Genomic DNA, 56,062 nt, shown 5'->3' on the forward strand with positions numbered 1-56,062 from the left:
CTCCCCCCAAATGCCCAAACAAAAGCCCCCCTTGCAAATCAGCAAGGGGGGCTTTCTTGTGACTGGACGCTGATCTAACACCGCGTCCGAGCAGGGAGGCGACTATGACAAATCACATCCGTTGGGGCGTTCTGGGTGCGTCGAATTTCGCGAAAACCACGATGGCGCCAGCAATCAACGAGGCGCGGCGCGGTGTCTTGGCGACTGTCGCGAGCCGTCATACGGAAAAAGCGGCGCCTTTTGCCGAACTGGCCCCAGGGCTCCGTGTTCATAACAGCTATGAAGCGCTCTTGGCGGACCCCAAGATTGATGCCATTTACATCCCGCTGCCCAATGCCTTGCACGTGGAGTGGTCGCTCAAAGCCGCCGAGGCGGGTAAAGCGGTTCTTTGCGAAAAGCCCATCGCGCTCACCGAGGCGGATTTTGATCGGCTGATCGCGGCGCGGGATCGTCATGGCCATCTGATCGCCGAAGCCTTCATGCCGGTCCACCATCCGCAATGGACCAAAACCCGCGATTTGATTGCCGAGGGCGCAATTGGCGATCTGCATCACGTCACCGGTGTCTTTACCTATGGCTTGAGCGACCCGGCCAATGTGCGCAACAGCGCCGATCTGGCCGGCGGCGCATTACGCGATGTAGGTGTCTATCCGATCGGCACATTTCGGTTCGCGACCGGGCTGGAGCCCGAGGTCACTGATGCCGAGATGATCCGGGAGGCGGGCGTCGATGCCTCGACCTGGATTTCGGCACAAGTCGGCGCGGTGCGGTTGAGATTTCATGTCTCGATGCGGGCTTCGCGACGACAAGAGATGGTGTTTGAAGGCACCCAAGGCCATATCCGCCTGCCCGCGCCGTTCAATGCTGGCAATCATGCCGAGGCCCAGGTGCAGCTGTGGCGAGATGGCCGGGAAGACCGCATCTTCCGCTTTCCGAAAGACCGGCAATATGTGGCTCAGGTGGAGGCGTTTAACGCTACCCTTCTTGATGGCGCGCCCTATGCCTGCCCGCTTGAGTTTTCGCGTGGCACGCAGGCCATGATCGATGCGGTGTTTGAGGTGGTGTCTTGAGCTGCCCTTGGGGTAGTCTTACGCTGAGTCCCGTGACCCAGGAGAAATCAGATGCCGCTCAGCGATGAAGAAAAGGTCGATGGCCGCCTGAATGGCGAGCAAGATGAACCCAGTGGTCGGGAAGGCCTGGTCATGCGGCTGATCTATATGATCATCATCGCCGTCATGATCAGCTTTGCGCAGACGGTTCTTGGCGTGCTGACGATTATCCAATTCGTCATCATGGTGATTAATAATGGCGAGCCGAATGCACGCTTGGCCGAATTTGGCACCGATCTTGGCATTTGGATCGCCAAGGCCGCCCGGTTTCAGACCGCAGCGAGCGAAGTGAAACCCTGGCCCTGGACCGAGCTGGACTAGTCTTTGTAGTCCGGCTGCTCCCGGTCGAGCATCCGTTTCAGATAGGCGAAATGCGCGAAGCTGGCACCGGCATAGTCGGCCCAACTGGCGGCCGTTTTGGCGGCAATTTCGTCTGACATGATGTTCAAGCGCTGGCCACTGGCATAGGCGCGCATCTGAATTTCGGCCGCCTTTTCAAAGAAATACACCTGTTCGAAGGCCTCGGCGACGGTATCGGCAATGACGCTCAGCCCGTGATTGCCCATCATCAGGACCGAATGGTTGCCAAAGGCATGCGCGATCCGATTGCCCTCTTCGGCGTCATCGGCCATGCCACCAAAACCCAGATCGACGCCCATATGGAAGAACCGCGCGGTATTCTGGTCAATCGGATAAAGCCGGGGATCTTTCAGGCTCGCAAGCGCGGTGGTGTGCGGTGGGTGCAGATGCAACATCACCCGGGCATTGGGCCGCAACCGATGGACGGTGCCATGGATGCACCAGGCCGAGGCATCCGGGGCCTGATCGGCCGCCATAATGCTCTCATCATCGGCATCCAGGACTTGTAAATCACTCGCTCTGATCTCCGCGAAATGCCGCCATTTCGGGTTCATCAGGAAGCGTTTCCCATCGCTGGAGATCGCGGCGCTGAAATGATTGCCAACAGATTCGTGCCAGCCGAAATGAACCGCGAGGCGGAAGGCCGCGGCAAGGTCCACGCGGAGGGCCTGAACCTCGTCGGTGCTCAGATCCCGGGGGCTCATGCCTGCCCCTGTGCGACCAGCGCGCGATATGTGCTGCGCAACTCGCCCCGGTCGGTGTAGCAGCCGCGCAGATGACGCTCGCCAGAGGTCGCAGAATAGGCCTCGCGCCCATGGACGATGCGGTGATTGTCGAAACAGATGCATTCGCCCGCGTTGAGCCGGAATCGCATCAAATATGTCGGGTCATGCATATGGCGGGCAAAGCGCCAATAGGCCGGGTAATATCGGTCGAGAAAGCGTTGGTCGTGATCAAACACGTCCTGCAAATGGCCGCTGATGGTCAGCCCGGTGACCTCACCCCGCGTGTTCAGTTCGATCACCCGCTGCCGGGCGCGCATGTCGAAGCTTTCATGTTCGCAGAAAAACGGGATGTCGGTCTCCGCGAGCAGTGCGAAATCCTCTGGGTTCGAGTTGCGGAAATCTTCGGCGACGGCGAGCCCGTCCAGAAACAGGCTGTCGCCACCTGCCACGCTGTTCGCAAGGCAATGCAGGTACTGAATGCCGGGCGGCAGATCCTCCGGTGGCAGATCCGTGTGCATTTCCAAAGCCTTGGAGGTGAAGGCCAGGTTGGTCGGTTTAATATGGGTCTTGACCTCGAAGGATGGCCCAAAGAACGAAGCCCGGATATGACCGAGGAGTCCGGCGGTGTCTTCCAACCCGGTTGGATTCTCCGGCATCTCGGTCACGAGCGCCACGCCATCGGTCAGAAGTGCCTTGGCCCAGGCGGCTCGCTCTGCAGGATTGGCGATCACCTCCGGCTGCGCGAAGCGCTGCATGTTGGGATAATGGTCGCTGAACCAGGGTTTTCGGGGCAGATCGGCGGGGTCGGGGCGCGGTGTGGCGCTGCTATTGGTTGCCAGGAACTCAAGATTGTGGCGGCTGATATGATCTTCCCCTTGCCACGAGATCACCAGATGGGTGTCCGTAATGTCGGCTGTTGTTGCGCGGGGCGGGGCGGGCAAGGTCTGAAGATCGAAACTCCGCTCACGGGTTTGGGGATCGAAGGAACTGGGGCAGTTATCGCGCAGCCAGAAATAGTTGAAATAGGCGCGCGCGCCATCTGTCAGATGGAGTGTCAGGCCCTGATCCTGCAACGTGACAGCCGGTTTGGTCAGTGTGTTCATTGCCGATGTCCTGATCTTATGTTGTGCGCCTGAGGCTTCCCATATTCATCAAGGTAAAATTGCCTTGTGTTTCCTGACAATGCGGAAAAAACTGATCATAGTATAATTTGAAATGATCATATGTCTGACCACATTCCGCTCCGCTTGCTCCAGGTTTTTGAAACGGTGATCCGCTCCGGTGGGTTTCGCCCGGCGAGCCGTATGCTGAATGTGAGCCAGGCGGCGGTGAGCCAATCAATACGGCAGCTTGAGGATCACCTCGGCATTCGCTTGCTCGACCGAAGCACCCGACCCGCGACACTCACCCGGGCCGGGCAGATCCTGCATGGCGCAACCAGTGAGGGCCTGGCGCGGATCGACGCGGCTTTGGAAGAGGTCCGCGCGCTTCAGCAAGAGGAAGACCCCGACACCATCACGCTTGCCTGTTCGGTCGGCGTGGCGACCTATTGGCTGATGCCGCGCCTGGCGTTGGTGACGGCGGAGATGCCTGAGATTGCCGTGAATGTGCTGACCACGCATCACGGCGCGCCCGAGTTGGCGCCGGGCGTCGATCTGGCGATCCGCTTTGGCGACGGTGCTTGGCAGGACGGGGCGGTCAGCCTTTTGTTTGAGGAATGCATCCGCCCGGTCTGTCACCCCAATCTCGCGGGGGTGAAATGGCAGCAGAGCCCGGCCCTACATGTCACGACCGACGATCCACGATGGGTGAGCTGGGCGGAATATCGGCGTCGCGCGGGCTTGTCGCCAAGCCAAGGGCGGGCGGTGCAATTCACCAACTACGTCCAAGCGACGCAGGCGGCGTTGAACGGGCAGGGGGTGATGTTGGGCTGGCGCTCGATCACCGGCGATTTGGAGGCGACGGGGCAGCTTGTGCCGGTCGGCCCCGCAGTTGCCCCAGCCGACGATTTCTACCTTGTCGCGGCGCGCGGCCCGGCCAAAGCCGAGACACGGGCGACCGTGGCTCAAGCCTTGCAACGAGCCGTGGGCGTTGTTGCAAAAGGGTAAGCAGACTGGTCAGGCGGTTTTTCGCCCGTTAGGCTAAGCCCAGAGTTCGATTTCCGACGCTGTATTATTTGATCACGCATTCAAAATGGGCCGCGGGTGTCCGGCGCCGCGGTGGACGGGGGACATCATGGGCGCACCGATTACAGACGTTACCATTGTGGGCGGCGGCACGGCGGGGTGGCTGACCGCGACCTTGTTGCAAAGCATTCTGACGCGGCCAGGGCGGGCCAGCAAAGACGTCAAAATCACCCTGATTGAATCGCCGAACGTGCCGACCGTCGGCGTGGGTGAGGCCACCGTGCCCGGCATGCCGCGCACGCTCAGAAATGCCGGAATCCCAGAGCAGGAGTTTTTCAAGACCTGCAATGCGTCCTTCAAACTCGGCGTGCTGTTTCGCAATTGGAATGTCGATAAAGACGGCCAGCAGATTGATTATGTGAACCCGTTCAACCCGGTGCCCTCGGTCGAAGGTATCGACGCCGGGTATTTTATGCTGCGTCACGGGGCCGGGGCGCTGGATTTCGTGCAGACTTATTCCGCTGCTGTCGATTTGGCCCGCGCGTTCAAAGGGCCGCGCGCGCTTGGGGCTAAAGAGTATGATCGGCGGATCGGCTTCGCCTATCATCTGGATGCCGGCAAGTTCGCCCATATGTTGCGCGATATCTGCGTGGAACGGGGTGTCACCCATATCCTCGAAGATGTGGTCGATGTGGAGCAGGATGAGCGGGGCTATATCGCGGCGGTGAACCTAGAGGAAAGCGGCCGCCATCCGGTGCAGTTGGTAATTGATTGCACCGGGTTCCGAGGGGTGATTATCAACCAGGTTTTGAAGGAACCCTTTGTTTCTTATTCAAAATACTTGGCCAACGACAAAGCGCTCGCGGTGCAGATCCCGCATTCCGACCCCGCCAAACTGCCTTCGGTCACCCAATCGACGGCGCTTGGCGCTGGATGGGTCTGGCGCGTGCCGCTCTATCATCGGATCGGCACCGGTTACGTGTTTTCCAGCGCGCATCGAACGGATGAGCAGGCAATGGATGAATTCCTGGCCCATCTGGGGGATGAGGCCAAGGGGGCAGAACCGCGCGTCATCCCGATGCGGGTTGGGCGGACGCGGAATGCCTGGGTCAAGAACTGCGTTGCGGTCGGTCTGTCGGGCGGCTTTATCGAGCCGCTGGAATCCACCGCGATCCACATGATTGATACCGCCGTGCGCTGGCTGGCAACGTATTTCCCGGATCAGGATTTCCCCGAGCCGCTCCGGGCCCGCTACAACAAGCTGTCCAATGCGCTTTATGACGAGGTGCGTGACTTCATCTGCCTGCATTACGCGCTTGGGAACCGGACCGATGACCCTTATTGGATCGACGCGCGGAATATGGAGGTGCCGGATAGCCTCGCCGAGAATCTCGAACTATGGAAACACACATTGCCAGGGCCATATGACCTTGAATTCGCGTCCCTTTTCTCGCCGGGTGTGTATCAGACCGTGCTTCTTGGCAAACGGGTCTATGAGACCGGGTATGGCAGCCCGACAATGACCGCGACCCTGCCTCTGCGGCAGGAGGTCTGGGGCCGCCATCTGCAAAATGCGCGCGCCGCGATCAAGCAATCGGTGGAGGCCGCCGCTGATCACCGGATGCTGCTCACCGAACTCAGGGGGGAGGCGACCCCCGCGCCGTTCCTGCCGCTCGCACAAGCAACCGTTGGGATGCCCGGTGCGGCTGCCCCCAAAGCTGCGGCCCTCGCGGTCCCCGAAAAGGAAGATGCCAGCCTCCTTTGATCACGCGAACCTGCGGTGGGGGCGGCCTGAACGGCCAACCCTGACGCCTCGCAACAGCGCTGTCGAAATCCAAGCCAAGCGATGATGCGGTATTGAATCGAGGCACGGTCGGCGTCTTTCGCGTGCTTGGCAGAGACGCACAAGCCTTGTAGGCTGTGCCGACCCAATCAGGATGGCCAAAGACCAGCCATGACGAGCAGATCCATCGGCGCCCCGGCGCCCCGTTTTACCCAACCGTCGCGGCAGATCGTGTTGATGCTGATCATCTGCGGTCTTGTCGGCTTTGGCGGGGTGATTGTCTATCCGCGTGTCGAGCCGGTGTTCCTGGCCAATCCGTTCCTGAATGGAACCATCGCGATTGTCTTTGTGGTCGGCGTGCTGGCCTGTTTCTGGCAGGTGCTACAGCTCTTTTCCTCGGTCAGTTGGATTGAGGGCGTCGCAACGGATCGTGACGGTCATGATATGGAGCGGGCGCCGCGCTTGCTGGCGCCGTTGTCGGGTGTGTTCCGGGGCAGGGGCGCGCGGATGCAGCTTACGTCTTCGTCTTCGCGCTCGATCCTCGACTCCGTGGGCGCGCGGATGGAAGAAAGCCGCGATATCACCCGATACATTGCCAACCTGTTGATTTTCTTAGGCCTTCTGGGCACGTTTTTCGGCCTCGCTACAACCGTTCCGGCCGTGGTTGAGACGATCCGCAGCTTGCAGCCAACCGAGGGCGAGGAGGGGATCGCCGTTTTTGGCCGCTTGATGGATGGGCTGGAGGATCAGTTGGGCGGCATGGGCACGGCCTTTGCTTCCTCGCTACTGGGCCTCGCGGGGTCTTTGGTTGTGGGGCTGCTGGAGCTTTTCGCGGGCCATGGGCAGAACCGGTTTTACCGCGAGATGGAGGAATGGCTGTCGACCATCACACGCGTCGGGTTTTCCTCCTCGGATGGCGACGGCGGCGGTGTCGACCGTGGCGCAATCGCCACCGTGCTTGATCACATGGTCGACCAGATCGACACGCTGCAAAGCCTCTTCGCTCAATCCGAGAGCCGCCGGGCTGAGACCGAAACCCGTATGATGGAACTCTCGGCCTCGGTCTCCGCGCTGACCGACCGTCTTGGCCCGGGCCCGGTTGAGGCGACCGAACGGTTGGCGGCGGCGCAAGACCGGCTTTCGGAGGTGCTGGCCGCGACGCAAGGTGAGGCAGGGATCGATGCCGAAAGCCGGATGCGACTCCGCTCGATTGACGTGCAGCTTTTGAAGATTTTCGAAGAAATGGGGGCAGGTCGAAACGACGAAATCGACGCCCTGAGAGGGGATTTGCAAGCCCTCACCGAGGCGTTGAAGCACCTGACCCAAGCCGCCGCCGAGCCCGCCCCGAGCCCCCGTCAACCTGCGCGTGCGCCTCGCGGCGGGGAGTGACCGGCCATGGCCTTTCACCGACGGGCAGGTACACGGTTCACCGCCTCGATCTGGCCGGGATTTGTGGATGCGATCACCGCGCTCTTGATGGTGATGATCTTCCTGCTGACGATTTTCATGGTGGTGCAATATGTGCTTCGCGAAGAGATCAGCACCCAGGATGATGAGCTGAACCAGCTGAATGCGCAGCTCAACCAGCTCGCCGATGCGCTTGGCCTGGCGCAGGGTGCGAACGCGCGGTTGGAGGATCGGGTGGCGACCCTTGGCGCAAATCTGGCTGATGCGCAGGCTGAGGCCGAGTTGCAGGCGGCTCTGATCGCCTCTTTGAGTGCCGAGGGGGAGGCTCAGGCTGCGCGGCTCGCCAGCTTCGAAGAGCAGGTCGCGTCGCTTCTCGCGGCCAACACCGAACTGACCGCAGATCGCGATGCGGCCCGCGCCGAGATCACTGAGCGGATCAGTCAGGCCGAGGCGTTGCAACTTGCGCTCGCGACGGCCCGGTCCGAAGTGGATGCAGCGGCTGAAGCGGCGCGCTTGGCTGCAGCCGAACGCGAGGCGTTGGAAGCGCTGATTGCGGATTTGCAGAGTGATGCGGCAAGCACCGAGGCCACTTTGGCTCAGACGCTAGCGGCCTTGCAGGTGGCGGAGGCGGACAGCGCCGCGCTCAATGCCGAGATTGCCGAATTGCAAGATGATCTGAGCGCTGAGGAGGCGGCGCGTTTGGCCGAGGTCGCGGCGGCGGAAGCGTTACGCGCCCGGCTGGCGGAGACCGAGACCGCCTTGAGTGCCGAGGAAACAGTGCGTTTGGCCGAAGCGGCCGCGGCCGAAGCGTTGCGCGCACGGCTCGAAAACGCGGATGCGGAGCTGACCGCCATGGCGCTTGCCTTGGAAGAACAGCGGCGCGCGGCGGAAGAGACGCTCACCCTTTTGGCCGCCGCCAATGCCGCCGAAGACGATCTCGCGGCACGGCTGGCCGCCGCCCTGGCCGACGGTGCCAGTGAGGCCGAGACGGCGGCGGCTCTTGAGGCCGCCTTGGCCGAGGCCGAAGCCCGCGCCGCTGCATTGCAGAGCGACGGGCAAGGTCAGGCCGAACGGCTTTCGGCGCTTGAAACCGCGCTTGCCGAAGCATTGGCGGCGCAACGTTTGGCCGAAGCCGAACTCGACAACAATCTAACCGAAGCGGAGATCCGTGCGGCGCTCCTGGCGCAGGCCAATCTCGAATTGCAAGAGGCCGAGGCGCTGTCCGCAGAGAGCCAGCGTCAGGTCGCGGCGCTGAACGAGCAGGTGGCGGCGCTCAGGGCACAATTGGGCGGTCTGCAAACACTGCTTGATGCGTCGGCAGCGCGCGATGCGGAGGCCGAGGTTCAGATTGAAACGCTTGGGGCGCAGTTGAACACCGCCTTGGCGCAACTGGCATCGGAGCAGAGCGCCCGTGCAACTTTGGAGGCGGCGGAGGCGGCACGGTTGGCCGAAGAAGCGGCCCGGCTTGCGAGCGAAGCCCAGGAGTTGGAACGCTACCGCTCGGAGTTTTTCGGGCGACTGCGGGCCTTGTTGGAGGGGCGCGAGGGGGTTCGGATCGACGGGGACCGGTTCGTTTTTTCCTCCGAGGTGCTGTTTGAATCCGCATCCGCCGAATTGGCGCCCGAGGGCCGGGCACAGATTGCCAATGTCGCCGCGCTGCTCGCAGAGATCGCGGATGAGATCCCCGACAGCATCGATTGGATCATCCGAGTCGATGGGCATACCGACAACATTCCGCTCTCCGGCGGCGGGCGCTATGCCAATAACTGGGAGTTGAGCCAGGCGCGGGCGCTGTCGGTGGTGCTGTTCATGTCGGAAGATTTGGGCATTCCGCCCCGCCGGTTGGCGGCCACCGGGTTCGGCGAATACCGACCGATCAACCCGGAAAACTCGTCTGAAGCGCGGGCGCAGAACCGTCGGATCGAGTTGAAACTGACCGAGCGTTAATTGAGCGTCACTTGGGTTTCGATCCGGTCGATGGTTTCGCCACCTCGGGTGAGCGTGATTTCTCCGCTATAGAGGCCCGTCGGCCAGCCACCCGCCGGTGCACGGCGACCAGAGGCCCGGAAAAGCTGCGCTTGGGTCCGTTCCAAGGTCACGGTCTGGGAGTGGAAGAGGCTGCCATCAGGGGCCCTGATCCAGAGCGCAACCTCGTCGCCCGCTCGTCCACCGAACAGACTGCCCCAGATGACCAGGGCGGGCGCGGCCCGTGCGGTCAGCGTTGCTGCATCCGCCGTGCCGGCCTTGATCGCGTCGAATTCAGGAATGGTGTCCGAGAACCCGGCGGAGAGAAACCCGCCCATTTGCAGGGGGATCGGGTCGGCCCAGAGCGCATCGTGACCGATGCCGCACTGGGCTGTCTCCGATGGATCGAACGGGTCCACCACCGTGCCATTATGGCGGAGGGTCATATGAACATGCGGAAACTCGGTGTTGCCGGAGAGGCCGATCAAACCAAGCGGCGTGCCGGCTTCAACGGCATCGCCCGTTGCGACCAAGACGCTGCCCATGCGCAGGTGGCAGTACTGCGTTTCCCAGCCATCCTCGTGGGTGATCGCAACGCCATTGCCGCAATCCTGGCCCACGGGCATGCCAGCTTGGCCTGTGTCCGGCACACCACCCCGGATGCCGCGCACCACGCCAGGGGCGGCGGCGGTGACCATGACGCCCGCCGCCATCGCCTCCAGGTCAGGCAGGCGGATATCGGTGCCTTGGTGAGTGTCATAGCTGAGCGGGCCGCAGGTAAAATCCCGCGCCCCAGGCCCCGGATCCCGGTCGACAAATTGTTGCAGGAAACAGGTCTCGCCAAGGGTGCAGTCGACCGGAAAGGCCAAGTCCGGTGCGTCTGCCCAAGCGTTGGATGCAAAAACGGCGGCCCCGGTGAGGACCGCCGCTTTGAAGATGTTCCGTCGTATCATTCCGCCGTCAGGAGCGGCGGCTTTTTCTTCGGCGAGAGCCGTGGGCTGCCCGGCTCTTCGATCCTGAGATCGATCTCGCCATCTTTCACCCCGACCTTCACATTGCCGCCTTTGGCGAGTTTGCCAAACAACAGCTCTTCGGCAAGCGGCTTCTTGATATGCTCCTGGATCACCCGGCCAAGCGGACGGGCGCCCATCTTGTCGTCATAGCCCTTATCGGCCAGCCATTCGGCGGCGGGCCGGGTCAGTTCGATGGTGACATTCCGGTCAAGCAACTGTGCCTCAAGCTGCAACACGAACTTCTCGACAACCTGCAAGATGATCTCTTTGCCAAGCGGCGCGAAGGAGATCACTGCATCCAGACGGTTGCGGAACTCGGGCGTGAAGGTGCGCTCAATCGCGGCGGTGTCTTCGCCCTCGCGACGGTCGCGGCCAAAGCCGATTGCGGCTTTCGCCTGTTCTGTCGCGCCCGCGTTCGAGGTCATGATCAGAACCACATTGCGGAAATCCACCGACCGGCCATTGTGATCGGTCAGCGTGCCGTGATCCATGACCTGAAGCAGGATGTTGAACACATCCGGATGCGCTTTCTCGATTTCGTCGAGCAAGAGCACACAATGCGGGTGCTGATCCACGCCATCGGTCAGGAGGCCGCCCTGGTCAAAACCGACATAGCCCGGAGGCGCGCCGATCAGGCGGGAAACCGCGTGTTTCTCCATATATTCCGACATGTCAAAGCGCAGCAGTTCCACGCCAAGCGTATCGGCGAGCTGTTTCGCAACCTCGGTTTTGCCGACGCCGGTGGGGCCCGCAAAGAGGTAGTTGCCGATCGGCTTCTCCGGTTCGCGCAGGCCCGCACGGGCCAGTTTGATCGCAGAGGATAGCGCTGTGATCGCCTTGTCCTGCCCGAAGACCACGCGTTTCAGCGTCACTTCGAGATCTTTCAGCACCTCGGCATCGTCTTTCGAGACGTTTTTCGGCGGGATGCGGGCGATTTTGGCAACGACGGCCTCGATCTCTTTCGCGCCGATGGTTTTCCGGCGTTTGGATTCCGCCACCAGATGTTGCGCCGCACCGGCCTCGTCAATCACGTCGATGGCTTTGTCCGGCAGTTTCCGATCATTGATATAGCGCGCCGACAGCTCGACGGCGGTTTTGATCGCGTCATTGGTGTATTTGATGTCGTGATGATCCTCGAAATAGGGCTTGAGACCCCGCAGGATTTTCACCGCATCTTCCACCGACGGTTCATTCACGTCGATTTTCTGGAATCGGCGGCTGAGCGCGCGGTCCTTCTCGAAATGCTGACGGAACTCTTTGTAGGTCGTCGACCCCATGCAGCGCAGCTTGCCGCCCTGAAGGGCAGGCTTCAGCAGGTTGGAGGCATCCATCGCGCCGCCAGAGGTCGCGCCCGCGCCGATCACGGTATGGATTTCGTCGATGAACAGCACCGCGTCCGGATGATCTTCCAGCTCCGTCACCACGGCCTTCAGGCGTTCTTCGAAATCACCGCGATAGCGGGTACCAGCCAGAAGGGCGCCCATATCCAGCGAATAGATCGTCGCGCCGGACAGCACTTCAGGCGTCTCGCCTGAAACGATTTTCCGGGCAAGCCCTTCGGCAATCGCCGTTTTGCCCACGCCGGGGTCGCCCACGAGCAGCGGGTTGTTCTTGCGGCGGCGGCAGAGCACCTGGATGCAGCGTTCCACCTCGTGATCGCGCCCGATCAGCGGGTCCACGTCGCCTTTTTCGGATTTGGCATTCAGATCGACGCAGTATTTCGCCAGCGCCGATTCCTTTTGCTCCCCTTCACCCTCGCTGCCTTGGGGATTCTGCGCGCTTTCATCCTCCATATCGGAGGCGCCAGACACGGGCCGCGCTTCGCCGTAAGACGGGTCTTTGGCGACGCCATGGGCGATGAAATTCACCGCGTCATAGCGGGTCATATCTTGCTCTTGCAGGAAATAGGCGGCGTTCGACTCGCGCTCGGCAAAGATCGCGACCAACACATTGGCCCCGGTCACTTCGGTGCGGCCCGAGGATTGCACATGGATCGCGGCGCGTTGAATCACCCGTTGGAACGCGGCAGTGGGAACGGCTTCGGAGCCTTCCACATCGGTTTCCAGCGTCGAGAGATCCTCGTCGATGAAATTCACAAGCGTCTCGCGCAGCGCCTCGATATCGACGCTACAGGCTTTCATGACTTTCGTGGCGTCCGGCTCGTCAAGCAACGCCAGCAAAAGATGTTCCAGGGTCGCCAATTCATGGCGGCGCGCGTTGGCCTGCGCCAGCGCTGCGTGAATGGCCTGCTCAAGGGTGTTCGAAAACGACGGCACGTGGGGTGCTCCTTTTCATATGCAGCGGGTTTTCGGGGAAGCTGCCCGCTGACGATGGCCTCATGTTATTAAGCTTCGGTTTTTGCGTCCGGGTTTCAAGGCAAAACTGATCAAATAATTCGTAACATGGCTGTAACCGGGTACCTCGGCCCCTTTTTTCTATGGCTGTTGTTGCCGTGCCCAGTTTTCGGGCGATTTGACATGTGTCTCAGAACCGATCCTTCCGCGCCCGGATTTCGGTGAAAACATCGACATCAGCGGCGCCGGATATGCCGATCGCGGTTTTCACCTCGTCGAGATGGGCGCGCAGAAACGGGTTGGTGGCCAGTTCATCGGCCAGGCTGCTTGGAACGGTTGGGGTGTTTGCCGCGCGGGCGGTCTCGATCTGCTGGACCCGAGAGATAAGGTCGGCGTTCTCAGGTTCAATGGTCAGCGCGAATTTCGCGTTGGCGGCAGTGTATTCATGGCCGGAGCAGACCAAGGTGTCTGGCGGCAGCGCGGCGAGCTTCTGCAAGCTTTCCCACATCTGCGCCGGGCTGCCCTCAAACAGCCGGCCGCAGCCAAGCGCCATCAGGCTATCGGCGGTAAACACCGCCTTGGCTGCGGGAAAGTGAAACGCGATATGGCCGATCGTATGGCCGGAGACGTCGATCACGGTTCCCGTCAGATCGCCAATTATGACCCTATCGCCCTCCGCCACCTGGTGGTCCAGCGGCGGCAAGCGCTCAACATCCGCCGCTGCGCCCCAAACCTGCGCGCCGGTCGCCGTGCGCAACTCGGCCAACCCTTCGACATGATCCCAATGGTGATGGGTCAGGAGGATGTCGCTTAAGGCCCAACCGCGTGTTTGCAGTTCCGCGAGAATCGGCGCGGCTTCGGGCGCATCGATCAAAGCCGTTCGGCCACTGGCCGGATCATGCAACAAAAACGCATAATTGTCGCTGAGACAGGGAATGGTCACGATCTGGGCGGTCTGGGCCATGGTAATCTCCGACGCTGCGGCTAAGGTGCCTGTGCAGCGTCGCCTACGGCCAAGGGGTTTGCAATGCATCTCGATGTTCTGGACCTGCGCCAGTTCTACTACCGGACCCGTTTGGGTCGGATCGCGCAGAAAGCCGTGCGCGATCAGGTGGAGGCGCTTTGGCCCGAGGCCAAAGGGCAAACCGTGGTGGGGTTCGGTTTTGCCGTGCCGCTTTTGCGCCCGTATCTGGCCGATGCGCGCCGGGTGATCGGCTTGATGCCGGCGGAGCAGGGGGTGATGCCCTGGCCCGCCGGGCTCGATAACGTCTCCGTCCTTTGCCGCGAAGGGCGCTGGCCGATTGAAACCGGCTTTGCCGACCGGATTGTCTGTTTGCATGGGCTTGAGACCTCGGAACACCCGGCCTCCGTCTTGGAGGAATGCTCGCGTGTGTTGGGGCCTGGCGGGCGGGCGCTTTTCATCGTGCCGAACCGGTCCGGCATGTGGGCGCGGCGCGATGTGACCCCGTTTGGCTTTGGTCGCCCCTATTCGCTTGGCCAGTTAGAGGCGCAGTTGAAGCGCCATGATTTCGTGCCCGAGCGCCATGCCGCCGCGCTTTTCGCGCCGCCCAGCAATCGCCGTGCGTGGCTGAAGAGCGCCGAGATGGTCGAAAAGCTCGGTCGCAAACTCTCCTCCTATTACGCGGGCGGGGTGATCTTGGTCGAAGCCTCGAAGCAAGTCTATCAGCCGACGCGGCCCGGGCTGGCGGAACGGGTGCGGCGGCCGCTGCGGGTCTTGGATGGTGTGCCACAGCCCGCGGGCCTGTCGGGGCGCAGCGCATCAACGACCGTTCAGAATCGCTGATTTCGCGATAGAAATTGCCTATCTTGGGAAGCTTCAAAGCGTCGCAGTTTTCCACCCCATGGTCAAAGCCTTGAAAACTAAGGAAATGGCTGCATTTTGCCGGTTTGTCGTGGCGGTTGCAGCAATCCAACCCCTCTGTTAGATCAGGCGCGATTTTTGGGGAAACGGCGGGGGCCCACCCTGCACGTATGCGAACTGCCCGGGCGCGACCCTCGCGCGGCCTGGGCCAAAATACTGAAAGGGTGGACGTGTCCGAACCTGCTTCGATTTCGACCGGCATTGCCGCGCGCTACGCGACCGCAATGTTTGAACTGGCCACCGAAGCGAAAGCGCTCGACGCGCTCGAGGCCGATGTTTTCGCCCTTGAAGCCGCCCTGGCCGATAGCGCCGATCTGAGCGACCTGATCACCTCTCCGATTTACAGCCGCGATGAGACCGAAGCCGCGATTGGCGCGGTCGCCGCTGCGATGGGCCTGAATGACATGACCGGCAACACGCTGCGCCTGATGGCTGCAAAGCGTCGCTTGTTTGTTGTCCCGGCGCTGCTCCGCGCTCTGCGCGCGCAGATTGCCGAGCATAAAGGCGAAGTGACCGCCGATGTGATCTCGGCCAAGGCCTTGACCAAAACCCAATCGGACAAGCTGGCCAAAGCGCTGAAAGCATCCGTTGGTAAAGATGTGAACCTGAATGCGACCGTCGATGAAAGCCTCATCGGCGGTCTTGTTATCAAAGTTGGCTCGAAAATGATCGACAGCTCGATCCGCTCGAAGCTCAACGCCCTCCAGAACACTATGAAAGAGGTCGGATAAATGGCGATCCAAGCAGCAGAGATTTCTGCGATCCTGAAAGAACAGATCAAGAGTTTCGGTCAGGACGCCGAAGTTGCCGAAGTCGGCCGCGTGTTGTCCGTCGGTGACGGGATCGCCCGGGTTTACGGCCTCGACAATGTGCAGGCCGGTGAGATGGTCGAATTCCCTGGTGGTATTCAGGGCATGGCGCTGAACCTCGAAGCGGACAATGTCGGTGTCGTGATCTTCGGCTCCGACCGCGACATTAAAGAAGGTGACACCGTCAAGCGCACCAACTCCATCGTGGACGTGCCCGCAGGCGAGGGCCTTCTGGGCCGCGTTGTTGATGGCCTGGGCAACCCGCTCGACGGCAAAGGCGCTGTTGACGCCGCTGAGCGCCGTGTGGCGGATGTGAAAGCGCCGGGCATCATCCCGCGTAAGTCGGTGCATGAGCCGATGGCCACCGGCCTAAAAGCCATCGATGCGATGATCCCGATCGGTCGTGGTCAACGGGAACTCATCATTGGTGACCGTCAGACCGGCAAAACCGCCGTCGCGCTCGACACGATCCTGAACCAGAAGGCCTATAACGACGCCGCGGGCGATGATGAGAGCAAGAAGCTCTACTGCGTCTATGTCGCCGTGGGGCAGAAGCGTTCCACCGTGGCGCAGCTGGTGAAAAAGCTCGAAGAGACCGGCGCGATTGAATACTCGATTGTCGTCGCTGCCACCGCGTCGGACCCTGCGCCGATGCAGTTCCTGGCACCTTATGCTGCGACCGCCATGGCCGAATATTTCCGCGACAATGGCAAGCACGCGCTGATCATCTATGATGACCTGTCGAAACAGGCTGTGTCGTATCGTCAGATGTCGCTCTTGCTGCGTCGTCCGCCGGGCCGGGAAGCTTATCCGGGCGACGTGTTCTATCTGCACTCCCGCCTGCTGGAACGGTCGGCCAAGCTGAACGAAGATCACGGTGCTGGCTCGCTGACCGCGCTGCCGATCATCGAAACCCAAGGCGGCGACGTGTCGGCCTTTATTCCGACCAACGTGATCTCGATCACCGATGGCCAGATCTTCCTGGAAACCGAGTTGTTCTTCCAAGGCATCCGCCCCGCTGTGAACACCGGTCTGTCGGTGTCTCGCGTGGGCTCCTCGGCCCAAACCAATGCAATGAAATCGGTCGCGGGTCCGGTGAAACTGGAACTGGCGCAGTATCGCGAAATGGCCGCCTTTGCGCAGTTCGGTTCCGATCTCGACGCCTCGACGCAGCGCTTGCTGAACCGCGGCGCGCGCCTGACCGAGCTGATGAAACAGCCGCAGTATTCGCCGCTCACCAATGCCGAAATCGTCTGCGTGATCTTCGCGGGCACCCAAGGCTACCTGGACAATATCGGCACGCGCGATGTGGGCCGGTTTGAGCAAGGTCTGTTGACCCATCTGCGGTCCAAGCATGGCGATCTTTTGGATTACCTGACCAAGGAAGACCCGAAAATCAAAGGCGAAGCCGAGGATAAGATCCGCGCAGCGCTGGACGAATACGCCGCCGACTTCGCATAAGGGGACGGGTTCATGCCAAGTCTCAAGGACCTAAAAAACAGGATCGAGGCGGTCAAATCGACCCGCAAGATCACCAAGGCGATGCAGATGGTCGCCGCCGCCAAGCTGCGCCGGGCGCAAGAGGCGGCGGAGATGGCGCGTCCGTATGCCGAGAAGATGAATGACGTGATGGGCGGCCTTGCGGCCTCCGTTGGCAATGCCGAAGGCGCGCCGCGTCTTTTGGCGGGCACCGGCAGCGATCAAACCCATCTTCTGGTGGTGATGACCTCCGAACGCGGCCTCTGCGGTGGCTTTAACTCATCGATCGTGCGGCTGGCCCGCGCCAAAATCGAAGAGCTTTTGAGCGCGAACAAGACGGTGAAAATCATCACCGTTGGCAAGAAAGGCCGAGAGCAACTGAAGCGGGACTACCAGGATCATATGATCCATCACGTGGACCTGACCGAAGTAAAGCGCGTGGGCTATGCCAATGCCGCAGAGATCGCGTCTGATATTCTCGGCCGTTTCGATGCGGATGAGTTCGACGTCGCGACGATCTTCTTCAGCCGCTTCCAGTCGGTGATCAGCCAAGTGCCGACCGCGCAGCAGGTGATCCCGGCTGTGTTCGAGGCCAGCGAAGATGACAGCGCATCGACACTTTACGACTACGAGCCCTCGGAAGAAGCTATCCTGGAAGACCTATTGCCGCGTGGCGTCGCCACCCAGGTCTTCACCGCGCTTCTGGAAAATGCCGCCTCGGAGCAGGGCGCGCGGATGTCCGCGATGGACAACGCCACCCGCAACGCAGGCGAGATGATCGACAAACTGACGATCCAGTTTAACCGCTCGCGTCAGGCGGTCATCACCAACGAGCTGATTGAAATCATTTCGGGCGCCGAGGCGCTCTAAAGACAACCCGGAGAAACCACATGGCAAACGCAAAAGGCAAAGTGACCCAGGTCATCGGCGCCGTCGTGGACGTGCAGTTCGAAGATCACCTGCCGGAGATCTTGAACGCGCTGAACACCGACAATAATGGCAAAACCCTGGTCCTCGAAGTGGCCCAGCATCTGGGTGAAAACACAGTCCGCGCCATCGCGATGGACGCCACCGAAGGCTTGGTGCGCGGTCAAGAAGTGTCTGACACCGCTGGCCCGATCTCCGTGCCTGTCGGCGACGCGACGCTTGGCCGGATCATGAACGTTGTTGGCGACCCGGTTGATGAAAAAGGCCCGATTGGCGCCGATCAGCATCGCTCGATCCACGCCGATGCCCCGGAATTTGCCGAGCAATCCACCGCGTCGGAAATCCTTGTGACCGGCATCAAGGTGATCGACCTTCTCGCCCCTTACGCCAAGGGTGGTAAAATCGGCCTTTTCGGCGGTGCGGGCGTGGGTAAGACGGTTCTCATCCAGGAACTGATCAACAACATCGCCAAGGTTCACTCGGGCTACTCGGTGTTCGCCGGTGTCGGCGAACGGACCCGTGAGGGCAACGACCTTTACTACGAATTCATCGAATCCGGCGTGATCGACGCAGATGACCTGACCAAGTCGAAAGTGGCCTTGGTTTACGGTCAGATGAATGAGCCTCCGGGCGCGCGGATGCGGGTGGCTCTGTCGGGTCTGACGATGGCGGAAAGCTTCCGCGACCAGTCCGGGACCGACGTTTTGTTCTTCGTGGACAACATCTTCCGCTTCACCCAAGCGGGCTCCGAGGTGTCGGCGCTTCTGGGCCGTATCCCCTCCGCTGTGGGCTATCAGCCGACACTGGCCACCGATATGGGCTCGATGCAGGAACGCATCACCTCGACCAAGAACGGCTCGATCACTTCCGTGCAGGCGATCTACGTGCCTGCGGATGACTTGACCGACCCCGCGCCGGCCACCTCGTTTGCGCACCTCGACGCGACCACCGTTCTGTCCCGTGCGATTTCGGAGCTCGGCATCTACCCGGCTGTGGACCCGCTCGACTCGACCTCGCGGCTGATGGACCCCGCCGTTGTTGGCGAGGAGCACTACAGCGTGGCCTTCGACGTCCAGGGTATCCTGCAGCGCTACAAGTCGCTGCAAGACATCATCGCCATTCTCGGCATGGATGAACTCTCCGAAGAGGATAAACTGACCGTGGCCCGCGCCCGGAAAATTCAGCGTTTCCTCTCGCAGCCCTTCGACGTAGCGAAAGTCTTCACCGGCTCCGACGGTGTGCAGGTGCCGCTGGAAGAGACCATCGCGTCCTTCAAGGCTGTGGTTGCTGGCGAGTATGATCACCTGCCCGAGGCGGCCTTCTACATGGTTGGCGGCATCGATGAAGTGGTCGCCAAGGCCGAACGGATGGCCGCAGAAGCCGCGTAAGGAGGGGCCACGATGGCCGATATGATGCAATTCGATATGGTGTCGCCCGAGCGCCGTTTGGCCTCGGTTCAGGCCAAGTCCGTGCAAATCCCTGGCGTTGACGGGGATATGACGGCGATGCCCGATCATGCGCCGATGATCACCACCTTGCGCCCCGGCGTTCTGAGCGTGGAGACGGCAACCGGCGAGACGATGGATTACATCGTGGTTGGCGGTTTCGCCGATGTCTCCGGCGCTGCGACGACGGTCCTCGCGGAACGTGCGCTGCCGAAAGACGAGGTGACTGCAGAGATGCTCGACGGCTTTATTGCAGAGGCCCGGGAGGCCCACGCAAAGGCCAGCGACACCCAGGTGCATGGTGTGGCCGACGCCGCGGCCAAACTGCTGGCAGACATGGAAGCGCTCAAAGGGCACATCAACCTCTGAGCCATACGCATTAGAGACGAAACCGCCGTCAAGGTTCGTCCCTGTCGGCGGTTTTTTCATGTCTTGGCCGAGCTCATCTTGATCAAGACCCCATCTATTCTGTCCCGCGCAGGGCGGGGCGATGACGTGTGCCCTGACCACATTGCCCTATCGAAAAGCGATTTCTACCGTCGTGGCCGTATTGAGTATTGCCGGAAGGGAGAAGACTTTGAGTATGGCTGTTCCATTGCCATGCGCCACGCGCCATTCGTCGACGTATCCGTCATCCCCCCAGTCCTCGATCTGTTCCCTTGTCGGAGTGACGTTGGAGAACCTAAACCCTCGATCATCGGTGGCGGTGAGCGCGGCTGCGGCAACAGCCTCAGGCGGGATATTGTACACAGTCAATTGGCAGGGGCCGAAGCGGTTATCATCTGCTGGCCACAACTCGATATTGTGGTCGTATACGCGGTGCACGAAAAATGGCGTATATGGCGTATAGTTGTGACGGCGTAGGTCAGCCCGATCCGCGCTTTCTGCGGTCATTGTATGAATTGTCTCCGCAGCTCGGCTTTGGTTGGGTAGGTTCGCCAGGCAAGCACGATCAAAATCCGCAAACATCGCTTGCAATGCCATCGGTTGGTCTGCCGCAGAATAATGGCGGGGTATGTTGGCACAGGCGGACAGAGCCGTCAGTGCGGTGCATGCAAAAGCTATCTTTAAAGAACGCATAATCTAAGCCTCTTTCTTAAGCGTCGATCCTTTAAAAAACGGCGCCGCCCGCGCTGTTGCAGCAAGCGGGCGCCTTTTGCATGTCTGAAGGTGAATCAGGCCGAGTTCTATGAGGCAAAAGTGGTCATTGACATTGCCATGGTCCGAAACGGCTGAGGGGCCGCAACAACTCGGCCGATCTCGCGAGGTCTTCCTTCTGCCGTGCCGGGTGATAAGCTGTGGCCATATTACGAGCGGCAGGCAACATGCGACGTCTTCACAGCCATACCATCGGGATCGACCAAGGCTCGGAGATCCTGTTTTCGGATTTCGAGAATGGCGGACTCATGTGGTCTGGCGATGGCCCTCGCGAGGTGCGCCTGGCCGTCGCCTTTGCTACCGCCTACAAGAGCGCGCCGACCGTTCAGGTCTCCATCGGCATGTGGGACACAGACGGGAAAACCAACCAGCGCGCTGATCTGAGCGCGGAGGATATCACCCCTTCGGGGTTCGATATCGTGTTCCGCACTTGGGGAGACAGCCGCATTGCGCGGGTCCGCGCCGACTGGATGGCCATCGGTGAGCTTCGCGATGATGATGAGTGGGAACTCTACTAATCGACGGCGAAGAATTGAAGACGCGAGGTTTTCGCACGGAAGTCTAGAGCATCCCGCGCTCCGCCCTCTCAGCGGCCCCACATGCCTTTCGGATAAAGCCCCTCATAAATCGGAACCAGTGTATCGGTGTCGAAGAGGGAGGAAACGCTTGTCCCGTTCCAGATATTCAGAATCGCCTGGGCAAACATCGGCGCGGTCGGAATTACCCGGATGTTTTTGCAGGCTTGGACCGGGGCGACCGCTTCGATCGTGTCGGTGATCACCAGGCTTTTCATCACCGATTTGGTGATCCGCTCCACCGCCGGGCCGCTCAGAACCCCATGCGTGATATAGGAATGCACCTCGGTTGCGCCGTGCTCCATCAACACCTCTGCGGCTTTGCAAAGCGTGCCTGCCGTGTCGCAGATATCGTCAACAATCAGGCATTTCTTCCCCCTCACATCGCCGATCACCGTCATCTCGGCGATCTCACCCGGCTTCTCGCGCCGTTTGTCGACGATGGAGAGCGGCGCGCCGATCCGTTGCGCCAACTCACGGGCGCGACCCACGCCGCCCACATCGGGCGAGACCACCATCACATCATCCACCTTGCCTTTGAACTGGTGCAGAATATCCAGCGCGAAGATTGGCGAGGCATAAAGGTTGTCCACCGGGATATCGAAGAAGCCTTGAATCTGTGCCGCGTGCAAATCCATCGTCAACACCCGTTCGATCCCACCTTCGGCGATCAAGTTCGAGACCAGCTTGGCCGAGATCGGCGTCCGCGCCTTGGTGCGACGATCCTGACGGGCATAACCGAAGTAAGGGATCACGGCGGTGATCCGCGCGGCGGAGGACCGGCGCAGCGCATCGGCCATGATCAAAAGCTCCATCAGGTTGTCATTCGCCGGTTTCGAGGTCGGCTGGATGATGAACATATCCTCGCCGCGAACGTTCTCGTAGACCTCGACGAAGATCTCCTGGTCATTGAAGCGCTCGACCCGTGCATCGACCAACCCGATCTGCATACCGCGATGCATCGACATCCGGCGGGCGATGGCCTCGGCCAGGCTGCGATTTGCGTTTCCAGAGATGATCTTGGGGTCGGTGGCAGGCATGTGAGCGATGTCCCTTGGTTCGGGCAGTTTCCCCGCCCGTTGATGCGTTGACACCCCCTAACATCGGTCTAGGCTCCGCGCAAAGCCTAAACCAGTGGAGAGACAAATGGCCCATATCGACTACTATTTCGCAACGATTTCGCCTTTCACCTACCTGTCCTCTGGCACTGTTGAGGAGATCGTCGCCAAACACGGCGCCACGATCACTTACAAACCGCTCGACATCATGGGTCTCTTCGCCCGCACTGGGGGCGTGCCGCCGAAAGACCGTCATCCCTCGCGGCAGGCGTATCGCCTTGAGGATATGGCGCGCCGGGCGAAGCGCTTGGGCCGTCCGCTGAACCCGCAACCGGCGTTTTGGCCGACCAACCCCGCGCCATCCTCCTATGCGTTGATCGCGGCGCAGAAGGCCGGCGGCGGCGATCTGGGGAAACTGATGTCGGAACTGACCAGTGCGGTTTGGGCGGGCGAAAAGAACATCGCCGAAGATGACGTGATCCGCGCCGCGCTCTCCGCCGCCGGGTTCGATCCGGCGCTGGCCGATAGCGGCATGCTGGAAGGGGCGGAGGAATACGCCCGCAACCTGGAAGATGCGGTGGCCAACAATGTCTTCGGCGCGCCGTTTTTTGTCGTCGATGGCACGACACATTTCTGGGGCCAGGACCGGCTTGAGGATCTCGACCTCCATCTTGCCGGCGAACTGTGACGCCCGGCCTTCGCACCTGGGGGCAGGGGGCGGAACCTGCCCTTCTACTGCATTGCTCCTTGGCCCATTCCGGGGCTTGGGATGGTGTGGCCAAGGCACTTTCCGACATCCTGACCATGACCGCCCCCGACCTGGCCGGTCATGGCCGGGGGCCGGATTGGGACCGGGATCAAGACTTCCATGATCAGAACACCGATCTCGCGCAGAGCCTCCTGCCTGATCAGCCGTGCCATCTGATCGGTCATAGTTTTGGGGCCACGGTTGCTTTGCGCCTCGCCGAGAGGCAGCCTGACCGAGTGAAAACGCTGACGTTGATCGAGCCGGTGTTGTTTGCCGCGGCGCCGGACGCCTACAGGCGGAACATAAGCCCCTCGGCCAATGCCGAGCGTGCGGCGCTTCGGGAGGGCGGTGATCTGGCGGAAGCCGCCCGGGCGTTTCTGGCCAATTGGGGCAACGGCACGCCCTATGGCGCGCTCCCGCCCGCGCAGCAGTGCTATATGTCCGAGCGGATGCCGCTGATCGCGGCGAGCTATCCGGCCCTGCACGAGGATCGCGCCGGTTTGGTGCCCGGGCTGTCGCGGGTGACGATGCCCACGCTCCTGATATCTGGCGGCGCCTCACCGCCGGTGGTGGGGGCCATCCTCGACCGTCTGGAAGACGGCATTGCCCAAACCCACCGGGCGGAAATTGCGGGGGCGGCGCATATGTTGCCGATCACCCATCCAACAGAGGTCGCCGCCGACATCCGCACCTTTATCGAAGCCGTCTAAGCGCCTCGAAGCAACTCCAAAAGCGCTTGGACTCTCTCGGAACTGCAGGACCAGTCACACACCAGACGGCAGCGGATCAATGTGTCATCCGGCCCCTCAAGCGCGGTGTCCTCGCCAAAGAGATAATACTCTGCACCGGCTGCCTTTGCGCGCCGATGGGCGGCGCGGGGCAGGTCGGCGAAGACGATATTGGCCTCCGGTGGATAGGCGAGTTCCGCGCCCGGAACCTCCCGCAATCCCTCGGCCAGATCCGCACAGGCGCGATTGGCGGCCTCGGCCAACCGACACCAGAGGCCGTCCTCGACATACGCCGCCATTTGCGCCGAGAGATACCGGTGTTTCGAGGACAGATGCCCGCCGCGCTTCCGGCGCAACTCGAACTCCCAAGCCTGGGCCGGGTCGAAGAAAATCACCGCCTCCACCCCTGGGCAGCCGTTCTTGGTGCCGCCAAAACTCACCGCATCAATGCCCGCTTTCCAGGTCATCTCCGCCGGGCTACAGCCAAGGGCCGCGCAGGCATTGGCAAACCGGGCCCCGTCGAGATGGGTTGGCAATCCAAAGGCCTTGGCCACATCCGTCAAGGCTTTGATCTCGCTGAGAGAATAGACGGTTCCGGCTTCGGTTGCCTGGGTCAGGGACACCGGTCCGCGCTGTGCCGAATGGACGTCCTCCTGCGCCGTTCCGGCGATCGCTTGCCGCAGGGTTTCGGGCGTCATCCTGCCATGCGCGCCGGGGACGAGGGATAGTTTTGCCCCGTTTGAGAAAAACTCCGGCGCGCCGCATTCATCGACCGCGATATGAGCCTCTTCGTGGCAGTAGATCGCCTGCCAAGGCTTCGTCATCAGCGCCAGGGCCAGCGCATTGGCCGCCGTTCCGGTGCCGACCAGATGCACCGAAGCCTCCGGGGCCTCGAACAGCGCGCGAACCGCCTCAACCGCACGCGCTGTAATCGGGTCATTGCCATAGGGCATCGCATAACCCTCATTGGCGGCAATCAGGGCGGCCATTATCTCCGGCGCGGCAGGTCCGGCATTGTCAGAGGCGAAATTCATGCGCCTGGCTCCTCGATAATATACTCTTCCCACTCGTCTTCGGGGATTTCGAATTCCGGCACCGTGAGCCCGCGCATCGAGACGCCCGCCTCATGCACGGTCTCGGGACTGCCAGAGATCAGATGATGCCACCAAAACAACGGCTTACCCTCGTGCAGCAAGCGATAGGCGCAGGTCTCGGGCATGAAATAGGCCACATCGCCCATGGTCTCCGGCGTCAGTTGGATGCACTCCGGCACCAAGGTTTTGCGGATCCCGTATTGGCCGCAGCGGCATGTGGAATCGTCCAAGAGCCGACACGCCACCCGGGTCAGCGCGACCTCGCCGGTATCCTCGTCTTCAAGCTTGTTCAGGCAGCATTTTCCGCAGCCGTCGCAAAGCGCCTCCCACTCTTCGGAGGTCATCTTGCGCATCTGCACCCGTTCCCAGAACCGTTCTCTCATAGGGCGGCCAAAATGGCGCGGGCTTGGGCGCTGTCGGCATCCATTTGGGTGATCAACTTGTCAATTCCGTCGAATTTCACCTCGGGGCGGAGATAGTCGATCAGCCCAACCGACAGATCAGCGCCATAGAGATCGCCAGTGAAATCAAAGAGATAGGTCTCCAGGTTTGGCTCTTGCCCGCCAAACATTGGGCGTACGCCAAGCGAGGCGACGCCGTGATAGGTGCCTTGATGCGCCCCGGTCAGCACATCGACCAGCACCGCATAGACGCCCAGCTTGGGCACATGCAGATTGGCGAGCGACATGTTCGCCGTGGGGTAGCCCAATTCGCGGCCCCGTTTTTCGCCATGCAGAACCGGGCCTTCGATCCGGTGCCAATGGCCCAACATCGCGGCGGCATCGCGCGGGCGCCCCTCGCTCAGCGCGTTGCGGATATTGGTGGAGGAGACCGCGCCGAGATCGCCTTGCATGATCTCCGCGATGGTCACCTCGAACCCATACCGTGCGCCGAAATCCAGCAATGATTGGGTCGTTCCCTTGCGCCCTCTGCCAAAACAGAAATCCGCACCCACCACCACATGCGCCAGGCCCAAGCCTTCGGCCAGCACGTCGCGGGCAAACTCTTCCGCCTCCAGGCCTGACAGCGCATGGTTGAACGCCAGTTCATAAAGAAGGTCAACGCCGAGCTTTTCCAGCCGATGCGCACGGGCTTCGGCATTCATCAGACGGAAGGAGGGGCCGTTGCTTGCGAAGAACTCGCGCGGGTGTGGCTCAAAGGTCAGGATGCCCAGAGGGGCGTCATGGGCGCGCGCGATGTCGATCACATGTTGATGGCCCAGATGCACACCGTCGAAATTGCCGATGGCGACGCTGGCACCCCGATCTTCGGCAGAGACATATTGATAATCGCGCACGGTCCGCATGGGGACCGAATTAGCCGGGCCGCGCGGGAAGGGCAAGCCGGGCTGGTTAACCGGAAATGAATTACAAAAAACTCCGGATCGCCGGATTTTTGTAACCTATCCTCAGTCGAATTTCCGCGAGGGGGCCAGCACCACGGCCTCGCCTTTCAGCACCACCCGGCCATCGACGGCGCAATGGGTGTCCATCGTCACTCGGCGCTTGCCGAAATCGATATCGGTGACCTGCACTTCGGCGCGCACCATGTCGCCGGGGCGGACGGGGGCCACAAACTTCAGGCTCTGGCCGAGATAGACCGTGCCATGGCCGGGCAATTGCTCGCCAATCACCGCCGAGATCAGGCCCGCGGTCAGCATGCCATGGGCGATCCGGCCTTCGAAGATCGTATCTTGGGCGTAGTCGTCATCCAGATGCACGGGGTTATGATCGGTGGAGACTTCGGCAAACAGCTCGATATCGCGATCCGTCACCTGTTTCGTCAGATGCCGGGTCATCCCGATCTCGATATCTTCTATACAAATCGTTCCGCGTGGCATGTTGTCGAGCATGGCGTCATTCCCATCTTCCATGCGGGCTGCATAGCGCAAAGATCAGAATGCTGCAATGCAGAAGTAACAAAATGCCAATACAGCCGCTGTATATCGCAACTATATTGCGTATAGATCAGCGAAGATAACCAATGGAATAGGTGCTGCCAATCTGCGCCTCGGCCAAGAAAGCCTCAAGTTTCTCGGGGGTTGGCTGGCGATCCGTGCCGGTTTCCACCCGCGCCAACCCGCCGGTGATGAACAGCGTGTCGATATTCTCCCCCATCCCGCCAAGGATGTCGGTGCGGATGCCATCGCCGATCGCCAGGATGCGTTCATCGGGGGTGGCTTTGCCGATCTGCTCCAACCGGCGGCGGGCAAGGTCGTAGATCGGCGGATGCGGTTTGCCGAAATAGAGGCTCTCGCCCCCCATCTCGGTATAAAGCTGCGCCAAGGCACCGGCGCACCATTCACGGGTCTCGCCGCGATCCACAACGATATCGGGATTGGCGCAGAGCAGTTTCAGCCCTTTGGTCTTGGCATAGAGGAAATCGGGCCGGTTCACGTCGGGGTCGGCCTGGGCATCAAACGGACCGGTGCAGACGATCCCCTCAGCCTCGGCCAGCGGGACTTGCGTGATACTCACCGCGTTTTCGATCAACTCCATCGGTGCGAAAAACGTCTGATCGCGATCTTCGCCAATGAAATAGACCTTTTCGCCCACGGCACCGCGCCACATCGCGGCGCGGGCACTGTCGCCGGAGGTGGCAATCACGTCCCAGGCGTCCTGGGGCACGCCCAGCTTTTCGACCTGTTTTTCCACCCCGGCGCGCGGGCGCGGCGCGTTGGTCAGCAGCACGACGGTGCCACCTTGGGCGCGATAGGCCTGCAGCGCGGCGACGGCGGCGGGGAAGGCCTGGATGCCGTCATGGACACAGCCCCAGAGATCGCAAAACAGCGCATCATAGCGGGGGGAAATCTCGGAAAGCTGCTCGATAATCTGGGTCATGGGGGCCTCTTGCGCGGGTTGGCCCTCCTTAGGATGGATTGTCGAACGGGGCCAGCCCCACCCATTGCCATGCGACGAAAGATGTTTTCATATGAAAACATCCAGAAGAGTGTTGCGCCCTTGTCATGTGGGTTTGCGACGGTGGCGGCCAATGTGAGATTGGGGAACTGAGACCATGTATCTGGTGGAGTTTGGAGCCTTGGTTGTGGCGGCACTGGCCGGGGCGGCGCTGTGCTTGTTGTTGCTGCGCAATCTGGTCCGACCGGAGATTGGGTTCTGGCCCGCCGCGAGTGATCGGCAGAAGGCCCTTGCGCTCGTGCTCTTCCGGGTGTTTTGCGCGGCCATGGTGGTGGAGGCGGGGCTGATGCTTTGGCTGCATGGATTTGGCAACTGGTCGCGCTATGCCATTGGCGTGCCGATTATGGTCGGTGCCTATGCCATGTCGCTCTGGGCCTACAAACATCTGGGCAAAGAAAACACCTATTTCGCGACGGGCGGATTGGTGACCGGCGGGGTCTATGCGTATTCGCGGAACCCTGGCTATGTCGCGTCGCTGGCGGCGGCGCTTGGGCTGGCGGTGGTTGCCGGGTCTTGGAGCGTGTTGGCTTTGGCGGGTGGTTTGTTCTTGATCTATTTTCTCTTCGCGCTGAACGAAGAGCGATGGCTCCGGCAAGGCTATGGCCACGCCTTTATCGAATATATGCGACAGACGCCGCGTTTTTTGGATTTGCGGAGCTTGGAGCGGGCGCGAGAGGAGCTCTTGGCGCGCCTCTGAGCGGCGTTACCGGATGCGCGGGTGGTCAGACGGCGGCCCCCATTGCTGAGCCGCCGCCCCGACTGATCAGAGCGAAATGCGGAACCGCGCGAACCCATCCGGCCCGTCGCCCGCCGGTTCGATTGTCACACCTTCCACCGCATCGGAATAGGCGCTGGCCGCTGGCCCGGTGTCGAAGAGCACGGTGGTGCCGGGCATCGGCGCGAAGGACCAGTTGGCATCCGCCGCCGGATTGATCGTGCCCTGTTCGACGATATAGCGGACGATCACATCGCGGTTGGTGTCAGGCCCTTCAAAGACCGTGGTTTCCGGTGACGCGCCGGGGAAGTTGCCGCCGCCACCCGCGCGGTAATTGTTGGTGGCGATAATGAACTGCTGATCCGGGTCGAGCGGCGCACCGTTATAGGTCAAGTTCACGATCCGCTCCGCGCCTTCGGCCACCACATTGCCATCGCGGTCATAGCGCGACGGCTGGCTGAGATCGATCTGATACTCCACCCCGTCGATCACGTCGAAATTGTAAGACGGGAAATCGGGGTTCAGAAGCACCTGATCGGCGCTGCCCGGCTCGATCTGGTTGAACATACCCGCTGAGCGTTCGAGCCAATCCTGCACCTCGGCCCCGGTCACCAGAACGGCGCGTACCGTATTGGGATAGAGGTAGAGATCGGCGACGTTTTTGATCGCCACCGCGCCCACGGCCACATCGGTATAGTATTCCGGGCCACCGCGACCGCCGGCCTTGAAGGGCGCCGCCGCCGAGAGGATCGGCAGGCCCTCATATTCTGTGCCCGCCATCATCTGTTCGATATACCAAGTCTGCGCGTTTGAGACGACCTGAACCGAGGGGTCATCGGCCACCAGCGCGAAATAGGAATGCAGCGGCGCGGCGGTCTCCCCCACGGCACGGCGGACATAATCGAGCGTGGCATCATGTTCGGTCTGCGCTGAGGCCAGGACGGCGGGCGCGCTTTCGACGAGCGCGGTGACGGAGCGGTCTTCCTCCCGGCGCGAAATCGGCCTTGCTTCGGAGGTATGGCCGACGATGCGCCAGCCGTTGCCGTCGCGTTCCAGCATCAGGTCGACCAGACCCATATGGCTGCCCCAGAACCCGCCCATTGTGGCCGGTTTGCCCATGATCGTGCCAGCCTCGGCATCGACGCCGGGCGTGTCGGCATAGTCGGGGCCGGGGAAGACCCGGTGATGGTGCCCGGTCAGGATCGCGTCAATCCCGTCGATGGCGGCCAGCGGGATGGAGGCGTTTTCCATGCCGTCCGTATGATCTGCCGCGCCTATGCCGGAATGGCTGAGCGCGATGATCAGGTCCGCGCCTTCTTCCTTCATCTGCGGGATATAGGCGCGTGCGGTATCGACGATATCGCGGGCCATGACATTGCCTTCCAGATGGCGGCGGTCCCAGGTCATGATCTGCGGCGGAACGAAGCCGATCAGGCCGATGCGGATCGGGTGGCTCTCGCCCGCGCCATCGGTGAGCGTTTGGTCAAGGATGACATAAGGCGGCACCAGCGTGGTGTCCTCGGTTGGGCTGGCCCCCATTTCGGTCGCGACATTGGCGCAAACCATGGGGAAATCGGCCCCGGCCAGCGAGTTCATCAGGAAATTGAGGCCGTAGTTGAACTCGTGATTGCCGAGGGTTGAGCCGTCAAAGCCAAGCGTGTTCATCGCCGCGATAATCGGATGCATGTCGCCCTCGGACATGCCGCGCTCATAGGCAATGTAATCGCCCATCGGATTGCCCTGAAGGAAGTCGCCATTGTCGAGCAAGAGCGAGTTGGTGGATTCGTCGCGCACCGCTTGGATCAGCGAGGCGGTGCGGGCCAGCCCGACCGTATCGACGGGCCGGTCGCCGTAATAATCATAGGGGAAGACATGCACATGGACATCCGTGGTCTCCATGATCCGGAGATGGGCTTGGTTGGCCTGCGCATTGGCAGAGAAGGGATGCAGCGCGATGAAGCTGGCGGTGGTGCCAAGGAAGGTGCGGCGGTCGAGTAGAAGTGGCATGACGTGAGTCCCCGTTTGTCTGATGCTTTACCCTAACACCGTGCTGCGACATGGCGATTATCATCAAGCAACGGATTGATGACATGCGCCATTTCCCGCCGATCGCGCATGCAAAAGGCGGCCCGCGAAGAGCCGCCTTTTCAAACTGTTACACGCGGTTGGTCAGAGCGTCAGATTCGGAATGATCTGCTTTTTGCGGCTGACAACGCCGGGCAGGACGACCGTGTCGCCGTCACCGCAGACCGTGGCGAAGCTCTTTTCAGCCAGTTCTTTGGTCAGTTCATTGGGGATCAGCATGGTGGATTCCTCGTTGAGAATATCCACAATGAAGAGCAGCACCTGATCAACGCTATCCTCGAGCGCGACGGTCGGCATCGTCTCCATCAGGCTGGCTTTGCGAGCCAGAACGGTCTCGGGCGAGGTCGTCTCAAGCACAGAGACGCGGAAGCTTTTGCCGCCCACTTCGTATTCCTTACTGTCCATACGCAGCAGCTCGGAATCGGAGAATTCAGAGACATCGGATTTGGCCGCGAACATCTCGGCGGCATAGCTAGGGATGTCGATGCCGAGGTCTTTGGCCAGCGCTTCGGCCACTTCACGATCCACATCCGTGGTCGTGGGCGAGCGGAATTCCAGTGTGTCCGACAGAATGCAGGACAGCATCGCGCCCTTGATGCTTTCCGGCATCTTCGCGGCGTCCTCGCCCATCAGGTCATGCATGATCGTGGCGGTGCAGGCGACGGGGCGGATGGTGATGTCGATCGGGCCTTTGGTTTCCAGCCCGCCGACCAGCTTGTGGTGGTCGATGATGGCCAGGATATCGGCGCTGTTGATCGCCTCGGGCAGCTCAGCGGGGTTGTTTGTGTCGACGATCACGACAGGCGTGTCTTCGGCGACCTCGGAAATGATCTCGGGCTTGGCGAGCGACCAGCGCTCGAGCACGAAGGCGGCTTCGGTATTGGGTTCCCCCAAAAGCCGCGCCTCCGCAGCTTGGCCTTTCACTTCGGAGAGGTACCAGGCCCAGATGACCGGCGAGCCGGTGGAATCAGTGTCTGGCGATTTATGGCCGAATACGAGCGTGGTCATGGGGCGGATCCCGTCATGTTGTCTGATGTCGGGGGCCTCTTACCCCTAAGGCCGCGGCTTGTCAGGTGCAAAGACTGACGCAGCTTCGGCTTTCGATGCTATTGACCAGGCGCGGGGCTGATGGGAACAAGCTCGTCCGCCAGAAGGTCGTCCAAGAAAAGGCTCAACAGTTCCAGTCGGCCGGACACCTTGGCCTTGCGATAGACAGCGGCACATTGGGCTTTGACCGTGCCCAGTTTCGTGGCGCGAAGCTCGGCCATATCGGCGATTGCAAAGCCCTTCAGTGCCAAGATCGCCACTTCGCGTTCCGCCGCCGTCAGCGACCATTCAGCAAAGCGGGTTTCCAGAAGATCGGTGAAGGCGCCCGAGGCGACTTTCAACTGATCCGACAGGCGGCGCTGTTGGCTCATCATCTGGCGCAGTTCGGAGGCCGTGAAGGCGAGGCTGACAAAGAGCGCGATGGTCACGACCGCTTCGGCCAGGTCGCTTTCGACCAGCAACAGCCCCATACCGGGGCTGATGAAATCGAGCGTGATGTCGAGCAGAAAATAGGCGCAGCAGATAGCTTGGAGCGCGAACAGCCCCCAAAGAACAGTATTCCGCGACATCCGTCATCCCCTTTGGCTGCGTCCCCCGGGAACCCCGAGGGACGTGGCTTTGGCCTGCTTAGTCCTCAAGCTCAATCTCGGTCACCATACCGGTTTCAAGCGAGACCTCAATTTCATAGGTCTGCCCATCCATCATGGCATAGGCTTCGAACTCGTCATCTTCGATTTCGGTTTCGGTGATCTCATAGCCTTGCGCGGCCAAGAAGGCGGTGATTTCGGCCTCTGTTGTGCCGGCTCTGTCTCCCTCATTCATCTGCGCGAAGGCGATACCGGGGATCAGGAGCGCGGCGAGGGCGGTGGCTTTGGTCAGGTTCAACATGAGATGTCCTTTCAAATCGTCTTGGGTGCCGCGGGATTGCGGCTTGGGTGGATCTGGGGGGCATGCACCGCCGGACGGAATTGGACTTTCGGGGGAGGTATTGCGGACTAGGCCGAAGGTTTACGTCGATTTCCTTGGGTGATCTCGCCGTTTGACGCGGGCGGTGCAGACCTTTGATCTGCGATCCGGGGATTTGGCCAATGCAGCGCGCCGATGAGGGCTCAGGTTTTCTGCGAGCCGCCCGTTGACTCGGGTCCAGGCTTTGCCTATCTCCGCTCCGTTATCACTCAAGAGAGACGAGTGCTAACGCCATGGGAGAAACCAACGAACCGAAGGAGTGTTCGAGAGATGGCTTTTACACCGCTGCATGACCGTGTGTTGGTCGAACGCGTCGAAAGCGACGAGAAAACCGCAGGCGGGCTGATCATCCCCGACAGCGCGAAAGAGAAACCCGCCGAGGGCCTGGTTGTGGCCGTGGGCGCAGGCGCCAAAGACGATGATGGCGACCGGATCGCCATGGACGTCAAAGAAGGCGACAAAATCCTGTTCGGCAAATGGTCGGGCACGGAAGTCACCGTTGACGGCAAAGAGCTGTTGATCATGAAGGAAAGCGACATCCTCGGCATCATCGCCTGAGCACAACGCTTCCAATCCCAATCTATTCAATAGGAGCACATTATGGCTGCTAAAGACGTCAAGTTTGATACCGACGCCCGCAACCGCATGCTCGCCGGCGTGAACACGCTGGCCGACGCAGTGAAAGTCACCCTCGGCCCGAAAGGCCGCAACGTGGTGATCGAGAAATCCTTCGGCGCTCCGCGCATCACCAAAGACGGTGTGACGGTTGCCAAGGAAATCGAACTGGAAGACAAGTTCGAAAACATGGGCGCGCAGATGGTGAAAGAAGTCGCCAGCCGCACCAATGACGAAGCCGGCGACGGCACCACCACCGCGACCGTGCTGGCGCAAGCCATCATCCGCGAAGGTCTGAAATCGGTTGCCGCTGGCATGAACCCGATGGACCTGAAGCGCGGCATCGACATGGCCGTGGCCAAAGTGATCGGCGAGATCCAAGGCGCGGCCCGCGAAGTCAAAGACTCCGACGAAGTGGCGCAGGTTGGCACCATCTCCGCCAATGGCGAAGCCGAGATCGGCCGTCAGATCGCCGACGCGATGCAGAAAGTCGGCAATGACGGCGTGATCACTGTCGAAGAGAACAAGGGCCTGGAGACCGAGACCGAGGTCGTCGAAGGCATGCAGTTCGACCGTGGCTACCTGAGCCCCTACTTCGTCACCAACCCGGACAAGATGATTGCCGAGCTGGAAGACTGCATGGTGCTGTTGCACGAGAAGAAACTCTCCTCGCTGCAGCCGATGGTTCCGCTTCTGGAAACCGTTATCCAGTCGGGCAAACCGCTTCTCATCATCGCTGAAGATGTCGAAGGCGAAGCGCTGGCGACCCTCGTGGTCAACAAACTGCGCGGCGGTCTGAAAATCGCGGCTGTCAAAGCGCCTGGCTTCGGCGATCGCCGCAAGGCCATGCTGCAGGACATCGGCATTCTGACCGGCGGTCAGGTGATTTCCGAAGATCTCGGCATGAAGCTCGAAAACGTGACCATGGATATGCTCGGCACCGCCAAGCGCATCACGATCACCAAAGACGAGACCACCGTGATCGACGGCAACGGCGAAAAGGCCGAGATCGAAGCCCGTGTGGCCCAGATCCGTCAGCAGATCGAAGAAACCACCTCCGACTACGACCGTGAGAAACTGCAAGAGCGCGTGGCCAAACTGGCTGGCGGTGTTGCCGTGATCCGCGTGGGTGGCATGACCGAAGTGGAAGTGAAAGAGCGCAAAGACCGCGTTGATGACGCGCTGAACGCAACCCGGGCTGCTGTGCAGGAAGGTGTTGTTGTGGGCGGCGGTGTTGCTCTGGTGCAAGGTGCGAAAGTGCTGGCCGATATGACCGGTGACAACTCCGATCAGAACGCCGGTATCGCCATTGTGCGCAAAGCCCTCGAAGCCCCGCTGCGTCAGATCGCTGAGAATGCTGGCGTCGACGGGTCGGTCGTGGCTGGCAAAATCCGCGAGAGCAGCGACGCTGCCTTCGGCTTCAACGCACAAGCCGAAGAATACGGCGACATGTTCGCCTTCGGTGTGATCGACCCGGCCAAAGTGGTTCGGACCGCTCTGGAAGATGCCGCTTCGGTTGCCTCGCTCCTGATCACCACCGAAGCCATGGTTGCCGACAAGCCCTCCAAAGACGGTGGGGCCGCTGGTGGCGGCATGCCCGACATGGGCGGCATGGGCGGCATGATGTAAGCACCGAATTCGCATCGCGAATTCGTGCATCGCCTGGCAGGCGCTTTCCAAAGGAAAGATGCCAAACGGGCCAAGCCGATAGCATTGAGAGAGGCGCTGCATCTGCGGCGCCTCTTTTCTTTGCCGCGGCCCGAGCGCCCCCTTTTCTTCTCCGCGCAACCCGTGCCATCGTCTGCCTGAAAGCGAAAGGACATGGGATGGAGCGGATTGGTGTTGTCGGCCTTGGCCGGATGGGCGGTGCGATGGCCCAGAGATTTCAAGCTGAAGGGGTGCCGGTAACGGGCTGGACCCGCAGTGGGCGCGGTGTCGCGGGCATTGCATCGGCACCGGATCTCGCCGCGCTTGTGGCGGAGAGCGATGTTTTGGTGCTGTCACTTTATGATGACGCGGCAGTGACCGATATGCTTGACGCCCTCTTGGCGCTCGATCTGACAGGCAAGCTGATCGTCGAGACCAGCACGGTCGCGCCGTCCTGCCTCACCGACCGGATTGAGGCCTTTGCCGCCAAAGGCGCGGGTGCGGTGGATGCGCCGATTGCGGGCGGGCCGGAGCTGGTTCTGGCCGGGCAATGCGGCATTTTCGTGGGCGGTGAGGATGTCGCGGCCAAACGTGCGCTTACGGTGCTTGCGGCGCTGACCGAGCGGGTCTTTCATGTGGGCCCGCTTGGCACCGGTATGGTCATGAAAGTCATCAATAATTCGATGTTGCAGACTTATGTCACCGGCCTTGTGGAGATGATGCGGCTGGCCAAACGCGCGGGTCTGCCGCTGGAGACGGCGATCAAGATCGTCAGCCATGGCCCTGCGGGGGTGCCGATGGTGGCGGCCCGTATTCCGAAAATCCTAGGCGAGGATAAAGAGGTTGGGTTTACCGTCGCGGGTATCCTGAAGGACAATGAAGTGTTTCAGCGGGTCGCGCGGGATTTTGGTGTCGAAGCTCCGTCTCTTGCGGCGGCTGAGTTGATGCAGAACGAAGGCATCGCTTTGGGCCTTGCCGATCAGGACCCTGCTGCGTTGATTGCCGAGGCCTATGCCCGCGCCTGACCCCGCCCATTTGCCACCGCTGACCTTCCGAGGCGCAGAGGTTTTGCGTCCCGATGGTGTGGTGCGCGATGATCTGTGCTTGGCAGACGGAGCCGTGACGGAGGCGCAAGGCCGGGTTGTGGACCTGAGCGGTTTCCTGGTTCTCCCTGGCATTGTCGACGTGCATGGCGACGCCTTTGAGCGGCATCTGGCGCCCCGGCGCGGGGCGGTGACTGATCTGTCCCTCGGGCTTCGCGCGGTTGAGACGGAACTTGCGGCCAATGGCATCACGACCGCCTGGTTGGCGCAGTTCTGGAGCTGGGAAGGTGGGATGCGCGGCCCGGAATTCGCAGTGTCTTTGGCGGAGGCGCTGGCGGCTTATGAGGCGCAGCTTGACCTGCGGATGCAGTTGCGGCTGGAGATCGGCTGTCACGCGGATTTTGATGCGGTGTGTGCCCTGATCAAACGGCATCGGATTGGGTATGTGGTGGTGAACGACCACCTGCCGCATCGCGCGCTGTCGCAAGGAAAACGCCCCCCGCGCCTGGAGGGCCAAGCGCTGAAATCGCGCCGCTCCCCTGCGGATCACCTGGCGCTGTTGCAGCGTTTACACGACGGAATGCCGGAGGCCCGCGCGGCCCTACCCGATCTGGCGGCGGCACTCAGGGCGGATGGGGTGATTTTGGGCAGCCATGACGATGAGGCAGCTGAGGCGCGGGCCCTGTTCCGGGCGCTTGGCGTCGGTATTTCGGAATTCCCGACTACGAAAGCCGCGGCGCAGGGAGCAAAGGCGGCGGGGGATCCGGTTGTGATGGGCGCGCCCAATGTGCTTCGGGGCGGGAGCCATGACGGACGGCTCTCCGCCGAAGAGGTGATTGCCGAGGGCGCGGTGACGGCGCTGGCGTCGGATTATCATTACCCGACGCCGCTTCAGGCAGCGTTCAAATTGGCCGATACCGGGATGCCGCTGGCCACAGCCTGGGGATTGGTCTCGACAGGTCCGGCGCGGATGATGGGCCTGACGGATCGCGGCGCACTCGCGCCCGGACAGCGGGCCGATCTGGTGATCGTCGAGGCGGGCACACGCCGCGTGGCCGGAACCATCGCCGGCGGGCGGATGGCGTATTTGGCCGGGGAGCTGGCGTTGAGGATGATCCAATGATGCGCCTGATCCTGCTCACCTGCCTGACCATGGTGGCCTTTGCCGCCAACTCGATCCTCAATCGGATGGCGGTTGGCGCGGGCCATATCGGAGCGCTGGAATTCTCGCTCATTCGGGTCATTGCCGGTGCCGTAATGCTGGCAGCTTTGGTGGTGCTGAGCCGAAAAAGCTTGCCGATCTTCCAAGCGAGACGGCTTTGGGGGGCATTCGTGCTTAGCCTCTATCTCCTCGGGTTCTCGGTTGCCTATCTGCAGCTTGATGCGGGGCTTGGCGCGTTGATCCTCTTCGGCGTTGTGCAGGTGACGATGTTTGGCGGTGCCCTTGTCGCGGGTGATGCGGTGCCACGCCGCCGATGGATCGGCGCAGGTTTGGCGCTTGCCGGGCTGATCTGGCTGATGTGGCCGGGGGAGGCCTTTGCGGTTCCACTGATCGCGAGCGGGATGATGGTGCTCGCGGGTGTCGGGTGGGGCCTCTATTCCTTGGCGGGGCGTGGCGCCAAGGAGCCCTTGGCGGATACGGCGGCGAATTTCATCCTGGCGGTGCCGATGTTTTGGCTGCCGATGCTGTTTTTGCCGGTGCAGTTGGATGCGGTCGCGACCACCCAGATCGGCGTTATCCTGGCGGTGATCTGCGGCGCGGTGACGTCGGGCCTAGGATATGCGCTTTGGTATACGGTTCTCCCGCGTTTGGGTGCGTCAGCCGGTGGATTGGTGCAATTGACCGTCCCAGTGATCGCCATCCTGGGCGGGGTGGCTTTGTTGGGTGAGGCGGTAAGCTGGCGGCTTGTGGGGGCCAGTGCTCTGGTTTTGGGCGGGATTGCCTATGGATTGGTTCAGCGCAAGATCGGCTCCAACGGATCATAAATCAGACCATCGCCCCAGGCAGCTTCGGCCAAGCTGTCGGGTTTCACGCGCAGGGTTTCGAGGTCATCACGTGTGACGAGGCGGCGATGGCTGACGACGCCTTCGGGATCGGTCCAATGGTCCGAAATCTGACCCGCCTCATGGGTCACGCGGAAATAGATGTCGACCTGGTGGAAACTGCCTTTGGGATCATGGAATTCATTGACCAGACAGGGCGCATCGACGGAGATCGTCAGCCCGGTTTCCTCATGAAACTCGCGGATCAGATTATCGGGCAGTGAGCTGCCCCGATCCACGCCGCCGCCCGGGGCGCACCAAAGGTCGGTGCGACCGGGCCAGGCATTGACCAGAAGCAAGCGGTTTTCGATGAGAAGCAGGCCGCGGACGGAGAGCCGGGGATTGGGGTTCGACATGGACCCGATGCTGCCCCGAGCCGCGCAGAGGCGCAACTGGAGGATTTCCCCCCTCGCAGGGGGCGCTTTGCGGCCTTAGATAGGGGATATGCGTTTTGTCTTGGCCCTGTTGCTGCTTACGATCCTTCCCGTCGCCCCGGCGCGGGCGGATTGTGTGGTGCTGTTGCATGGGTTGGCGCGAAGCGCGGGCTCTTTGGCGGTGATGGAAGAGGCGTTGGAGGCGGCAGGCTATCAGGTGGTGAACCGCAGTTACCCCTCGACCCGGGCTTCGATTGCGGAACTGGCCTCGACGACGATTTTCCCAGCCATGGCACGCTGCGGGGCTGAAGAGGTGCATTTTGTGACGCACTCCATGGGCGGCATCTTGGTGCGCCACTGGTTGTCACAGCATCGACCGGTGCGGTTGGGACGGGTGGTGATGCTGGCGCCGCCCAATAGCGGCTCGGAACTGGTGGATGTGTTTGGGCCGTTGGAGCCGTTTGAATGGCTGAACGGCCCGGCCGGGCAGGAACTCGGGACCGGCGCGCAGGATTTGCCGAACCGCTTGCCCGAGGTCGATTTTCCCCTTGGTGTCATTGCCGGGGATCGGACATTGAACCCGATCTATTCGGCTCTGATCGAGGGGGCGGATGACGGGAAAGTGGCGGTGGAAAGCACGCGTGTAGCAGGTATGGCGGACCATATCGTGTTGCCGGTGACCCATACATTCATGATGAACAACCCGCTGGTGATTGCGGAGGTTTTGGCCTTCTTGGACAGCGGCGCGTTTGATCATGAGATGGATTTGTTCGGCGCGATCGAGATCTTGGCGGACTAGGACTGCGCCAGGGCGAGGCCCGTGGCGCGGGCGGCGCCCTTCCTTACGCCCCTATCGGGGCCCTCGTCAGGGCGCGCTGCCGCGGGTTTGTGGCGGCGGGTTGGCCTAGGTCGCGGGGCCGGTGACGCGGTTGATATGGCCCATTTTGCGCCCCGGGCGAGTGTCGGCTTTGCCGTAGAGGTGGATTTGCGTGCCCGAGGTTGCGGCGTGGGCCGATGCGCTGTCGATCTGATCGCCGATCAGGTTTTCCATCACCACATTGGCGTGTCGCGTACCGTCGCCGAGCGGCCAGCCGGTGATGGCGCGGATATGCTGCTCGAACTGCTCGACGGCGCAGCCCGCTTGGGTCCAATGGCCGGAGTTATGCACGCGGGGGGCGATTTCATTGACCACCAGACCTTGCGGCGTGGCGAAAAGCTCGACGCCGAGGACGCCGACATACTCGAGCGCGTTTAGGATGCGAGAGGCGATTAGCACCGCGTCGGTTTTCAGGCTTGCTGATATGGCGGCGGGGACAGTTGTCGTGGCCAAGATGCCATTGTCATGAACGTTTTCGCCCGGATCATAGGCGGCGATGGTGCCGTCTGTGCCGCGGGCGGCGATGACGGAGATTTCGGCGGTGAACTCTACGAAACCTTCGGCAATAGCGGGGGCACCTTTAAGGCTGGCCAGCGCGGCTTCGGCTTCATCCGGCACCATGATCCGTGCCTGGCCTTTGCCGTCATAGCCGAAACGGCGGGTCTTTAGGATTGCGGGTGTGCCGGTTTGCGCGAGCGCTTGCGATAGTTCGGTTTGTGTGTCGATGGCGGCAAAGGGCGCGGTTGTCAGGCCCAGACCGGTGAGGAAACTCTTTTCGATCAGACGGTCCTGGCTTGTCTCAAGCGCGCGGCGGTCGGGGTAGAGCGGCGTTCCGGCGGCCAGGATGTCGAGCGCCGGGGCGGGGATGTTTTCGAACTCGAAGGTGATCACGTCGCAAGCGGCAGCGAACGCGCGCAGGGCGCCCAAATCATCGTAAGCCGCTTGCGTCCACGCATGCGCAACGTCGGCGGCAGGCGCCGCGCCGGGCTCATAGATATGGGTCTTATAGCCCAAACGCGCGGCGGCCATGGCCAGCATGCGGCCCAATTGACCGCCGCCGAGAATGCCGATGGTACTGCCTTGGGGGAGCGGCTCAGTCATCTTGCGGCGTCTCGGCGATCGAGGCGGAGAGATCGGTGCGCCAAGCGTCGAGACGCGCGGCCAAGGCCGGATCCGAGGTGGCCAGAATGGCCGCCGCCATCAGCCCGGCATTGGCGGCACCCGCCGCGCCGATGGCCATGGTGGCGACGGGGAAGCCGCGCGGCATTTGCAGGATCGAGTAGAGGCTGTCGACGCCGGAGAGTGCTTTGGTTTGCACCGGGACGCCAATCACCGGCACCCGGGTTTTCGAGGCCATCATGCCGGGCAGATGCGCCGCGCCGCCCGCGCCCGCAATGATCGCTTTCAACCCACGATCCACAGCGGTCTTGCCATAGTCCCAGAGCCGATCGGGCGTCCTGTGCGCCGAAACAATCCGGGTCTCATACGGCACGCCAAGCGCATCCAGCATCTCGGCGGCTTCGCGCATCGTAGACCAGTCGGATTGGCTACCCATGATGATGCCGATCTCGGCGTTTTCCATGATATTCGGCCCCTTTGGCGGATCAGAGCGCGCACTATAGCCAGACCATCGGTCTAGGCAATGATATCGGGGGTCAGTTCATCTTCGATCCGGGTGATCTGATCCTTCAGAGCCAGCTTTTGCTTTTTCAACCGCCGAAGGGTCAGCTGATCGGGCCGGGTACGCTCGGAAAGGGCAGAGATGGCCTCATCCAGATCACGATGCTCACGCCGAAGCACCTCCAACTTCACGCGGAGCACCTCTTCATGGCTCATTTCGGTGGGGGCGTTCATCTCAAAGCCTTGCAGGATTCGCCTTAACAGCGGTTCAAGATAGCGAGAAATGCCCGTGAGGCAAAGTGTTGCCGCCCTTGCAGGGACCAAATGCCCGCCCCATATTATGTCTTAACCGGGCTGCCGAATGCGGGGCCCAGATAGCAGATCGCTTAGCGCTAAGGATGTGCCCGATGACCAAATTGACCCTTGGATCGCACCCGTTTCTACTGGGGTTCGACCAACTGGAACGCCTGGTGGAACGCACCGCGAAATCGGGCAATGACGGCTACCCGCCCTATAACATCGAGCAAAAGGGCGAAAACGCCTATCGGATCACGCTCGCGGTGGCGGGCTTTGCCGAAGAGGATTTGTCGATCACTGTCGAAGATCGGCAGTTGGTGATCGGCGGGCGGCAGGCCGATGACGACAATGGGCGGATGTTTCTGCATCGCGGCATCGCGGCCAGGCAGTTTCAGCGCAGCTTCGTTCTGGCCGAAGGGGTCGATGTCGCGGGCGCGATGATGGAACACGGGCTTCTGCATGTCGATCTGGCCCGTGTGGTGCCTGACAGCGTGGTGCAAACGATAGAAATCAAAACCGGAGGTAAGAGCAATGTTTGAACAAAATGACGCCGCCCGGACCGAGGGCCAACCGATCGTTTATATCCGCAAAGTGGCGGTCGCGGACCTGCCGCGCGAAGTGAGGCAGCAAGCCGAGGGCTTGGACGAGCTTTATGCGATTGGCAGCGAGACCGGGGAGCAACTGGCGCTTGTCAGAGATCGCAAACTCGCCTTCATCGTGGCGCGCCAAAACGACATGACGCCGGTCAGCGTGCACTAACGACCGGCGCACACCAGGTGTGTGTGGGGAAGGGGGCGCCTGTCATGGGCGTCCCCTTTCTTTGAGGGGTGTGCGTTTTGTCGGCGGATCTTCTTGGAGCTGAAGCCCGGAAGTTTTGGGAGTCTCCGAGATCACCAATCAAGGTGGACGTCGAGATGGCTCAATTCCTCCTCCATTGACCAATTTGCTTTGGGCATATTGCGCGGGGATTGGGCCCTCATTTGAGACGAGGTTATCGGTGTCGGCCCATCGCCGAGATACCGACGGCCGCTAGAATGATCAGGCCCATTGTTAGGTCACGGAAAAACGGGTCGATGCTGAGGATGTTGAAGCCGTTATTGACGAGCGCGAGCAAGAAGACACCGGCGAGCGAGCGCCAGACCGCGCCTTGGCCGCCATAGATGCTTGTGCCGCCGAGAATGACAGCAGCGATGGCTTGTAGCTCCATGCCCGATCCGGCAGTGGCCTGTCCAAGCGCCACGCGGGAGGTCGTGATGATCGATGCCAGCCCGGCGGCAAAACCGGCGATGGCGAAGGTTGCGATCTTGATCCGGTTTGTACGGATGCCCGACAGGATCGCGGCTTCCTCATTCCCGCCAACCGAAAAGACGCGGCGCCCGAACGTGGTGTGATTAAGAAAGAAGGTCAGGACGATCGCGAAAATCGCCATAAGCCAAACGGCGTTGAAGACACCCAAGAACCGTCCACGCCCGAGCCAAGTGAACTCATCAAGGCGAACAGAGATGAGCCGCCCATCCGACAGAGCCACGGCGATGCCGCTGAAGATGAGCGCGGTGGCGATGGTTGCGAGAAAGGAATGAACACGCAGTGTGGTGATGGCGAGCCCGTTGACAAACCCCAGAGCCAACCCGACGAAAGGCGCGAGCAACAGGCCCAGATAGGGGTTCACGTTCAACGCGAGCCATGCTGACGCGACAGATCCCATCGCAAAGATCGCCCCGACCGATAGATCAAAGCCTCCGACGATGATCACGAGCGTCATTGCCGAGGCCATGATCGCCAGTGGCGCGTTCTGGTTCAGGATGTTCAGGAGGTTGCGCCCCGTCAGAAAGCTGTCGGAGGACAGTGACAACACGATCATCAGGGCCGCGATTAGGATCAGAACCGCGTAAGATTGCATGAAATGGATGAGTTGCGCGCGGGTCATGCCACGTCGTCCTCCGTGCCTTGATGGGTGAAGAGGGCGGCGAGCACATCGGCCTCGCTCACCACGTCGGGATCGATCTCGTCGACCAGTTGGCCGCGATCGACAAGATGGACACGCGTCGCCAGGCCAAGCACCTCGTCAATCTCGCTGGAGATGATCAGGATCGCTGCGCCCTCCCGGGCCAGCCGTCCAATTTCGTTGTGAATGGCCTCGCGGGCGCCAACGTCGACCCCGCGCGACGGTTCGTCGAGGATGATCACTTTCGGATTGCCCGCGATCCATTTGCCGATCAGCACTTTTTGCTGATTGCCGCCGGAGTAATTCGAGATGTCACCATCAACCAGCGACGGTCGGATTTGGAACCGGTCGATGAGCCGTTGCGCCAGGCCGCGCTCTTCGGCTTCGGCCAGAATGCCAGCCTTGGACATGTGTGTGAGATGCGGCAGAGAGATATTGGCCCGCACCGGGAGGGTCATGACCAATCCCTGGCCGCGCCGATCCTCAGGCACAAGGACGAGTCCCGCCTCGGTTGCCGCGCGGATGTTGTGTGGGGGAAGGCGGCGGCCAGCAACTTCAACTTGGCCCGTGGCGGGGTCTGCGCCGATGATCGCGCGTGCAATCTCGGACCGGCCTGCGCCCACAAGGCCAGCAAAGCCGACGATCTCTCCGGCGCGAATATCCAGCCGCGCGACCTGAGCCCCATTGGGTGACGAGAGATTGCGCACCGAAAGCATGACATCGCCATGATCACGGCATTTTTCGGGGTAAAGCGTTTCGGATTTCACGCCGCCCAACATCGCGCTGACCAGCGACTCCTTGGTTTCCTCGCGTGTTTCACCGCTTTGGACGGTTTCCCCGTTCCGCAGAACCGTCACACGATCGGTCACCTCAAGGATGTCTTGCAAAAAGTGGGTCACATAGATCACCGAGCGACCCTCGTCGCGCAGTCTTCGCATGATGCGGTGGAGTTGATCGACTTCGGTCTTCGAGAGCGACGCGGTCGGCTCGTCCATCACGATCACACGCGATTGGCGGGCGAGGGCGCGCAAGATTTCTATTTTCTGTTGTTCGGCAATGGTCAGACTTGCCGCGGCCGCATCCGGGTCGAGATGTAGGCCGCTTGTCTCCATCAGCGCCCGAAGCCGTTTGGCTTCGGTGCCCTTCAGCACGCCGTGGCGATGCTCCTCTAGGCCAAGAAAGACATTCTGCGCCACCGTCAGTGCCGGAACGAGTTGCAGTTCCTGATGCATGATCGCGACACCGTTTTCCAACGCCGTCGGGGTGTCCCACCGATCCTCGATACGGCCATCCACCTCGATTTGCCCCTGCGAGGCGCGGTAGTAGCCCCCCAGAACTTTGCCCAAGGTGGACTTGCCGGCGCCGTTCTCGCCGATCAGACCGTGGATTTCGCCGGGGTGGATGTCGATATCCACCCCGGTGAGCACCTGAATGTCGCCGAAGCGCACCCCGATGCCACGAGCCGAGAGAAGCGCGCCCGTGCTCACCGCGGCACCGATGCCTCGGTATCGACGCTGCCGTCATCCGCGATGACAACGCCGTAGTCGCGCTGCGCCGCGGTAGGGCTGACCAGTCCGCGGGCGACATCGCGGGCCACCGCGTCAAAGTCGCGTTCCATGGGGTCACCATTGCCGCCGCCGCCGCCGGTCTTGCATTCCACAACCGTGCCCGCAGGCAAGGCGCGGGCGCGCATCTTAAGGGCGTGCTCGACTGTGCCATCGGGGAAGGCAACGGTGATTTCGGGACCAAGCCCGTCCTTGCCGCCATTCAGGCCCCAAGCCGGGGTCTTGGACCGCTCGAACCAGATGGCACCGAAGTTGTCCTCCAGCATCGTATACCGCCGGGTGACGCCGAAGCCGCCGCGGTTTTTGCCCGGGCCAGCACTGTCGGCTCGCATGGAGAACTCTTCAAGCCGCACCGGAAACTTGGTCTCCATCACCTCGGCAGGGATGTTTCGGAAGCCGCCATTGACCAGGTTGATCAAGGCGCTTTCGCCATCACTATCGGCGCGACCGCCCCAACCGCCAGCCGTGGGCTCGATCGAGATCCACTGGCCGCGTTTGGGATCGACCGAGAAGAACCCAACGACCATCGAGTCGCCGTAGTGGGCGGCGGTAGAGCGTTCCGGCATGGCTTTGGACAGGCAGGAGATGAAGAGGTCCGCCAAAAGACCCAGCCCGGTGAAATACCATTCGCAGGCCGCAGGCTCTCCGGCGTTGAACATGCATTCCTCCGGCAAGACCACCGACATGGTTTCGAAGGAGCCACCAGTGATCGCCCGGTCAGGCGAGATCATTGTCTTGTAAGCAAGGCGCAAGAGCGACTCGGTCTGGCTTGCGCCGCAATTGACCGACCCGGCCACGGGGCCGGAGGTCCCCGTCAGATCGACGATCAGTTCTTCGCCCTTTACTGTCAGCGTGAGCGCAACCTTGACCGGTGCGTCGCCGACGCCGTCATTGTCGAGATAACCTTCGCGGCTCCAACTGCCATCTTGGATCGCTGCGATGGCTTCACGATCCAATTGGCGCGCCTGCCCAAAGATGTTCTGGCAGGCGGCGCGATAGGTGTCGGCGCCAATTTTGCCCAGCAACTGACCCAAACGGCGCTCCCCCGTCCGGATCGCCGCAATTTGTGCGCCGAGGTCGCCAATCGTAGCGCCTTTCAACCGGGTGTTGAGCTTCAAATGGTCATACCATTCGCGGATCGGCTTGCCTTGGCTGACAATCCGGGTCGGCCCGAGGCGCAGACCCTCTTGATAGATATTGGTCGAAGACATGGTCGAGCCGGGATCCATTGCGCCGATATCGTTCCAATGCGCCCGCGCCGCGCCGAACCCGACCAAGTCGCCGTGGTGGAAGATCGGACCGATGGCGGTGACATCATGCAGGTGCGTGCCCTGCATATAGCTATCATTCATGATGAAGATGTCGCCTTCGCGGATGTCGTCGCCGTAGTAGTCTTTCACGTGGCGGACACAGACATCGATGGCTCCGATGAAGAGCGGGACGCCGGTGGATTGACCGAGCATGTTGCCGTGCTCGTCCATCAAGGCGACGGCACTGTCTTTGCCTTCATAGATGATCGCCGAATGGGCGGAGCGCCACAGCGAGGCATTCATATCCTCGGCGCAGGAGATGACGAAGTTACGGACGACTTCGGTGGTAATCGGATCGGCGGTGCTCATGCGGCGTCCTCCTTCACAAGGCTCATATGGCCGCCATCAATCAACTGGGCGGTCCAGCCCGGGGGCAGCAACGTGGTCGATGTGACTTCTTCGATGATGGCGGGGCCAGAGACGGCATCGCCCTCGCCGATGCTGTTGCGGTCGATGATGGCGGTCGATGCAGGGCTGCCGCCGAACCAGACATCGCGCTCGCGCGCGGGACGTGGCTCTGCCCGCTCGGGCGGTGCATTTTCGGGGCGATCCAGACGGCCGAGCGCCGCGAGCCGGATATTAGCCATCTCGACCCGGTTCTCCGGCGAGTTGTGACCATATTGCCGTTCATATGCGGCGTCGAAATCGGCCCGGATCTTGTCCATGTCGATCGGGCCATCATCGAGTTGGATCGTGAGCACGTATTCTTGGCCGTAATAGCGGAAGTCGATCGCCCGCTCGATGCCGACACGGTCCTTATCGATCCCCTCTTCTGCCAGGAAGGTGAGGCCTTTTTCTGCGAGGCCGTCGAAGGCATCTTCAATGCTCTTGGCCTCAATCTGATCCCAGAAGCTGTAGAGCGTTTCCTTGAAATCGTGCCGCACATCCGTTTGCAACATGCCCCACGCGGAGAAGGCCCCGGGGTGGACGGGAATAATGACTTCGCTGATTTCCAGCTCTTCGGCTAGGGCAGCCGCCTGCGCGGGGCCGGCCCCACCAAACGCGACCAAGGAAAACTCGCGCGGGTCGATGCCGCGCTGAATGGTGATGGTGCGGATCGCGTCGGCCATCTTGGCGTTGACGATATCGATCACCCCTTGCGCCATCTCTTCGGCATTCATGCCGAAATCGGCGCCGAGTTTGGCGAGAGCGTCTGCCGCGGCGTCGCGGTTGAGGGCCATCTCACCGCCCGAGAAATTGGCGCCATCAAGCCGACCAAGGACGAGGTTGGCATCGGAGACGACGGGTTCTGTTCCGCCCAGCCCATAACATACCGGCCCTGGTTTAGATCCTGCCGATTGCGGGCCGACACGCAACGCGCCCGCCTCTTTCCAGGCGATGGAGCCGCCGCCCGCACCGATGACGTGGATATCAACCACGGACATCTGGATTGGCAGGCCTTCGAGCATCGCTTCATTCGAAGTTGAGGGTAGCCCGTCGATGACCAACGAGGCATCGAAAGACGTGCCGCCCATGTCGACGCAGATCAGGTTCGGTCGCCCGGTCGCCGCCGACAGCGCTTTACCGCCAATGGCACCGCCAACCGGCCCAGACAACAGCGTCTGAAGCGGGGTTTCGGAGGCGGTGGTCGCCGTCATGACGCCGCCATTGGACTCCATCACGTGCAGCGCGCCGCCCGCGGGGAGCCGGTCGCCCATCTCGGCCTGAAGTGTCGAGATGTATTTGCGGACAACTGGCGCGAGATAGGCGTCGGTGACCGTTGTCGAGGTGCGTTCAAACTCCCGCCATTCTGGCGAGACGTGATGCGACAGGACGATCTGTACGCCCGGCAAGCGTTCCTGCAGATAGTCGCGAGCGGCCAATTCATGCGCTGAGTTGTTAAAGGAAAAGAGCAGGGAGACGGCGATCGCCTCATAGTTCTCCGTTGCGCACGCTTCGACCACCTTGTCGAGATCCGACAGGCGCAGCGGTTCCAACTCATCCCCATTTGCGGCGATGCGCCCGGCAACCGTGTAGGTGTGCTCAAGGGAGGCGAGCGGTTCGGGCTTGTTCCATTGGATCGAGAAGATCTCGCCCCGATCATTGCCCTGGATCGTATAGATGTCGCGGAAGTTTTCGTTGGTCACCAGGGCGACCTTGGACCCCCGCCGCGTCAGCAACGCGTTGAGGCCAACCGTCGTGCCGTGAACAAAGAAGCCCATCGCGCCATCGTTGCCCAATATCTGATCGATGCCTTTGAGAACGGCCAGCGCGGGGTTGTCAGGGGTCGACAAAATCTTCGTCGCCCCGCAGCGCCCCGTTTCGACGTCTTGGTAGACAATATCTGTGAATGTGCCGCCAATATCGGCGGACACGCGATAGCTTTTACTCATGATTGCTGCCTTTCGGATGACCTGGCGGGGCGTGGACCGACGCCCGCCGTAAAGTGACGATCACTGTTCCCATTCACCGGTGAATTCTGGATTGGCATCGAGAACTTCGATGTCGATCATCGCTTGAACGGGCCCTTCCTCATCCATGTTGATGGCTTGAGTGACGGGGGCGCCTTCGATTGCATTGGCGATCTGCTCCATCGCTAGGGCCCCCATCGTCTTAGGGAAATAGGCCAGCGTGGAATCCCACCGACCTTCACGGATCGCGTCAATTGCGATAGCGGCCGCGCCGCCGCCCGACAAATACAAGTCCGCCGGGTTTATGCCGGCTGCTTCCAGCGCAATCTCGACACCGACAAGATGCTGATCGGCATTTGAGAGGACCACATTGACATCGGGATGGACCTGTAGAATGTCGGTCATTGCTTGGAGGCTTGGGTCGGGGGCGTAGTAACCTTCGCCGACTGCGACGATCTCGATATTGTCATGTGCGGCAAGGACAGTTTCGAAGGTTTCGAGCCGCAGATTGTCGAACGGAAAAATTCGCGCGCCGATCATGACCACGACATTGCAAGGGTCGTGATCGGCGCAGTATTCCACGACTTCTTCGGCCTGGGTTGTGGCGCCCGCCACGGGGGGAGAGGCGGCGGTCACGGTGATGCCGTCGACCTGCGGCTCGAGAGAGTTCAGATCAGGGCCCACTGGGAACAGGACAGTGCCAATAGGCACCCCGTCTGCGATGGCTTGCTCGAAGGCGCCCGCGATTCCCACCGAATCGTTGGGCGAAACGATCATGCCGACGAAACGACCGGATGCCAGCGCGTCCTCAATTTGACTGTACTGCAGCGCCGCATCGAATTGCCCGTCGAGAATCTCAGTCTCATAGCCCCGCTCGGCGGCCACGGCCTGAACGCCTTCATACGTTGCTTGATTGAAGCCGTTTTGCGAGGTGCCGGCGAAATACGCGATTGTGCCTTCTGCCGTCGCCGCGCCCGCCATCACGGTCAGGGCCGCCCCAGTCATCAGAGTTGTTTTGAGTGTCATCGTATCGCTCCTCCCCAAGAGAATTTCCGGCTGTATCACATTTAGCGTTGCACATAATCCAAACTTTATGCAAGATTAATTTTATGAAGCCAAAAAACCCAAAAACCCCGCCCGCCGATCCGCCGCCGCGCAAGAAACGCGGCGCATTGATGGTTTATGAGAAGCTTCGCGACGACATTCAGTGGATGCGCATCGCGCCCGGATCCGCGCTGGATGAGGTCGCGCTGGCGCAAGCTTATGAGGTCTCGCGCACGCCGATCCGTGAGGCGCTTTTATTGCTTGTAAATGAAGGGTTTGTGCAGTTTCTGCAGAATCGGACAACCATTGTTGCGCCGCTTTCGATGCACAACCAGAATGCGTTTCTCGACACATTCATCTTGCTGTCGCGCGGGTTGATACGGGCAACAACGATGCATGGTCCTGTGGATCGCGACGCCCTTGCGCCGTATCTTGACGACTACTCCGAAGGGTTGGCTGAAAACGATGTCGAGCGGGCGTTTCGTGCTCAACTTGGCCTCTTTCGACACCTGACAGAACTCGCGAAAAATCGGTTCCTCGCCAAATATTTTCTTGAGGCGCAGGATGCCTCTGTTCGGATGAAGTTGCTCTACTTTTTCCCGCATCTTTCTGCCGATGACATCGCGACCGCACGTATAAAGCTAGAAGCGGTGATTGATGCGGTTGCGGCGGGCGATCCAGAGGCCGGGGACCGGGCCGTAAGCGATGTCATTCTATTCGAAACCCAAGTCATTCAACGCGGCATCGAACCGCGTTTCGGCCACCAGATGACGCTTGAGTCGCCTGGAACAGGAGGGACATCGTGAGCATTTTGGTGGATCGGCGCAGCCGTGCCACCGACATTATGCGGGCGGGCGGTCTTGGGGCCGTCGCCTTTGTGCCGGGTCCAAACCTTGCCTATCTGACTGGCGTCCATTTGCATTTGATGGAGCGGCCAACGCTTTATGCGCTCACAGCCGAAGGGCGGAGCGTCGCGATGATGCCCAGTCTTGAGCGGCAGAAATGGGACGCGGCCATGCCGGACGCAGAGACGATCTTCTGGGACGATTCGGATGGACCGGATGGGGCGTTCAGAGCTCTTGTGGACATGTTGGCGGCAGAACACCCACTTGGTGTTGAAGGGCTCAGAATGCGCGCGGCTGAGTATAGAGCCTTGGCGCAAAGCTTCGGGCCAGAGAGGCTGGTCGATGCCGATCCGGCCATGGCTGCCCTGCGGCTCATCAAGAGTTCAGACGAGATTGGCGCACTCCGCCGCGCCGTCGCTATCAGCGAAGCCGCGCTTTATGAAACGCTGGATGCTGGCATCGCGGGCCGGAGTGGCCATCAAATCGCGGCCCGGCTGAAGGCGGCAATGCTGGCGCATGGCGCAACGGGGTTTGCTTTTGATCCTATTGTCCTAAGCGGCGAGGAATCGGCCGACCCCCATGGCGATGTCAGTGCGCGAGTCCTGAGCCCGGGTGACCCGCTTCTGATCGACTTTGGCGCAAGCTGGGGCGATATGCATGCCGACATCACGCGCACTGTTTTCTGCCGTCATGCGACGGACGCCCATGCCCAGATTTACGAAACCGTACGTGTCGCCAATGAGGCGGGTCGCGCCGCCGTCTGCGCGGGCAGAACGATTGGCGATGTTGATCACCAGGCGACGACTGTTCTGGAAAAATCGCGGTTCGCGGATCTGATCCTTCACAAAACCGGCCATGGACTGGGTCGCGAAGTCCATGAAGCACCAGCCGTGACGCGCGCCAATCGCGATCCGCAACAGGCAGGTATGGTCTTCACAATTGAGCCTGGGCTTTACCGGTCGGGGGATATTGGCGTGCGGATCGAGGACGATGTCGTGGTGGCCGACACCGGGCATGAGTGTTTAACCAGTTTTACCAAGGAGTTAATGGTCTATGCTTGATGACATTCATGCCCTGCGCCGGTTTGGAAAAACCCTCTCCTGTGACAAGTGGATCAGCCCTTTCCCAGCACTTGAAGAGCTGTGCCAGGTGATGATGGGCCACAAGCTTTTTTCTTGTTCCATCTTTCGCATGAGCGGTCCGCAGCAGGGCGTGGCGGCACGTGTCTATTCTAATGACGCCGGAAGTTATCCGATCTCCGGACTGAAGGAGATCGTTCCGAACCGTTGGACCGAACATGTCATCCTGCGCCGCCAAACCTTTGTTGCGAATTCTGTTGATGGCTTCATGGATGTGTTTCCGGATCACGCGCTCATCGCATCGCTCGGCCTCGGTTCGGTTGTCAATCTGCCGGTGATCTTGCGCGGTGAGTTTATCGGTACGGTGAATATGCTCCATACGGCGGGCCATTATACGGATGCGCGGCTCCGGGCGATGGAGGATTTGGTCGTGCCGTCGCTTTTGGCCTTCGAGGCTTCGCCAGAGGCGGCGAAATAGACACCCTTTGCTGGCCTTCATCAGTCGGCGAGTTCGTTGGCGCGGAGCTTACCCCTGCGAGTTGTCGCGCCAGCGGTTCACGATCGGATAACGCCGGTCCAGCCAGAAGGCGCGTTCGGTGAGCCGTGCGCCGGGGGCGGATTGGAAGCGCTTGTATTCGCTGATGTAAATCAGATGCTCGACCTTCTTTACGGTCTCCCGATCATGGCCCTTCGCGACGCAATCGGCCACCGATGCCTCTTTGTCGATCAGTAGGTCCAGGATATCGTCCAGCACGTCATACGGCGGCAGGCTGTCCTCATCCTTCTGGTTCTCGCGCAACTCCGCCGTCGGCGGCTTTTCGATCACGCGGGGCGGAATCACTTCGCCGGCCGGGGCTTTCATCCAGGGCCGATGATTGGCGTTGCGCCAGCGGCAGGTCTCGAAGACGCGGGTTTTATAGAGGTCTTTGATCGGGTTATAGCCGCCCGCCATGTCGCCATAGATCGTGGCATAGCCTACCGCGACCTCGGATTTGTTGCCGGTGGTCAGCAGCATTTCCCCGAATTTGTTGCTGAGCGCCATAAGGGCAACGCCGCGCAGGCGGGATTGGATGTTCTCCTCCGCCACGCCCGGTGCCGTACCGTTGAAAAGCGGCGCCAGCGCCTCGGTGACAGCGGCGCGGGGGCCGGAGATCGGCACTGTGTCGAGCCGTGTGCCAAGCCGCTTGGCCACATCGGCGGCATCTTCCAGCGAGGTCTCGGATGTGTATTCCGAGGGCAGCATCACGCAGCGGACGTTTTCGGGCCCAAGCGCGTCCGCGGCAATGGTCGCCACAATCGCGCTGTCGATACCGCCAGAGAGGCCAAGCACGACCTTGGAAAACCCGGCCTTTTCAACATATTCGCGGGTGGCCTCGACCATCACGCGATAATCGGCTTCCCATTCATCGGGCAGCTTGTCTTTCTCACCATCCACCGCGCGCCATCCCTCGGGCGTGTTTTCGAAATCGACATGGAACAGGCCCTGCTCGAATGCCGGCATTTGATGGGTCAACGCCCCGCCGGGGTTCAGCACAAAGCTGGCACCGTCGAAAATCTGATCGTCCTGGCCGCCAAGCAGGTTCAGATAGACCAGCGGCAAGCCCGTTTCGACCACGCGGGAAACCATCAACATCTGGCGCAGCGCGAATTTGCCCCGATGATACGGCGACCCGTTGGGCACCAGCAGAATCTCGGCCCCAGTTTCAGCCAGGGTCTCGGTCACATCCTCGAACCAAGCATCCTCGCAGATCGGCACCCCGATCCGCAAAGGGCCGACCCGTACCGGGCCCGCCGGATTTCCGGCGTGGTAATAGCGTTTCTCGTCAAACACTTCGGAATTGGGCAGGTGATGTTTCAACACCTCGGCGCTGATCTGGCCGTTTTGCAGGATGAAATAGGCGTTGAACGGCTTGCCCGCGCCGGGCAGTGGCCCGCCAATGCCAATTGCCGGCCCGTCGGCGCAATCGCTGGCCAATTGGGTCAGCACGCGCTGCACATCGGCGGCGAAGGCCGGTTTGCGCACCAGATCCTGCAACTGATAGCCGGTGATGAACATCTCAGGGAAGGCGATCATATCGGCCCCGGCGGCCTTCGCCTCGGCCCAAGCTGCGCGCGCCATTTCGGCATTGCCGGTCAGATCGCCCACAGTCGGGTTCAACTGCGCAAGAGTGAGGCGGAAGGTCTCGGCCATATCGGTCACGCTTTTCCTGTTTGTCCGGGCAGAGGTTTAGCAGATCGGTCAGCGCCGCCAAGCCATACCGGCGCTCTCACGGCGAAATGCGTTGCGAGGCCCCCAGTCCTCACCTAGGTTTGGATGGGATCGGGATAAGACAGACGAATGGGGAGAGCGGGACGTGCAAAAGCCAGGGTGGGGCATGATCCGACAATTGGCCGGGGCCGGTGCACTTGGTCTGGCGTTGAGCGGCGCGGCGCTGGCGCAGGTCGATATCCAGCAATACGACAATGGTGGGATCTACGAAGGCGAGTTCCGCAACGGGGTTCAGCATGGGCAGGGGACCTATCGCCTACCCAACGGGTATGAATATACCGGCGAATGGGTCGATGGCGAAATTCGCGGCCAGGGGCGCGCGGTCTTTCCCGACGGCTCGATCTATGAGGGCGCGTTTATTGCCGGGCGGCCCGAGGGGTTCGGCAACATCACCTTCGCCGACGGCTCTACCTATGAAGGCGAATGGGCCGATGGTCGGATCAATGGCCAAGGCATGGCGCTATATGCCAATGGCGTGAGCTACGAGGGCGGCTTCGTCAACGCGCTGCACCATGGCACCGGCGTGATGGAGAGCCCGAATGGCTATCGCTATGAAGGCCAATGGGAAAACGGGCTGAAAGAAGGCCGGGGGGTGATCACCTATCCAGATGGCGCGGTCTATGACGGAGAGTTTGAGGCCGGACAACGCGCCGGGACCGGGCGGCTCGAAATGGCCGATGGCGTGGTCTATGTCGGGGCTTGGGCAGGTGGGCAGATCAATGGCGACGGCATTCTAACCCAACCCAATGGCGATATCTATGAGGGCACGTTGGTCAATGGCCAGCGCCAGGGGCGCGGCGTGGTTCGCTATGCCAATGGCGATGTGTATGAGGGCGATTTTGCCGATGATCGTCGCCAAGGCCGGGGTACGTTCACGGGCGCGGATGGCTATCTCTATGTCGGCGAGTGGACAGAAGGCCGGATCGAAGGCGAAGGGCGGGTGACCTATCCCGACGGCTCGATTTACGAAGGTATGTTCCGCAACGATTTGGCCCATGGGCGGGGCACGATCACCTATGATGACGGCTCCAGTTATGAGGGTGATTGGGTTGATGGAGTCATCCAAGGCTTCGGCGTGGCGCGCTATGCCAACGGGCTGGTCTATGAGGGGCAATTTCTCAATGCGCGGCAGCATGGGCAGGGGGTGATGACCCAACCCAACCTGGAATATGACGCCGAGGCGGCAGAAGCGGCAGGCGATGCCTACGATGTGCCGGAGTTGCTCTATCGCTATGAAGGTGCTTGGGAGAACGGCCTCCGCCATGGCGAGGGGATCGCCACCTATGCCGATGGTACGGTGTATGAAGGGGGCTTTGCAGAGGGCCAGCGCGCTGGCGCGGGGCGGCTGAGCATGCCCGATGGCTTCACGTATCAAGGCGCGTGGGCCGAGGGTGAGATCAATGGCGCAGGTGTGGCCACCTATGCCAATGGCGACGTCTATGACGGATTCTTCGTCAACGGTCGCCGCCAGGGGCAAGGGATGATGACCTACGCGACCGGCCAAGTTGCAGAAGGCGAATGGGAAGATGGCCGGTTGACCGATGCCACGGAGAGCAGCGGTAACGATGAAACCGCACCCGAGGACCCGGATACGTCAGAGGCGGCACCGGCGACTGATCAATAGCGGCGACCAAAGACACCCGGCACATCGCTAGGCAGAGATACGAAAAGGCCGGAGATGCATCCCCCGGCCTTTCGTTTTGACTTGGTTGTGCCGACCTTAGACGGCGATCAGGCCCATGCTTTCGAGTTTCAACAGAACCTGCTGCGCACAGTAATCGACCTCCATCCCTTCGGTGTCGACTACGAGTTCGGCGGTTTCGGGGGCCTCATAAGGGTCTGAAATCCCGGTGAACTCTTTGAGCTTGCCTTCGCGCGCAAGCTTGTAGAGACCTTTGCGGTCGCGGCGCTCACATTCTTCCAGCGACGTTGCGACATGCACCTCCACGAAAGCGCCGAAATCCTCGATCATCTCGCGGACGGCGCGACGGGTCGCGGTATAGGGCGCAATTGGCGCACAGATCGCGATGCCGCCGTTTTTGGTGATCTCAGAGGCGACATAGCCGATCCGGCGGATGTTGATATCGCGGTGCTCTTTCGAGAAGCCAAGCTCGGAGGACAGGTGTTTCCGAACCACATCGCCGTCAAGCAACGTGACCGGGCGGCCGCCCATCTCCATCAGTTTGACCATCATCGCATTTGCGATGGTGGATTTGCCCGAGCCGGAGAGGCCGGTGAAAAACACAGTGAAGCCCTGCTTTGAGCGCGGTGGGCGCGTGCGGCGCAATTCGGCAACCACATCGGGGAAGGAGAACCAGTCCGGAATCTCCAGCCCTTCGGCCAGACGGCGGCGCAGTTCGGTGCCCGAGATGTTCAGAACCGTCGCGCCTTCGGCCACCTCATCAGCGGGTTGATATTCGGCACGCTCCTGCACGAAGACCATATGTTTGAAGGGCACCATCTCGATGCCGATCTCGTCTTCATGCTGTTTGAACAGGTCTTGCGCGTCGTAAGGCCCATAGAAGTCCTCGCCTTGGCTGTTTTTGCCCGGGCCCGCGTGGTCGCGGCCAACGATGAAATGGGTGCAGCCATGGTTTTTGCGGATCAGCCCGTGCCAGACCGCCTCGCGTGGCCCGGCCATCCGCATGGCCAGGTTCAGCAGGCTCATCGTGGTGGTGGCCGAGGGGTATTGATCCAGCACCGCCTCATAGCAGCGGACGCG

55 protein-coding genes (1 of these 55 cut by a window edge) are annotated in these 56,062 nt (G+C 61.2%); 28 read left to right on the forward strand and 27 right to left on the reverse strand.

Translation table 11 applies throughout. The features are described 5' to 3' along the window. Positions 1-104: 104 nt before the first annotated feature. Together GTF44_RS12580 and GTF44_RS12585 are read left to right on the forward strand one after the other, a co-directional pair. Positions 105-1,070, forward strand: coding sequence for a Gfo/Idh/MocA family protein (locus tag GTF44_RS12580; protein WP_171561550.1), 966 nt, complete (start codon positions 105-107; stop codon positions 1,068-1,070). A gap of 51 nt (positions 1,071-1,121) precedes the next feature. Next, positions 1,122-1,430 carry a DUF4389 domain-containing protein gene (locus tag GTF44_RS12585; RefSeq protein ID WP_171561552.1) on the forward strand — a complete coding sequence of 103 codons (309 nt, stop codon included), beginning with the start codon at positions 1,122-1,124 and terminating at the stop codon, positions 1,428-1,430. On the opposite strand, the gene GTF44_RS12590 is transcribed toward GTF44_RS12585, so the two are convergent. Further along, positions 1,427-2,173: a class II aldolase/adducin family protein gene (locus GTF44_RS12590; protein ID WP_171561554.1), complete on the reverse strand. Its 747-nt coding sequence runs from the start codon at positions 2,171-2,173 to the stop codon at positions 1,427-1,429. The two genes, GTF44_RS12585 and GTF44_RS12590, sit on opposite strands and share 4 nt — an antisense overlap. Next, on the reverse strand, positions 2,170-3,297 hold the full coding sequence (locus GTF44_RS12595; protein WP_171561556.1) for a TauD/TfdA family dioxygenase: 1,128 nt from the start codon (positions 3,295-3,297) through the stop codon (positions 2,170-2,172). Before GTF44_RS12595 ends, GTF44_RS12590 begins: the two co-directional genes overlap by 4 nt. Before the next feature lie 120 nt (positions 3,298-3,417). Between GTF44_RS12595 and GTF44_RS12600 the strand changes: the two genes are divergently transcribed. From GTF44_RS12600 to GTF44_RS12615, 4 genes are all read left to right on the forward strand, one after another. After that, positions 3,418-4,302, forward strand: a complete 885-nt coding sequence (locus GTF44_RS12600; RefSeq protein ID WP_171561558.1) for a LysR family transcriptional regulator — start codon at positions 3,418-3,420, stop codon at positions 4,300-4,302. 127 nt (positions 4,303-4,429) lie between these two features. Beyond that, positions 4,430-6,085, forward strand: coding sequence for a tryptophan halogenase family protein (locus tag GTF44_RS12605; protein WP_171561559.1), 1,656 nt, complete (start codon positions 4,430-4,432; stop codon positions 6,083-6,085). A 189-nt stretch (positions 6,086-6,274) separates the two neighbouring features. Next, a complete protein-coding gene (locus GTF44_RS12610; RefSeq protein ID WP_171561561.1) occupies positions 6,275-7,492 on the forward strand; it encodes a biopolymer transporter ExbB in 1,218 nt (405 codons plus the stop codon). A 6-nt stretch (positions 7,493-7,498) separates the two neighbouring features. Then, complete coding sequence (locus GTF44_RS12615; protein WP_171561563.1) at positions 7,499-9,457, forward strand: peptidoglycan -binding protein; 1,959 nt, start codon at positions 7,499-7,501, stop codon at positions 9,455-9,457. On the opposite strand, the gene GTF44_RS12620 is transcribed toward GTF44_RS12615, so the two are convergent. The 3 genes from GTF44_RS12620 to gloB form a co-directional block, all read right to left on the reverse strand. Further along, complete coding sequence (locus GTF44_RS12620) at positions 9,454-10,428, reverse strand: M23 family metallopeptidase (RefSeq protein ID WP_171561565.1); 975 nt, start codon at positions 10,426-10,428, stop codon at positions 9,454-9,456. The genes GTF44_RS12615 and GTF44_RS12620 overlap by 4 nt on opposite strands. After that, positions 10,425-12,764, reverse strand: coding sequence for an ATP-dependent Clp protease ATP-binding subunit ClpA (clpA, locus tag GTF44_RS12625; RefSeq protein ID WP_171561567.1), 2,340 nt, complete (start codon positions 12,762-12,764; stop codon positions 10,425-10,427). Before clpA ends, GTF44_RS12620 begins: the two co-directional genes overlap by 4 nt. Positions 12,765-12,972: 208 nt before the next feature. After that, positions 12,973-13,746 carry a hydroxyacylglutathione hydrolase gene (gene gloB / locus GTF44_RS12630; RefSeq protein WP_171561569.1) on the reverse strand — a complete coding sequence of 258 codons (774 nt, stop codon included), beginning with the start codon at positions 13,744-13,746 and terminating at the stop codon, positions 12,973-12,975. Between the two features lie 63 nt (positions 13,747-13,809). Between gloB and GTF44_RS12635 the strand changes: the two genes are divergently transcribed. The 6 genes from GTF44_RS12635 to GTF44_RS12660 all read left to right on the forward strand — a co-directional run bounded on the left by GTF44_RS12635 (position 13,810) and on the right by GTF44_RS12660 (position 19,693). After that, positions 13,810-14,586, forward strand: coding sequence for a class I SAM-dependent methyltransferase (locus GTF44_RS12635; protein WP_171561571.1), 777 nt, complete (start codon positions 13,810-13,812; stop codon positions 14,584-14,586). Positions 14,587-14,834: 248 nt separating this feature from the next. Continuing rightward, positions 14,835-15,395, forward strand: a complete 561-nt coding sequence (locus GTF44_RS12640) for a F0F1 ATP synthase subunit delta (RefSeq protein ID WP_145215891.1) — start codon at positions 14,835-14,837, stop codon at positions 15,393-15,395. After that, the gene (gene atpA, locus GTF44_RS12645) at positions 15,396-16,934 is read left to right on the forward strand and encodes a F0F1 ATP synthase subunit alpha (RefSeq protein ID WP_171561573.1); all 1,539 of its coding nucleotides are present in this window, start codon (positions 15,396-15,398) and stop codon (positions 16,932-16,934) included. A gap of 12 nt (positions 16,935-16,946) precedes the next feature. Further along, entirely contained in the window at positions 16,947-17,822 is an 876-nt protein-coding gene (locus GTF44_RS12650) for a F0F1 ATP synthase subunit gamma (RefSeq protein ID WP_171561575.1), read from the forward strand. 20 nt (positions 17,823-17,842) lie between these two features. Then, positions 17,843-19,267, forward strand: coding sequence for a F0F1 ATP synthase subunit beta (gene atpD, locus GTF44_RS12655; protein WP_171561577.1), 1,425 nt, complete (start codon positions 17,843-17,845; stop codon positions 19,265-19,267). Between the two features lie 12 nt (positions 19,268-19,279). Then, positions 19,280-19,693 (forward strand): F0F1 ATP synthase subunit epsilon, encoded by a 414-nt coding sequence (locus tag GTF44_RS12660; protein WP_171561579.1) that lies wholly within the window; start codon positions 19,280-19,282, stop codon positions 19,691-19,693. 147 nt (positions 19,694-19,840) lie between these two features. Here the strand turns inward: GTF44_RS12660 and GTF44_RS12665 are convergent, their stop codons facing one another. Then, positions 19,841-20,404 (reverse strand): hypothetical protein, encoded by a 564-nt coding sequence (locus GTF44_RS12665; protein WP_171561581.1) that lies wholly within the window; start codon positions 20,402-20,404, stop codon positions 19,841-19,843. Positions 20,405-20,649: 245 nt separating this feature from the next. Between GTF44_RS12665 and GTF44_RS12670 the strand changes: the two genes are divergently transcribed. Further along, positions 20,650-21,000 (forward strand): H-type lectin domain-containing protein, encoded by a 351-nt coding sequence (locus tag GTF44_RS12670; protein WP_171561583.1) that lies wholly within the window; start codon positions 20,650-20,652, stop codon positions 20,998-21,000. A 68-nt stretch (positions 21,001-21,068) separates the two neighbouring features. On the opposite strand, the gene GTF44_RS12675 is transcribed toward GTF44_RS12670, so the two are convergent. Further along, the gene (locus GTF44_RS12675) at positions 21,069-22,097 is read right to left on the reverse strand and encodes a ribose-phosphate pyrophosphokinase (protein ID WP_171561584.1); all 1,029 of its coding nucleotides are present in this window, start codon (positions 22,095-22,097) and stop codon (positions 21,069-21,071) included. Between the two features lie 106 nt (positions 22,098-22,203). Here GTF44_RS12675 and GTF44_RS12680 point away from each other — a divergent pair, with 106 nt between their 5' ends. Together GTF44_RS12680 and GTF44_RS12685 are read left to right on the forward strand one after the other, a co-directional pair. Further along, complete coding sequence (locus tag GTF44_RS12680) at positions 22,204-22,803, forward strand: 2-hydroxychromene-2-carboxylate isomerase (protein ID WP_171561586.1); 600 nt, start codon at positions 22,204-22,206, stop codon at positions 22,801-22,803. Continuing rightward, positions 22,800-23,573: an alpha/beta fold hydrolase gene (locus tag GTF44_RS12685; RefSeq protein WP_171561588.1), complete on the forward strand. Its 774-nt coding sequence runs from the start codon at positions 22,800-22,802 to the stop codon at positions 23,571-23,573. Before GTF44_RS12680 ends, GTF44_RS12685 begins: the two co-directional genes overlap by 4 nt. On the opposite strand, the gene GTF44_RS12690 is transcribed toward GTF44_RS12685, so the two are convergent. The 5 genes from GTF44_RS12690 to GTF44_RS12710 all read right to left on the reverse strand — a co-directional run bounded on the left by GTF44_RS12690 (position 23,570) and on the right by GTF44_RS12710 (position 27,525). After that, complete coding sequence (locus GTF44_RS12690) at positions 23,570-24,625, reverse strand: low specificity L-threonine aldolase (protein WP_171561590.1); 1,056 nt, start codon at positions 24,623-24,625, stop codon at positions 23,570-23,572. The two genes, GTF44_RS12685 and GTF44_RS12690, sit on opposite strands and share 4 nt — an antisense overlap. Further along, positions 24,622-25,068 carry a YcgN family cysteine cluster protein gene (locus GTF44_RS12695; protein WP_171561592.1) on the reverse strand — a complete coding sequence of 149 codons (447 nt, stop codon included), beginning with the start codon at positions 25,066-25,068 and terminating at the stop codon, positions 24,622-24,624. The genes GTF44_RS12690 and GTF44_RS12695 overlap by 4 nt, the downstream gene beginning before the upstream one ends. Continuing rightward, entirely contained in the window at positions 25,065-25,991 is a 927-nt protein-coding gene (locus GTF44_RS12700) for a bifunctional riboflavin kinase/FAD synthetase (RefSeq protein ID WP_171561593.1), read from the reverse strand. The genes GTF44_RS12695 and GTF44_RS12700 overlap by 4 nt, the downstream gene beginning before the upstream one ends. A 102-nt stretch (positions 25,992-26,093) precedes the next feature. Continuing rightward, a complete protein-coding gene (locus GTF44_RS12705; protein WP_171561888.1) occupies positions 26,094-26,537 on the reverse strand; it encodes a MaoC family dehydratase in 444 nt (147 codons plus the stop codon). A gap of 115 nt (positions 26,538-26,652) precedes the next feature. Beyond that, positions 26,653-27,525 carry a TIGR01459 family HAD-type hydrolase gene (locus GTF44_RS12710; RefSeq protein WP_171561594.1) on the reverse strand — a complete coding sequence of 291 codons (873 nt, stop codon included), beginning with the start codon at positions 27,523-27,525 and terminating at the stop codon, positions 26,653-26,655. 175 nt (positions 27,526-27,700) lie between these two features. Between GTF44_RS12710 and GTF44_RS12715 the strand changes: the two genes are divergently transcribed. Beyond that, positions 27,701-28,300, forward strand: coding sequence for an isoprenylcysteine carboxylmethyltransferase family protein (locus GTF44_RS12715; protein WP_171561595.1), 600 nt, complete (start codon positions 27,701-27,703; stop codon positions 28,298-28,300). 66 nt (positions 28,301-28,366) lie between these two features. On the opposite strand, the gene GTF44_RS12720 is transcribed toward GTF44_RS12715, so the two are convergent. From GTF44_RS12720 to GTF44_RS12735, 4 genes are all read right to left on the reverse strand, one after another. Further along, positions 28,367-30,325: a bifunctional 2',3'-cyclic-nucleotide 2'-phosphodiesterase/3'-nucleotidase gene (locus GTF44_RS12720; RefSeq protein WP_171561596.1), complete on the reverse strand. Its 1,959-nt coding sequence runs from the start codon at positions 30,323-30,325 to the stop codon at positions 28,367-28,369. Positions 30,326-30,487: 162 nt separating this feature from the next. Then, complete coding sequence (locus GTF44_RS12725; RefSeq protein ID WP_171561598.1) at positions 30,488-31,411, reverse strand: manganese-dependent inorganic pyrophosphatase; 924 nt, start codon at positions 31,409-31,411, stop codon at positions 30,488-30,490. 98 nt (positions 31,412-31,509) lie between these two features. Next, positions 31,510-32,019 (reverse strand): LuxR family transcriptional regulator, encoded by a 510-nt coding sequence (locus GTF44_RS12730; protein ID WP_171561600.1) that lies wholly within the window; start codon positions 32,017-32,019, stop codon positions 31,510-31,512. Between the two features lie 58 nt (positions 32,020-32,077). Next, positions 32,078-32,338, reverse strand: coding sequence for a PepSY domain-containing protein (locus GTF44_RS12735; protein ID WP_171561602.1), 261 nt, complete (start codon positions 32,336-32,338; stop codon positions 32,078-32,080). A gap of 348 nt (positions 32,339-32,686) precedes the next feature. On the opposite strand from GTF44_RS12735, the gene groES reads away from it, so the two are divergent. The 5 genes from groES (at position 32,687) to GTF44_RS12760 (ending at position 37,707) form a co-directional block, all read left to right on the forward strand. Then, entirely contained in the window at positions 32,687-32,974 is a 288-nt protein-coding gene (gene groES, locus GTF44_RS12740) for a co-chaperone GroES (protein ID WP_145215945.1), read from the forward strand. A 42-nt stretch (positions 32,975-33,016) separates the two neighbouring features. Next, positions 33,017-34,660, forward strand: a complete 1,644-nt coding sequence (groL, locus tag GTF44_RS12745) for a chaperonin GroEL (protein ID WP_145215948.1) — start codon at positions 33,017-33,019, stop codon at positions 34,658-34,660. Positions 34,661-34,857: 197 nt separating this feature from the next. Next, a complete protein-coding gene (locus GTF44_RS12750) occupies positions 34,858-35,703 on the forward strand; it encodes an NAD(P)-dependent oxidoreductase (RefSeq protein WP_171561603.1) in 846 nt (281 codons plus the stop codon). Beyond that, positions 35,690-36,844 carry an alpha-D-ribose 1-methylphosphonate 5-triphosphate diphosphatase gene (locus GTF44_RS12755; protein ID WP_171561605.1) on the forward strand — a complete coding sequence of 385 codons (1,155 nt, stop codon included), beginning with the start codon at positions 35,690-35,692 and terminating at the stop codon, positions 36,842-36,844. The genes GTF44_RS12750 and GTF44_RS12755 overlap by 14 nt, the downstream gene beginning before the upstream one ends. After that, positions 36,841-37,707 (forward strand): DMT family transporter, encoded by an 867-nt coding sequence (locus tag GTF44_RS12760; RefSeq protein WP_367383404.1) that lies wholly within the window; start codon positions 36,841-36,843, stop codon positions 37,705-37,707. Before GTF44_RS12755 ends, GTF44_RS12760 begins: the two co-directional genes overlap by 4 nt. On the opposite strand, the gene GTF44_RS12765 is transcribed toward GTF44_RS12760, so the two are convergent. Beyond that, a complete protein-coding gene (locus GTF44_RS12765; protein WP_171561607.1) occupies positions 37,677-38,120 on the reverse strand; it encodes an NUDIX domain-containing protein in 444 nt (147 codons plus the stop codon). The two genes, GTF44_RS12760 and GTF44_RS12765, sit on opposite strands and share 31 nt — an antisense overlap. Before the next feature lie 88 nt (positions 38,121-38,208). Here GTF44_RS12765 and GTF44_RS12770 point away from each other — a divergent pair, with 88 nt between their 5' ends. Beyond that, the gene (locus GTF44_RS12770) at positions 38,209-38,937 is read left to right on the forward strand and encodes an alpha/beta fold hydrolase (protein WP_171561608.1); all 729 of its coding nucleotides are present in this window, start codon (positions 38,209-38,211) and stop codon (positions 38,935-38,937) included. Positions 38,938-39,042: 105 nt separating this feature from the next. Here the strand turns inward: GTF44_RS12770 and GTF44_RS12775 are convergent, their stop codons facing one another. The 3 genes from GTF44_RS12775 to GTF44_RS12785 are packed head-to-tail and all read right to left on the reverse strand — an operon-like array spanning position 39,043 to position 40,869. Beyond that, positions 39,043-40,116 (reverse strand): 5-(carboxyamino)imidazole ribonucleotide synthase, encoded by a 1,074-nt coding sequence (locus GTF44_RS12775; protein ID WP_171561610.1) that lies wholly within the window; start codon positions 40,114-40,116, stop codon positions 39,043-39,045. After that, the gene (purE, locus tag GTF44_RS12780; RefSeq protein WP_171561612.1) at positions 40,109-40,597 is read right to left on the reverse strand and encodes a 5-(carboxyamino)imidazole ribonucleotide mutase; all 489 of its coding nucleotides are present in this window, start codon (positions 40,595-40,597) and stop codon (positions 40,109-40,111) included. The genes GTF44_RS12775 and purE overlap by 8 nt, the downstream gene beginning before the upstream one ends. Positions 40,598-40,650: 53 nt before the next feature. Continuing rightward, positions 40,651-40,869, reverse strand: a complete 219-nt coding sequence (locus GTF44_RS12785; protein WP_145215968.1) for a YdcH family protein — start codon at positions 40,867-40,869, stop codon at positions 40,651-40,653. Positions 40,870-41,042: 173 nt separating this feature from the next. Between GTF44_RS12785 and GTF44_RS12790 the strand changes: the two genes are divergently transcribed. Continuing rightward, positions 41,043-41,471 carry an Hsp20 family protein gene (locus GTF44_RS12790; protein WP_171561614.1) on the forward strand — a complete coding sequence of 143 codons (429 nt, stop codon included), beginning with the start codon at positions 41,043-41,045 and terminating at the stop codon, positions 41,469-41,471. Continuing rightward, positions 41,464-41,691, forward strand: a complete 228-nt coding sequence (locus GTF44_RS12795; protein ID WP_171561616.1) for a DUF1150 family protein — start codon at positions 41,464-41,466, stop codon at positions 41,689-41,691. The genes GTF44_RS12790 and GTF44_RS12795 overlap by 8 nt, the downstream gene beginning before the upstream one ends. Before the next feature lie 232 nt (positions 41,692-41,923). On the opposite strand, the gene GTF44_RS12800 is transcribed toward GTF44_RS12795, so the two are convergent. From GTF44_RS12800 to GTF44_RS12820, 5 genes are read right to left on the reverse strand one after another with little or no spacing between them, the layout of a single operon-like run. Further along, positions 41,924-42,859 (reverse strand): ABC transporter permease, encoded by a 936-nt coding sequence (locus GTF44_RS12800; protein WP_171561618.1) that lies wholly within the window; start codon positions 42,857-42,859, stop codon positions 41,924-41,926. After that, on the reverse strand, positions 42,856-44,364 hold the full coding sequence (locus GTF44_RS22540) for a sugar ABC transporter ATP-binding protein (protein ID WP_171561619.1): 1,509 nt from the start codon (positions 44,362-44,364) through the stop codon (positions 42,856-42,858). Before GTF44_RS22540 ends, GTF44_RS12800 begins: the two co-directional genes overlap by 4 nt. Then, a complete protein-coding gene (locus GTF44_RS12810) occupies positions 44,361-46,061 on the reverse strand; it encodes a hydantoinase B/oxoprolinase family protein (protein WP_171561621.1) in 1,701 nt (566 codons plus the stop codon). Before GTF44_RS12810 ends, GTF44_RS22540 begins: the two co-directional genes overlap by 4 nt. Beyond that, positions 46,058-48,085 carry a hydantoinase/oxoprolinase family protein gene (locus GTF44_RS12815; protein WP_171561623.1) on the reverse strand — a complete coding sequence of 676 codons (2,028 nt, stop codon included), beginning with the start codon at positions 48,083-48,085 and terminating at the stop codon, positions 46,058-46,060. Before GTF44_RS12815 ends, GTF44_RS12810 begins: the two co-directional genes overlap by 4 nt. A 60-nt stretch (positions 48,086-48,145) precedes the next feature. Continuing rightward, positions 48,146-49,084, reverse strand: coding sequence for a sugar ABC transporter substrate-binding protein (locus GTF44_RS12820; RefSeq protein ID WP_171561625.1), 939 nt, complete (start codon positions 49,082-49,084; stop codon positions 48,146-48,148). A 38-nt stretch (positions 49,085-49,122) separates the two neighbouring features. Between GTF44_RS12820 and GTF44_RS12825 the strand changes: the two genes are divergently transcribed. From GTF44_RS12825 to GTF44_RS12835, 3 genes are read left to right on the forward strand one after another with little or no spacing between them, the layout of a single operon-like run. Next, entirely contained in the window at positions 49,123-49,953 is an 831-nt protein-coding gene (locus GTF44_RS12825; protein ID WP_171561626.1) for a GntR family transcriptional regulator, read from the forward strand. Continuing rightward, the gene (locus GTF44_RS12830) at positions 49,950-51,053 is read left to right on the forward strand and encodes a Xaa-Pro peptidase family protein (RefSeq protein ID WP_171561628.1); all 1,104 of its coding nucleotides are present in this window, start codon (positions 49,950-49,952) and stop codon (positions 51,051-51,053) included. Before GTF44_RS12825 ends, GTF44_RS12830 begins: the two co-directional genes overlap by 4 nt. Beyond that, complete coding sequence (locus GTF44_RS12835) at positions 51,046-51,549, forward strand: GAF domain-containing protein (protein ID WP_171561630.1); 504 nt, start codon at positions 51,046-51,048, stop codon at positions 51,547-51,549. The genes GTF44_RS12830 and GTF44_RS12835 overlap by 8 nt, the downstream gene beginning before the upstream one ends. Before the next feature lie 48 nt (positions 51,550-51,597). Here GTF44_RS12835 and GTF44_RS12840 read toward each other — a convergent pair whose 3' ends face one another. Beyond that, the gene (locus GTF44_RS12840; protein ID WP_171561890.1) at positions 51,598-53,262 is read right to left on the reverse strand and encodes an NAD+ synthase; all 1,665 of its coding nucleotides are present in this window, start codon (positions 53,260-53,262) and stop codon (positions 51,598-51,600) included. A gap of 184 nt (positions 53,263-53,446) precedes the next feature. On the opposite strand from GTF44_RS12840, the gene GTF44_RS12845 reads away from it, so the two are divergent. Continuing rightward, positions 53,447-54,964, forward strand: coding sequence for an MORN repeat-containing protein (locus GTF44_RS12845; protein ID WP_171561632.1), 1,518 nt, complete (start codon positions 53,447-53,449; stop codon positions 54,962-54,964). A 96-nt stretch (positions 54,965-55,060) separates the two neighbouring features. Here the strand turns inward: GTF44_RS12845 and GTF44_RS12850 are convergent, their stop codons facing one another. Then, positions 55,061-56,062, reverse strand: partial view of a bifunctional sulfate adenylyltransferase/adenylylsulfate kinase gene (locus GTF44_RS12850; protein WP_171561634.1) — the end only. The gene runs 1,068 nt beyond the window's last position; only the last 1,002 of its 2,070 coding nucleotides appear in the window; the start codon falls outside the window, past its right edge; the stop codon is at positions 55,061-55,063.

This window comes from Roseobacter sp. HKCCD6576-2 (assembly GCF_013179285.1).
GTDB classification, from domain to species: Bacteria; Pseudomonadota; Alphaproteobacteria; order Rhodobacterales; family Rhodobacteraceae; genus Rhodophyticola; species Rhodophyticola oceani.

Coding starts and splice junctions, on each gene's coding strand:
- GTF44_RS12580 (WP_171561550.1), top strand. CDS start 105: ATGACAAATCACATCCGTTGGGGCGTTCTGGGTGCGTCGAATTTCGCG.
- GTF44_RS12585 (WP_171561552.1), top strand. CDS start 1,122: ATGCCGCTCAGCGATGAAGAAAAGGTCGATGGCCGCCTGAATGGCGAG.
- GTF44_RS12590 (WP_171561554.1), bottom strand. CDS start 2,173: ATGAGCCCCCGGGATCTGAGCACCGACGAGGTTCAGGCCCTCCGCGTG.
- GTF44_RS12595 (WP_171561556.1), bottom strand. CDS start 3,297: ATGAACACACTGACCAAACCGGCTGTCACGTTGCAGGATCAGGGCCTG.
- GTF44_RS12600 (WP_171561558.1), top strand. CDS start 3,418: ATGTCTGACCACATTCCGCTCCGCTTGCTCCAGGTTTTTGAAACGGTG.
- GTF44_RS12605 (WP_171561559.1), top strand. CDS start 4,430: ATGGGCGCACCGATTACAGACGTTACCATTGTGGGCGGCGGCACGGCG.
- GTF44_RS12610 (WP_171561561.1), top strand. CDS start 6,275: ATGACGAGCAGATCCATCGGCGCCCCGGCGCCCCGTTTTACCCAACCG.
- GTF44_RS12615 (WP_171561563.1), top strand. CDS start 7,499: ATGGCCTTTCACCGACGGGCAGGTACACGGTTCACCGCCTCGATCTGG.
- GTF44_RS12620 (WP_171561565.1), bottom strand. CDS start 10,428: ATGATACGACGGAACATCTTCAAAGCGGCGGTCCTCACCGGGGCCGCC.
- gloB (WP_171561569.1), bottom strand. CDS start 13,746: ATGGCCCAGACCGCCCAGATCGTGACCATTCCCTGTCTCAGCGACAAT.
- GTF44_RS12635 (WP_171561571.1), top strand. CDS start 13,810: ATGCATCTCGATGTTCTGGACCTGCGCCAGTTCTACTACCGGACCCGT.
- atpA (WP_171561573.1), top strand. CDS start 15,396: ATGGCGATCCAAGCAGCAGAGATTTCTGCGATCCTGAAAGAACAGATC.
- GTF44_RS12650 (WP_171561575.1), top strand. CDS start 16,947: ATGCCAAGTCTCAAGGACCTAAAAAACAGGATCGAGGCGGTCAAATCG.
- atpD (WP_171561577.1), top strand. CDS start 17,843: ATGGCAAACGCAAAAGGCAAAGTGACCCAGGTCATCGGCGCCGTCGTG.
- GTF44_RS12660 (WP_171561579.1), top strand. CDS start 19,280: ATGGCCGATATGATGCAATTCGATATGGTGTCGCCCGAGCGCCGTTTG.
- GTF44_RS12665 (WP_171561581.1), bottom strand. CDS start 20,404: ATGCGTTCTTTAAAGATAGCTTTTGCATGCACCGCACTGACGGCTCTG.
- GTF44_RS12670 (WP_171561583.1), top strand. CDS start 20,650: ATGCGACGTCTTCACAGCCATACCATCGGGATCGACCAAGGCTCGGAG.
- GTF44_RS12675 (WP_171561584.1), bottom strand. CDS start 22,097: ATGCCTGCCACCGACCCCAAGATCATCTCTGGAAACGCAAATCGCAGC.
- GTF44_RS12680 (WP_171561586.1), top strand. CDS start 22,204: ATGGCCCATATCGACTACTATTTCGCAACGATTTCGCCTTTCACCTAC.
- GTF44_RS12690 (WP_171561590.1), bottom strand. CDS start 24,625: ATGAATTTCGCCTCTGACAATGCCGGACCTGCCGCGCCGGAGATAATG.
- GTF44_RS12695 (WP_171561592.1), bottom strand. CDS start 25,068: ATGAGAGAACGGTTCTGGGAACGGGTGCAGATGCGCAAGATGACCTCC.
- GTF44_RS12700 (WP_171561593.1), bottom strand. CDS start 25,991: ATGCGGACCGTGCGCGATTATCAATATGTCTCTGCCGAAGATCGGGGT.
- GTF44_RS12705 (WP_171561888.1), bottom strand. CDS start 26,537: ATGCTCGACAACATGCCACGCGGAACGATTTGTATAGAAGATATCGAG.
- GTF44_RS12710 (WP_171561594.1), bottom strand. CDS start 27,525: ATGACCCAGATTATCGAGCAGCTTTCCGAGATTTCCCCCCGCTATGAT.
- GTF44_RS12715 (WP_171561595.1), top strand. CDS start 27,701: ATGTATCTGGTGGAGTTTGGAGCCTTGGTTGTGGCGGCACTGGCCGGG.
- GTF44_RS12720 (WP_171561596.1), bottom strand. CDS start 30,325: ATGCCACTTCTACTCGACCGCCGCACCTTCCTTGGCACCACCGCCAGC.
- GTF44_RS12725 (WP_171561598.1), bottom strand. CDS start 31,411: ATGACCACGCTCGTATTCGGCCATAAATCGCCAGACACTGATTCCACC.
- GTF44_RS12730 (WP_171561600.1), bottom strand. CDS start 32,019: ATGTCGCGGAATACTGTTCTTTGGGGGCTGTTCGCGCTCCAAGCTATC.
- GTF44_RS12735 (WP_171561602.1), bottom strand. CDS start 32,338: ATGTTGAACCTGACCAAAGCCACCGCCCTCGCCGCGCTCCTGATCCCC.
- groES (WP_145215945.1), top strand. CDS start 32,687: ATGGCTTTTACACCGCTGCATGACCGTGTGTTGGTCGAACGCGTCGAA.
- groL (WP_145215948.1), top strand. CDS start 33,017: ATGGCTGCTAAAGACGTCAAGTTTGATACCGACGCCCGCAACCGCATG.
- GTF44_RS12750 (WP_171561603.1), top strand. CDS start 34,858: ATGGAGCGGATTGGTGTTGTCGGCCTTGGCCGGATGGGCGGTGCGATG.
- GTF44_RS12755 (WP_171561605.1), top strand. CDS start 35,690: ATGCCCGCGCCTGACCCCGCCCATTTGCCACCGCTGACCTTCCGAGGC.
- GTF44_RS12760 (WP_367383404.1), top strand. CDS start 36,841: ATGATGCGCCTGATCCTGCTCACCTGCCTGACCATGGTGGCCTTTGCC.
- GTF44_RS12765 (WP_171561607.1), bottom strand. CDS start 38,120: ATGTCGAACCCCAATCCCCGGCTCTCCGTCCGCGGCCTGCTTCTCATC.
- GTF44_RS12770 (WP_171561608.1), top strand. CDS start 38,209: ATGCGTTTTGTCTTGGCCCTGTTGCTGCTTACGATCCTTCCCGTCGCC.
- GTF44_RS12775 (WP_171561610.1), bottom strand. CDS start 40,116: ATGACTGAGCCGCTCCCCCAAGGCAGTACCATCGGCATTCTCGGCGGC.
- purE (WP_171561612.1), bottom strand. CDS start 40,597: ATGGAAAACGCCGAGATCGGCATCATCATGGGTAGCCAATCCGACTGG.
- GTF44_RS12785 (WP_145215968.1), bottom strand. CDS start 40,869: ATGAACGCCCCCACCGAAATGAGCCATGAAGAGGTGCTCCGCGTGAAG.
- GTF44_RS12790 (WP_171561614.1), top strand. CDS start 41,043: ATGACCAAATTGACCCTTGGATCGCACCCGTTTCTACTGGGGTTCGAC.
- GTF44_RS12795 (WP_171561616.1), top strand. CDS start 41,464: ATGTTTGAACAAAATGACGCCGCCCGGACCGAGGGCCAACCGATCGTT.
- GTF44_RS12800 (WP_171561618.1), bottom strand. CDS start 42,859: ATGACCCGCGCGCAACTCATCCATTTCATGCAATCTTACGCGGTTCTG.
- GTF44_RS12810 (WP_171561621.1), bottom strand. CDS start 46,061: ATGAGCACCGCCGATCCGATTACCACCGAAGTCGTCCGTAACTTCGTC.
- GTF44_RS12815 (WP_171561623.1), bottom strand. CDS start 48,085: ATGAGTAAAAGCTATCGCGTGTCCGCCGATATTGGCGGCACATTCACA.
- GTF44_RS12820 (WP_171561625.1), bottom strand. CDS start 49,084: ATGGCGGGCGCGGCGACGGCAGAAGGCACAATCGCGTATTTCGCCGGC.
- GTF44_RS12835 (WP_171561630.1), top strand. CDS start 51,046: ATGCTTGATGACATTCATGCCCTGCGCCGGTTTGGAAAAACCCTCTCC.
- GTF44_RS12840 (WP_171561890.1), bottom strand. CDS start 53,262: ATGGCCGAGACCTTCCGCCTCACTCTTGCGCAGTTGAACCCGACTGTG.
- GTF44_RS12845 (WP_171561632.1), top strand. CDS start 53,447: ATGATCCGACAATTGGCCGGGGCCGGTGCACTTGGTCTGGCGTTGAGC.